Source organism: Telluria antibiotica (assembly GCF_011682055.1).
Taxonomy (GTDB): Bacteria; Pseudomonadota; Gammaproteobacteria; order Burkholderiales; family Burkholderiaceae_D; genus Telluria; species Telluria antibiotica.
Genome location: NZ_JAAQOM010000006.1, coordinates 229,742 through 287,412, shown reverse-complemented (window position 1 = coordinate 287,412; position 57,671 = coordinate 229,742). Strand labels below are relative to the sequence as shown.

The 57,671-nt window shown below is 69.4% G+C and carries 47 protein-coding genes (2 of these 47 running past the window's edge); 22 read left to right on the top strand and 25 right to left on the bottom strand.

Annotation, left to right across the window (positions count from 1 at the left end; all coding sequences use genetic code 11):
- A protein-coding gene (locus HAV22_RS12315) for a TonB-dependent receptor (RefSeq protein ID WP_166859365.1) crosses the window boundary here: on the bottom strand, nt 1–1,561 show its 5' portion. It extends 1,496 nt beyond the left edge of the window; the window shows 1,561 of its 3,057 coding nt (coding positions 1–1,561); it begins with the start codon at nt 1,559–1,561; its stop codon lies beyond the left edge, outside the window.
- 620 nt (nt 1,562–2,181) lie between these two features.
- On the opposite strand from HAV22_RS12315, the gene HAV22_RS12310 reads away from it, so the two are divergent.
- From HAV22_RS12310 to HAV22_RS12290, 5 genes are all read left to right on the top strand, one after another.
- Nucleotides 2,182–4,401: a beta propeller repeat protein gene (locus HAV22_RS12310; RefSeq protein ID WP_229421198.1), complete on the top strand. Its 2,220-nt coding sequence runs from the start codon at nt 2,182–2,184 to the stop codon at nt 4,399–4,401.
- A gap of 45 nt (nt 4,402–4,446) precedes the next feature.
- On the top strand, nt 4,447–6,756 hold the full coding sequence (locus HAV22_RS12305; protein WP_229421197.1) for a glycoside hydrolase family 95 protein: 2,310 nt from the start codon (nt 4,447–4,449) through the stop codon (nt 6,754–6,756).
- A 105-nt stretch (nt 6,757–6,861) separates the two neighbouring features.
- A complete protein-coding gene (locus HAV22_RS12300) occupies nt 6,862–8,517 on the top strand; it encodes a GH35 family beta-galactosidase (RefSeq protein WP_166859363.1) in 1,656 nt (551 codons plus the stop codon).
- Between the two features lie 37 nt (nt 8,518–8,554).
- Nucleotides 8,555–11,428, top strand: a complete 2,874-nt coding sequence (locus HAV22_RS12295; RefSeq protein WP_166859362.1) for a glycoside hydrolase family 31 protein — start codon at nt 8,555–8,557, stop codon at nt 11,426–11,428.
- Nucleotides 11,429–11,475: 47 nt separating this feature from the next.
- A complete protein-coding gene (locus tag HAV22_RS12290) occupies nt 11,476–12,555 on the top strand; it encodes a GDSL-type esterase/lipase family protein (RefSeq protein WP_166859361.1) in 1,080 nt (359 codons plus the stop codon).
- Between the two features lie 10 nt (nt 12,556–12,565).
- On the opposite strand, the gene HAV22_RS12285 is transcribed toward HAV22_RS12290, so the two are convergent.
- Entirely contained in the window at nt 12,566–14,296 is a 1,731-nt protein-coding gene (locus tag HAV22_RS12285) for a glycoside hydrolase family 9 protein (RefSeq protein ID WP_166859360.1), read from the bottom strand.
- Nucleotides 14,297–14,527: 231 nt separating this feature from the next.
- Here HAV22_RS12285 and HAV22_RS12280 point away from each other — a divergent pair, with 231 nt between their 5' ends.
- Entirely contained in the window at nt 14,528–15,448 is a 921-nt protein-coding gene (locus tag HAV22_RS12280) for a polysaccharide deacetylase family protein (protein WP_166859359.1), read from the top strand.
- Between the two features lie 24 nt (nt 15,449–15,472).
- Here HAV22_RS12280 and HAV22_RS12275 read toward each other — a convergent pair whose 3' ends face one another.
- Complete coding sequence (locus HAV22_RS12275; protein WP_166859358.1) at nt 15,473–15,985, bottom strand: GNAT family N-acetyltransferase; 513 nt, start codon at nt 15,983–15,985, stop codon at nt 15,473–15,475.
- A gap of 171 nt (nt 15,986–16,156) precedes the next feature.
- On the opposite strand from HAV22_RS12275, the gene HAV22_RS12270 reads away from it, so the two are divergent.
- From HAV22_RS12270 to HAV22_RS12250, 5 genes are all read left to right on the top strand, one after another.
- Complete coding sequence (locus HAV22_RS12270; protein WP_166859357.1) at nt 16,157–17,032, top strand: TauD/TfdA dioxygenase family protein; 876 nt, start codon at nt 16,157–16,159, stop codon at nt 17,030–17,032.
- Nucleotides 17,033–17,050: 18 nt separating this feature from the next.
- Nucleotides 17,051–18,058 carry an ABC transporter substrate-binding protein gene (locus HAV22_RS12265; RefSeq protein ID WP_166859356.1) on the top strand — a complete coding sequence of 336 codons (1,008 nt, stop codon included), beginning with the start codon at nt 17,051–17,053 and terminating at the stop codon, nt 18,056–18,058.
- A gap of 9 nt (nt 18,059–18,067) precedes the next feature.
- On the top strand, nt 18,068–18,889 hold the full coding sequence (locus HAV22_RS12260; RefSeq protein WP_166859355.1) for an ABC transporter ATP-binding protein: 822 nt from the start codon (nt 18,068–18,070) through the stop codon (nt 18,887–18,889).
- The gene (locus HAV22_RS12255) at nt 18,886–19,770 is read left to right on the top strand and encodes an ABC transporter permease (RefSeq protein ID WP_166859354.1); all 885 of its coding nucleotides are present in this window, start codon (nt 18,886–18,888) and stop codon (nt 19,768–19,770) included. The genes HAV22_RS12260 and HAV22_RS12255 overlap by 4 nt, the downstream gene beginning before the upstream one ends.
- A gap of 109 nt (nt 19,771–19,879) precedes the next feature.
- Nucleotides 19,880–20,203 (top strand): DUF5710 domain-containing protein, encoded by a 324-nt coding sequence (locus tag HAV22_RS12250; RefSeq protein ID WP_166859353.1) that lies wholly within the window; start codon nt 19,880–19,882, stop codon nt 20,201–20,203.
- Here HAV22_RS12250 and HAV22_RS12245 read toward each other — a convergent pair.
- From HAV22_RS12245 to HAV22_RS12225, 5 genes are all read right to left on the bottom strand, one after another.
- Complete coding sequence (locus HAV22_RS12245; RefSeq protein ID WP_371869625.1) at nt 20,200–21,504, bottom strand: amidohydrolase; 1,305 nt, start codon at nt 21,502–21,504, stop codon at nt 20,200–20,202. The two genes, HAV22_RS12250 and HAV22_RS12245, sit on opposite strands and share 4 nt — an antisense overlap.
- A gap of 48 nt (nt 21,505–21,552) precedes the next feature.
- Nucleotides 21,553–23,256, bottom strand: a complete 1,704-nt coding sequence (locus tag HAV22_RS12240) for a diguanylate cyclase (RefSeq protein ID WP_166859352.1) — start codon at nt 23,254–23,256, stop codon at nt 21,553–21,555.
- 231 nt (nt 23,257–23,487) lie between these two features.
- On the bottom strand, nt 23,488–25,455 hold the full coding sequence (locus HAV22_RS12235; protein ID WP_166859351.1) for a CocE/NonD family hydrolase: 1,968 nt from the start codon (nt 25,453–25,455) through the stop codon (nt 23,488–23,490).
- An 87-nt stretch (nt 25,456–25,542) separates the two neighbouring features.
- Nucleotides 25,543–26,343, bottom strand: coding sequence for a DUF2145 domain-containing protein (locus HAV22_RS12230; RefSeq protein WP_166859350.1), 801 nt, complete (start codon nt 26,341–26,343; stop codon nt 25,543–25,545).
- Nucleotides 26,327–26,722 (bottom strand): hypothetical protein, encoded by a 396-nt coding sequence (locus HAV22_RS12225; protein WP_166859349.1) that lies wholly within the window; start codon nt 26,720–26,722, stop codon nt 26,327–26,329. Before HAV22_RS12225 ends, HAV22_RS12230 begins: the two co-directional genes overlap by 17 nt.
- 280 nt (nt 26,723–27,002) lie before the next feature.
- Here HAV22_RS12225 and paoA point away from each other — a divergent pair, with 280 nt between their 5' ends.
- From paoA to HAV22_RS12200, 5 genes are read left to right on the top strand one after another with little or no spacing between them, the layout of a single operon-like run.
- A complete protein-coding gene (paoA, locus tag HAV22_RS12220) occupies nt 27,003–27,647 on the top strand; it encodes an aldehyde dehydrogenase iron-sulfur subunit PaoA (RefSeq protein ID WP_166859348.1) in 645 nt (214 codons plus the stop codon).
- Nucleotides 27,644–28,597, top strand: a complete 954-nt coding sequence (locus HAV22_RS12215; protein WP_166859347.1) for an FAD binding domain-containing protein — start codon at nt 27,644–27,646, stop codon at nt 28,595–28,597. The genes paoA and HAV22_RS12215 overlap by 4 nt, the downstream gene beginning before the upstream one ends.
- Before the next feature lie 10 nt (nt 28,598–28,607).
- A complete protein-coding gene (gene paoC, locus HAV22_RS12210; protein WP_166859346.1) occupies nt 28,608–30,815 on the top strand; it encodes an aldehyde oxidoreductase molybdenum-binding subunit PaoC in 2,208 nt (735 codons plus the stop codon).
- A 52-nt stretch (nt 30,816–30,867) separates the two neighbouring features.
- A complete protein-coding gene (locus HAV22_RS12205; RefSeq protein ID WP_166859345.1) occupies nt 30,868–33,228 on the top strand; it encodes a hybrid sensor histidine kinase/response regulator in 2,361 nt (786 codons plus the stop codon).
- Nucleotides 33,229–33,585 (top strand): VOC family protein, encoded by a 357-nt coding sequence (locus HAV22_RS12200; RefSeq protein WP_166859344.1) that lies wholly within the window; start codon nt 33,229–33,231, stop codon nt 33,583–33,585.
- 10 nt (nt 33,586–33,595) lie between these two features.
- Here the strand turns inward: HAV22_RS12200 and HAV22_RS12195 are convergent, their stop codons facing one another.
- From HAV22_RS12195 to mdcA, 10 genes are all read right to left on the bottom strand, one after another.
- Nucleotides 33,596–35,383, bottom strand: a complete 1,788-nt coding sequence (locus HAV22_RS12195; protein ID WP_166859343.1) for an MFS transporter — start codon at nt 35,381–35,383, stop codon at nt 33,596–33,598.
- A gap of 116 nt (nt 35,384–35,499) precedes the next feature.
- Nucleotides 35,500–36,426: a malonate decarboxylase subunit epsilon gene (gene mdcH / locus HAV22_RS12190; RefSeq protein WP_166859342.1), complete on the bottom strand. Its 927-nt coding sequence runs from the start codon at nt 36,424–36,426 to the stop codon at nt 35,500–35,502.
- Nucleotides 36,423–37,025 (bottom strand): malonate decarboxylase holo-ACP synthase, encoded by a 603-nt coding sequence (locus tag HAV22_RS12185; RefSeq protein ID WP_166859341.1) that lies wholly within the window; start codon nt 37,023–37,025, stop codon nt 36,423–36,425. Before HAV22_RS12185 ends, mdcH begins: the two co-directional genes overlap by 4 nt.
- Nucleotide 37,026: 1 nt before the next feature.
- Nucleotides 37,027–37,791, bottom strand: a complete 765-nt coding sequence (gene madM / locus HAV22_RS12180) for a malonate transporter subunit MadM (RefSeq protein ID WP_166859340.1) — start codon at nt 37,789–37,791, stop codon at nt 37,027–37,029.
- A 10-nt stretch (nt 37,792–37,801) separates the two neighbouring features.
- The gene (gene madL, locus HAV22_RS12175; RefSeq protein WP_166859339.1) at nt 37,802–38,209 is read right to left on the bottom strand and encodes a malonate transporter subunit MadL; all 408 of its coding nucleotides are present in this window, start codon (nt 38,207–38,209) and stop codon (nt 37,802–37,804) included.
- 79 nt (nt 38,210–38,288) lie between these two features.
- Nucleotides 38,289–39,116, bottom strand: a complete 828-nt coding sequence (gene mdcE, locus HAV22_RS12170) for a biotin-independent malonate decarboxylase subunit gamma (RefSeq protein ID WP_371869622.1) — start codon at nt 39,114–39,116, stop codon at nt 38,289–38,291.
- Entirely contained in the window at nt 39,113–39,961 is an 849-nt protein-coding gene (locus HAV22_RS12165; protein ID WP_166859337.1) for a biotin-independent malonate decarboxylase subunit beta, read from the bottom strand. Before HAV22_RS12165 ends, mdcE begins: the two co-directional genes overlap by 4 nt.
- The gene (locus HAV22_RS12160; protein ID WP_166859336.1) at nt 39,958–40,269 is read right to left on the bottom strand and encodes a malonate decarboxylase subunit delta; all 312 of its coding nucleotides are present in this window, start codon (nt 40,267–40,269) and stop codon (nt 39,958–39,960) included. The genes HAV22_RS12165 and HAV22_RS12160 overlap by 4 nt, the downstream gene beginning before the upstream one ends.
- A gap of 2 nt (nt 40,270–40,271) precedes the next feature.
- Nucleotides 40,272–41,165 carry a triphosphoribosyl-dephospho-CoA synthase gene (locus tag HAV22_RS12155; RefSeq protein ID WP_166859335.1) on the bottom strand — a complete coding sequence of 298 codons (894 nt, stop codon included), beginning with the start codon at nt 41,163–41,165 and terminating at the stop codon, nt 40,272–40,274.
- A complete protein-coding gene (gene mdcA, locus HAV22_RS12150; RefSeq protein WP_166859334.1) occupies nt 41,165–42,826 on the bottom strand; it encodes a malonate decarboxylase subunit alpha in 1,662 nt (553 codons plus the stop codon). The genes HAV22_RS12155 and mdcA overlap by 1 nt, the downstream gene beginning before the upstream one ends.
- A gap of 126 nt (nt 42,827–42,952) precedes the next feature.
- On the opposite strand from mdcA, the gene HAV22_RS12145 reads away from it, so the two are divergent.
- Nucleotides 42,953–43,894, top strand: a complete 942-nt coding sequence (locus HAV22_RS12145; protein ID WP_166859333.1) for a LysR family transcriptional regulator — start codon at nt 42,953–42,955, stop codon at nt 43,892–43,894.
- Here the strand turns inward: HAV22_RS12145 and HAV22_RS12140 are convergent.
- Entirely contained in the window at nt 43,891–44,904 is a 1,014-nt protein-coding gene (locus HAV22_RS12140) for an NAD-dependent epimerase/dehydratase family protein (protein ID WP_166859332.1), read from the bottom strand. The genes HAV22_RS12145 and HAV22_RS12140 overlap by 4 nt on opposite strands.
- A 101-nt stretch (nt 44,905–45,005) precedes the next feature.
- Between HAV22_RS12140 and HAV22_RS12135 the strand changes: the two genes are divergently transcribed.
- Nucleotides 45,006–45,926 (top strand): LysR family transcriptional regulator, encoded by a 921-nt coding sequence (locus HAV22_RS12135; RefSeq protein WP_166859331.1) that lies wholly within the window; start codon nt 45,006–45,008, stop codon nt 45,924–45,926.
- Here the strand turns inward: HAV22_RS12135 and HAV22_RS12130 are convergent.
- From HAV22_RS12130 to HAV22_RS31815, 4 genes are all read right to left on the bottom strand, one after another.
- Nucleotides 45,913–46,548 carry a response regulator transcription factor gene (locus HAV22_RS12130; RefSeq protein WP_166859330.1) on the bottom strand — a complete coding sequence of 212 codons (636 nt, stop codon included), beginning with the start codon at nt 46,546–46,548 and terminating at the stop codon, nt 45,913–45,915. The genes HAV22_RS12135 and HAV22_RS12130 overlap by 14 nt on opposite strands.
- Before the next feature lie 83 nt (nt 46,549–46,631).
- Nucleotides 46,632–47,285 (bottom strand): response regulator, encoded by a 654-nt coding sequence (locus HAV22_RS12125; RefSeq protein ID WP_229421196.1) that lies wholly within the window; start codon nt 47,283–47,285, stop codon nt 46,632–46,634.
- A 106-nt stretch (nt 47,286–47,391) separates the two neighbouring features.
- Complete coding sequence (locus tag HAV22_RS12120) at nt 47,392–47,934, bottom strand: Dps family protein (RefSeq protein ID WP_166859329.1); 543 nt, start codon at nt 47,932–47,934, stop codon at nt 47,392–47,394.
- An 88-nt stretch (nt 47,935–48,022) separates the two neighbouring features.
- Nucleotides 48,023–48,883, bottom strand: a complete 861-nt coding sequence (locus HAV22_RS31815) for a PEP-CTERM sorting domain-containing protein (protein WP_166859328.1) — start codon at nt 48,881–48,883, stop codon at nt 48,023–48,025.
- Between the two features lie 216 nt (nt 48,884–49,099).
- Here HAV22_RS31815 and prsT point away from each other — a divergent pair, with 216 nt between their 5' ends.
- Together prsT and HAV22_RS12105 are read left to right on the top strand one after the other, a co-directional pair.
- Complete coding sequence (gene prsT, locus HAV22_RS12110; RefSeq protein ID WP_166859327.1) at nt 49,100–51,865, top strand: XrtA/PEP-CTERM system TPR-repeat protein PrsT; 2,766 nt, start codon at nt 49,100–49,102, stop codon at nt 51,863–51,865.
- Nucleotides 51,866–52,031: 166 nt separating this feature from the next.
- The gene (locus HAV22_RS12105) at nt 52,032–52,946 is read left to right on the top strand and encodes a DUF2840 domain-containing protein (RefSeq protein ID WP_166859326.1); all 915 of its coding nucleotides are present in this window, start codon (nt 52,032–52,034) and stop codon (nt 52,944–52,946) included.
- Here the strand turns inward: HAV22_RS12105 and HAV22_RS12100 are convergent.
- Nucleotides 52,909–53,481, bottom strand: coding sequence for a hypothetical protein (locus HAV22_RS12100; RefSeq protein ID WP_166859325.1), 573 nt, complete (start codon nt 53,479–53,481; stop codon nt 52,909–52,911). The two genes, HAV22_RS12105 and HAV22_RS12100, sit on opposite strands and share 38 nt — an antisense overlap.
- 129 nt (nt 53,482–53,610) lie before the next feature.
- Between HAV22_RS12100 and HAV22_RS12095 the strand changes: the two genes are divergently transcribed.
- Complete coding sequence (locus HAV22_RS12095; protein ID WP_166859324.1) at nt 53,611–55,131, top strand: FAD-dependent monooxygenase; 1,521 nt, start codon at nt 53,611–53,613, stop codon at nt 55,129–55,131.
- Here HAV22_RS12095 and metE read toward each other — a convergent pair.
- Nucleotides 55,128–57,470 (bottom strand): 5-methyltetrahydropteroyltriglutamate--homocysteine S-methyltransferase, encoded by a 2,343-nt coding sequence (gene metE, locus HAV22_RS12090; protein ID WP_166859323.1) that lies wholly within the window; start codon nt 57,468–57,470, stop codon nt 55,128–55,130. The two genes, HAV22_RS12095 and metE, sit on opposite strands and share 4 nt — an antisense overlap.
- A 96-nt stretch (nt 57,471–57,566) precedes the next feature.
- Between metE and HAV22_RS12085 the strand changes: the two genes are divergently transcribed.
- On the top strand, nt 57,567–57,671 hold the start of the coding sequence (locus tag HAV22_RS12085; protein WP_166859322.1) for a LysR family transcriptional regulator. 834 nt of this gene lie beyond the right edge of the window; the window shows 105 of its 939 coding nt (coding positions 1–105); its start codon is at nt 57,567–57,569; its stop codon lies beyond the right edge, outside the window.

Below are 57,671 nucleotides of genomic sequence, written 5' to 3'. Positions count from 1 at the left end.
GCAGCGACGCGCCGCCGGCAAAACGCGGATCGCCCAGGCGGGCAACGTGGTTGATCTGCCAGCCTTCCATCCACGGGAACGTGATCGCTTGCCAGTTGTAGAAGGGCTGTGCCTTGTTGTTGACGCCTTCGCGGTTGGCCATGCGGACGCCGAAACGCACGTCGCGCAGCACCGGGTGGTCGAACGCAAACTTGACGTCGGACTTCCACGCCGTCTGGGTCGCGGTGGCGTGGTCCAGCGCTTCCTGGGTGTACGCCCAGTAGTAGTTGTTCGGGTCGGACATGTAGGCCGGCGAGCCGAGGGTGATCTGCGGGACGCTGCCGCGCATGTCCATCGTCTGGTTCGGCATGATGAAGCCCGTCGACACGTCGGCGTCGAAGCCCTGCGTCGTCGAATGGACGTGCTGCACGTCGTTCGTCCAGGTCAGGTTCGGCGTTGCGCGCCATTGCACGTTCAGCGACACGTCGCGCGTGCTCGACTCACGCGTGTTGATACGCTGCGAGCTGTTGAACGGCGAACCGCCATAGGTCGGGTTCGAGATCGTGCCGCTCTGGAACGCGCCGTTGCCGTTGAAGACTGAGTCGGCGCTCGGGACCTGCTGGTACCACTTGTCCTCGGACGACGACACGACGTGCTCGTCCAGGTCTTCCTTGTACTTCGTCTTGAAATAGGTGAGCGCGGCCGTCAGGTCCTTGTTCGGGCGCCACTGGAATGCGGCGTAGTCGCCGCGGCGGGTACGGTCGAACTGCTGCGAGCGATAGCCGACGCCGAGCGGGATCCACTTGGTCTGCGAGCGGTCGTACAGCGCGGGGTTCGTCGAATTCACGTGCGGCCAGTACGGGTCGACGCCCACGCCGTCCGAGCGGGTCGGGCTCTTCGCATGGGCGAAGTCGACCAGCGCGCCGAACTCGCCGAAGTCAGTCTTCCAGCGGTTCGACAGCAGGATCGTCTCAGTCGGGGACGGAGCGCCCTTGCGCAAGGTCGAATAGCTTTCGGACACGCCGACCGTGCCCTTGAAGCCCTTGTAGTCGAACGGCATTGCCGTGCGCAGGTTGACGAGGCCGGCGATCGCGCCCTCGATCTGTTCCGCGGACGGGTTCTTGTAGACGTCGACGCCAGCCATCAGCTCTGGCGCCACGTCGGCGAAGCCGAGCGAACGGCCGCCGCCGGCCGAGAACGCGTCGCGGCCGTTGATTTCCGAACGCACGTAGGTCAGGCCGCGCACGGACACGCCAGAGCCTTCGACGGACTGGCGGTTCGGGTCGCCCGCCATGTTGCGGTCGATGGTGACGCCGGCGATACGCTGCAGCACCTCGGTGACCGAGCGGTCCGGCAGCTTGCCGATGTCTTCCGCGACGATCGAGTCGACGACTTCGTCCGCGTCCTGCTTGAGTTTCTGCGCCGACTGGAGCGCGGCGCGCTGGCCGCTGATGTGGACGACGGCCGGGGCCGCGCCGTTCGCTGCGGCGTCGGCGCCGGTCTGGGCCCACGCTGCGGTGCTGGAAAGGACGGCGACGTGCGCGACCGCCGCCGCAATAGCGGTTTTCTGGAACTTCTTCATTGTCTCCCCCGATGATCAGGTAGTGTTTTTATAACAAGCTCTAACATGCAGCCAGGTCGATGTGATGCCTAACACTGGTTGTTATACGCTACCATAAATTTTGCCGATACGTACATGTGCGCCGTGCTTTCGTGTCATTGCAATGCGGCGCTGCATGCCCGTGGCCGGCAAAATCATTGCCGCGGCGGGATTGGCGCCGTCGGCATGGTGGCCCGGGCGGGGAGACCCCGCCCTGCGGCAAGCCCCTGATATCTCGAATGAAATCGACGATCGCGGAGCGACGTTCCTGTTAGCGTATGACATACTGATCAGCAGCAAGCCCACGGCCGAATGTTATACGTAATCGATTTCATGACCTGATAAATATTTTTCTTGACGTATGGGAAATACAACAAATCGGGCTTGACAGCGCTGCCATACGGTCTTGTTTCGTCGTGTTGTGCAGGATGGCGACGAAACACGCGCAACACTTGAAGCGCGCGGGAAAATTCTGTTAGCGCGAACATTTTCCTTGCGCCACAAACAGCGCTTGGCTTAGCATAGCGATAAGCAATATCAGAACAATGATGGAGACTCATGCGCGCCTGGTTCAGGTGCACACGCATGATGGAGACGGATCGATGAAGTCGAGAAAGCTGGCCCCCGTGGTGGCCGTCGCGCTGGCGTTGCTGGCGGGTGGCGCGGGCGCGCGGCAGGCGAAGGACCGGCCTCCGCGCGCGGAGGCCCCGCACGCGGGGGCCCCGTCCGCCGGGACGCCGTACACCGGGGTGCCGTATCAGTGGGACAGCGTCGCCATCGGTGGCGGCGGTTTCGTCACGGCCGTCGTGCCGGCGCGTGCCGCGCCCGGCGTCGCGTACGCGCGCACGGACGTGGGCGGTGCGTACCGTTGGGACCCGCGCCGCAAGCGCTGGACCGCGCTGCTCGACTGGGTACCGGAAGACCGGACGGGCCTCCTCGGCGTCGACGCGCTGGCCGTCGATCCGCACGACGCCGACAACATCTGGCTCCTCGCCGGCATCGCCTACCTGAACGGCGGTCGCACGGCGATCCTCCATTCCACGAACGGCGGCAAGACGTTTTCCAGCGTCGACGTCACGAACCAGTTCAAGACCCACGGCAACGGCATGGGCCGCCAGGACGGCGAGCGCCTGGCCGTTGACCCGGCCGACAGCAAGGTCCTGTACGTGGGCACGCGCCGCGACGGCCTGTTCAAGAGCACGGACGCCGGCCGCACGTGGACCCGCGTGGCCGGCGTGCCCGTGACGACGACGCCGAACGACGTGGGCATCGCCTTTGTCGTGCCCGACCCCGCGAGCGTGCGCGGCGGCCAGGCGCGCCGCCTGTTCGCGGGCGTGTCGCGCTTCGGCACCGTCGGCCCGAACCTGTACCGCAGCGACGACGGCGGCGCGACGTTCGAGCCCGTGGCCGGCGCACCCGTGGACCTGATGCCGCAGCGCGCCGTGCTCGACGGCGCGGGCAACCTCGTCGTCACGTTCGCGAACGGCGCCGGCCCGCATCCGGACCGCGCGGGCCGTGAGCCGATGGACCGCGGCCAGGTATGGAAGTATCCGATCGCGGGCGGCGCGTGGACGAACATCACGCCGGCCGGCTGGACGCGGCCGTTCGCCGGCATCAGCGTCGATCCGAAGAATCCGCAGCGCCTCGTCGTCTCGACCATCAACACGTTCCTGCCGCAGGGTGACGCGAAGGGCGACCGCATCTTCCTGTCGCGCGACGGCGGCGCGAACTGGACGGACGTCGTCGCGCGCGGCTTCGTGCGCGATGCGGCCGGCGTGCCGTGGCTGAAGGGCCACGCGATCCACTGGGCCGGTTCCATCGAATTCGACCCCGCCGACACGCACGCCGTCTGGGTCACGTCCGGCAATGGCGTGTTCCGTACGGCGAACATCGACGCGGCGCCCGCCACGTGGACGTTCGCCGTCGACGGACTCGAAGAGACGGTTCCGCTGGACCTCGCCAGCATCCCGGACGGCCCACTGGTGTCGGCCATCGGCGACTACGACGGCTTCCTGCACGACGACCCCGCACGGCCGGGCCGTATCCATGAGCCGCAGATCGGCACGACGACGGGTCTCGCCGTCGCCGCGAATGCCCCCCGTACGATGGTGCGCGTGGGCGACAGCATGCTCGTCACGCACGACGGCGGCGCGACCTGGGCCCGGACCGCCGCCCTCAAGGGCGCGCGGGGCCAGGCGGCCATGTCGGCCGACGGTGCCGTGATCCTGCACGCGCCGGAGCGCGCGAAAGACGTGTGGCGCACGGCCGACGGCGGCGCCACGTGGACGCTCGTCACGGGCCTTGCGAAAGCGAGGATGCGCCCCGTGGCCGACCCCGCGGACCCGCACGTGTTCTATGCGTACGACGATGCGGCGCTGCTCGCCAGCACGGACGGTGGCGCCACGTTCGCCCCGCGCGCGCGCCTGCCCGCGGGCGGTTCGCGCCGCGTGGGCGTGGCGCCCGGCCGCGCGGGCGACGTGTGGGTCGCGCTGAAGAACGGTGGCCTCGTGCGCTCCACGGACGGCGGTGCGCATGTCGCGCCGCTGGCGGGCGTGGGCTATTGCGGCGCGGTCGGCTTCGGCAAGGCGGCGCCGGGACACGACTATCCCGCCGTGTACATCTGGGGCGACGTGAAGGGCGTGCGCGGCATCCACCGCTCGCTCGACGCGGGCGCCACCTGGACGCGCATCAACGACGACGCCCACCAGTACGGCGGGCCGGGCGACGGGCAGTTCATCGTCGGCGACATGAATCGCTACGGCGTCGTCTACATGAGCACGGCCGGCCGCGGCATCGTCTATGGCAAGCCCATTTCGAACTGAACCCGCTATATGGAACCGATAGCCATGCCCCTGCGTTGCAGCCGATTGCCCAAGTCGAGATCCCGTCGCCTGCTGAAGGCCGTGCGCCAGGCGCTGTGCGTGCTGGCGCTGGCGGGCCTTGCGTCCGCCGCGTGCGCCGCGACCGACCTCGTGTTGCGCTACGACAGCCCGGCACAGGACAACGACCAGGGCTGGGAGCGCGAGGCACTCCCGATCGGCAACGGCCGCATCGGCGCCATGGTGTTCGGCGGCGTCGCGCGCGAGCACCTGCAGTTCAACGACATCACGCTGTGGTCCGGCGACGCCAAGTCGATGGGCGCCTATCAACCGTTCGGCGACGTCGTCGTCGACCTGCCGGGGCACGACGCCGATGCGCGCGACTACCGCCGCACGCTGGATCTCGCGCATGCCGTCCACGCCGTCACCTACACGCACGGCGGCGTGCATTTCCGGCGCGAGGCGTGGGCGAGCCATCCCGCGCAGGTGATCGTGCTGCGCCTCACGGCCGACCGGCCGGGCCAGTATTCCGGTTCGATCGCGCTGTCCGATCGCCACGGCGCGCACCTCGCGGCGGCGGGCCAGCGCCTGTATGCGACGGGGACGCTGGCCGGTTGGACCCTGCCGGGCGACGCGCCCACTGCGAACACGCTGGATTACGCGAGCCAGGTGCAGGTCGTGAACGATGGCGGCAAGGTCGCCGTCGAGAACGGCCGCATCGTGTTTTCCGGCTGCGACGCGCTGACCGTCATCGTCGGCGCGGGCACGAGCTACGTGGCGGACGCGGCGCGGCACTTCCGCGGCGACCATCCGCTGGCGCAGGTGACGGCCCAGGTGACGGCAGCGGGAAACCGCTTGGCCGCCGACCTGCGTGCCGACCACGAGCGCGACGCCGCGCAACTGCTTGGCCGCGTGCGGCTGGACCTGGGCGCGAGCGCACCGGAGCGCCGCGCGCTGCCGACCGACGCGCGCCTGCTCGCGTACACGAAGGCGGGCAACGATCCGGAACTGGAAGCGCAATACTTCCAGTACGGCCGCTACCTGCTCGTGTCCAGCTCGCGCGATTCGCTGCCCGCGAACCTGCAGGGCCTGTGGAACAACAGCGTGACGCCGCCGTGGAAGTCGGACTATCACACGAACATCAACGTCCAGATGAATTACTGGCCTGCCGAGGTGACGAATCTGGCGGAGACGGCGGACCCGTTCTTCCGCTTCGTGACGAGCGTCGCCCCCATGTGGCGCGAGACGACGGCCGCCGAATTCAAGGGCCGGGACGGCAAGCCGGTGCGCGGCTGGACCGTGCGCACGGAATCGAATCCGTTCGGCGGCATGGGCTATTTGTGGAACAAGACGGCGAGCGCCTGGTACGCGCAGCACTTCTGGGAACACTATGCGTTCACGCAGGACAAGGCGTTCCTGCGCGACGTGGCCTACCCGATGATGAAGGAGGCCAGCGCGTTCTGGCAGGATTACCTGAAGATGCTGCCGGACGGGCGCCTCGTCGCGCCGCAGGGCTGGTCGCCGGAGCACGGCCCCGTCGAGGATGGCGTCACGTACGACCAGGAGATCGTCTGGGACCTGTTCAACAATACGGCGGAAGCGGCCCGCATCCTCGGCGTCGACGCGGCGCTGGCCGCCCGGTTGACGACGATGCGCGACAAGCTCGCGGCGCCCCGTGTGGGGAGCTGGGGCCAGCTGCTCGAGTGGCTCGACGAGAAGAAGGACCCGGTGCTCGACACGCGGGGCGACACCCACCGCCACGTGTCGCACCTGTTCGCGCTGTACCCGGGCCGCCAGATCAGCCCTGCGCGCACGCCTGCCCTTGCCGCCGCGGCCAAGCGCACCCTGGAAGCGCGTGGCGATGCTGGCACCGGCTGGTCGATGGCGTGGAAGATGGCGTTCTGGGCACGGCTGTACGACGGCGACCACGCCTGGCGCATGCTGCGCGGCCTGCTTGCGAGCCCCGGCGCCCGCGCGGCCGAACAGGCCAGCGCCGGCTCCGAGCAGATGAACGGCGGCGGCACGTACCCGAACCTGCTGGACGCGCACCCACCGTTCCAGATCGACGGCAATTTCGGCGCCACGGCCGCCATCGCGGAGATGCTGCTGCAGTCGCAGGCCGGCGCCATCCAGTTGCTGCCGGCGCTGCCGTCCGCGTGGCCGGACGGGGAGGTAGCGGGCTTGCGCGCACGGGGCGGCTTCGAAGTCGACATGCGCTGGCGCCAAGGCCGCCTTGTCGCCGCCGCCGTGCGCGCGGTAGCCGGTGGCGGCACCGCGAAGGTGCGCTATGGCGACAAGACTGTGGCGCTGACGCTGCGGCCGGGCGAGCGCCGCACGCTCGACGCCGCGCAGTTCTGACCGGCCCCTGAAGAAGACGTGAAGTATCAGCTCAACCCATCAGCCAGCGCGGCGGCGATCCGCGCGCTGCGCCAACCCTCACAACGACTGGAGACCCGCTTGCGCATGAAAACCCTGTCCTCCCGCCTGCTGACCGCGGGCCTGTTCCTTGCCGCCGCCGGCGCGCACGCCGCGTCCGACCTGCCGCGCATCGTCGGCAAGGATGGCCGCTACGCGCTGATGGTCGACGGCGCACCGTTTCTCGTGCTGGGCGGCCAGGCCCAGAATTCCAGCAACTATCCGGCCGCGCTGCCGAAAGTCTGGGCCGCGCTGAAGGATGCGCATGCGAACACGCTCGAGATTCCCGTCGCGTGGGAACAGATCGAGCCGAAGGAAGGAACGTTCGACTTCGGCTACGTCGACAAGCTTGTCGCGCAGGCGCGCGAGCACAAGATGCGCCTCGTGCTGCTGTGGTTCGGCACCTGGAAGAACACGGGCCCGGCGTACGCGCCGGAATGGGTCAAGTTCGACAACAAGCGCTTCCCGCGCATGATCGACAAGGACGGCAAGACGAGCTACTGCCTGTCGCCGTTCGGCGAGGCCACCCTGGCCGCCGACCGCAAGGCCTTCGTCGCCCTGATGGCGCACCTGAAGAAGGTCGACGGCGACAAGCACACCGTCATCATGGTGCAGGTCGAGAACGAGGTGGGCACGTACGGCGTCGCGCGCGACTACGCGGCGCACGCGCAGGCCGCGTTCCAGCAGCCGGTGCCGGCCGCCGTCCTCGCGCACCAGCCGCCGCCGGCCGGCCGTCCGAAGCAGGGTACGTGGAGCGAGGTGTACGGCGACTACGCCGACCAGTACTTCCACACGTGGGCGATCGCTCGCTACATCGAGGACGTCGCGAAGGCGGGCCGTTCGGTGTACGATCTGCCGATGTACGTGAACAATGCGCTGCGCGAACCGCACCTGGGCGAACCGGCGCCGCCGTGGAAGGCGGACTTCGCCAGCGGCGGCCCGACCTACGACGTGATCGGCATCTACAAGGCGGCCGCGCCCCATATCGACTTCGCGGGGCCGGACATCTACATGCCGGAATCGAAGAAGGTCAGCGCTACGCTGCAACTGTTCCAGCGCCCGGACAATCCGCTGATGGTCCCTGAGATGGGCAACGCGGCGGGCTATGCGCGGTATGTGTACGAGATCATCGGCCGCGGTGCGCTGGGCGTCGCGCCGTTCGGCATCGACTATGCGTCGTACAGCAACTACCCGCTGGGCTCGAAGTACACGGACAAGCGCATGGTCGAGCCGTTCGCGAAGGTCTACGACGTGTTCGCGCCCATGCAGCGCGTGTGGGCGAAATGGGCACTTGACGGGCGCACGTACGGCGCGGCCGAGGGCGACGACCGCGGCGCGCAGACCCTCGCGATGAACGGCTGGGATGCACGCCTGACGTTCCGCGAATTCCAGTTCGGCGAGCGCGAGCACCTGTCCGACAAGAACGATAACCCGGACGGCACGGAACAGCCGTCCGGCGGCGCGGCCATCGCGCAGATCGGCCCCGACGAATTCGTCATCGTGGGCCAGCAGGTGCGCGTGAAGCTGTCGGGCAACGGGCCGAACGCCGGCAAGCCTTCCATGCACGCGCGCGTCGAGGAAGGCCATTTCGAGGCGGACGGCAAGTGGGTCATGGAGCGCAACTGGAACGGCGACCAGACCGACTACGGCCTGAACCTGCCGGCCACGCCGACCGTGCTGAAGGTCCGCATGGGAACCTATTGAACATGTGCGACGACAGAAATCACCTGGAGACACCATCATGCATCTGACCCGTATCGCAGCAGCCGCGCTGCTGCTCGCCACCGGCGGCCAGGCCTTCGCGGCCACCGTCCAGAAGACCGCCAGCGGCATCGACGTCCATCCGGACGCCGGCCCGGCGCAACTCGTGCGCCTCGAACTGATGGCGGATAACATCGTCCACGTCGTCAAGCTGGACGCGGCGGACAAGCAACTGACCCCGTCGCTGATGACCGTCGCGAAGCCGTGCGGCTGCACGTTCACGGTCGCGCAGGCCAAGGACGCCGTCACGCTGAAGGCGCGCAAGGTGTCCGCGCGCGTGTCGCTGAAGGACGGCCAGGTGCGCTTCTTCGACGCCGCCGGCAAGCCGTTCCTCACGCAGGCCGCGGAGGCGATGAAGCCCGTGCAGGTGGGCGGCAAGCCGTTCCTCGCGATCGAGGAAGGCTTCAACTACGGCACGAAGGACGCGTTCTACGGTCTGGGCCAGCACCAGAACGCGCAGATGAACTACAACGGCGAAGACGTGCTGCTGCAGCAGCACAACATGATCGCGTCGGTGCCGTTCGTCGTCTCGGACAAGAACTACGGTGTCCTGTGGGACAACAACTCGATCTCGCGCTTCGGCGATCCGACGCCGTACGCGTGGCTGTCGCGCGACCTCGCGCTGACGGATGCCGACGGCAAGCCGGGCGGCCTCACGGCGCGCTACTACATCGACGGCAAGCTGGCGTTCACGCGGCAGGAGAAGGACATCGCGTACCAGTACCTGAAGGACGTGGCCGAGTACTGGCCGAAAGAGCTGCCGCCGCTGAAGGCGCTGGGCGGCAAGGACGTCAAGGTCGTGTGGGACGGCGCGATGGCGAGCCCGAAGGCCGGCGTGCACAAGATGCAGCTGTACGCGTCCGACTACGCGACGCTCACCGTGGGCGGCAAGCAGGTGATGGACGTGTGGCGCCAGGGCTGGAACCCGTGGTACCACAACTTCGAGGTGACGTTCGAGAAGGACAAGCCGGTCCCGCTGCATTTGGAATGGAAGCCGTCGGGCGGCATGGTCGCGATGACGCACAACGACCCGCTGCCGGCGCCCGCGCGCCATTCGCTGACCTTGTCGTCCGAGATCGCGGAAGCCATCAACTACTACGTGATCAGCGCCGACAACATGGACAACGTGATCGGCGGCTACCGCCTGCTCACGGGCCAGCAGCCGATGATGCCGAAATGGGCGTACGGCTTCTGGCAGTCGCGCCAGCGCTACGAGACGCAGCAGCAGCTGCTCGACACGGTCGCGGAATACCGCAAGCGCGGCTGGCCGCTCGATAACATCGTGCAGGACTGGTTCTACTGGCCGGAAGACGGCTGGGGCTCGCACGACTTCGACAAGAACCGCTTCCCCGATCCGCAGGGCATGGTCGACGCCGTGCACAAGCAGCACGCGCACATCATGATCTCCATCTGGGGCAAGTTCTACGCCAATACCGACAACTACAAGGAACTGGCCGCGAAGGGCCATATGTGGACGAAGAACGTCGAGGACGGCGCGCTGGACTGGGTCGGCAAGGGCTACAAGAACAGCCACTACGACCCGTACACGCAGGAAGCGCGCGACATCTATTACCGCCAGTTGCAGCACAAGCTCGTGGACAAGGGCTTCGACGCCTGGTGGATGGACAACACGGAACCGGACGTCCTGTCGAACTCACGCCTGGAAGACTTCAAGAAGCTGATTGGACCGACCGTCTACGGCCCCGGCGAGATCACGTTCAATCCGTACAGCCTCGTGCACTCGGGCGGCATGGCGGACGGCCTGCGCCACGACCAGCCCGATAAACGCCAGTTCATCCTGTCGCGCTCGGGCTTCGCCGGCATCCAGCGCAACGCCGTCGCCGTGTGGAGCGGCGACACGGCGGGCCGCTGGAACAACCTGTACGACCAGATCGCGTCGGGTGTGAACTTCTCGATGTCCGGCATCCCGAACTGGACGCACGACATCGGCGGCTATGCGCAGGAAAACCGGTTCCAGTACGGCGACGTGGGCTCGGCCCAGGAAAACCGCACCACGACGGGCGGCCAGGCCAAGCCGGAAGACATGAAGGAATGGCGCGAGCTGAACCTGCGCTGGTTCCAGTTCGGCGCGTTCTCGCCGCTGTTCCGCTCGCACGGCGAGGTGGTCAAGCGCGAGATCTACAACATCGCGGCGGGCGACGACGCGATGCGCGATTCGATGGTCGGCTACCTGAAGCTGCGCTACCGCCTGATGCCGTACATTTACTCGATGGCGGCGGACACGCACTACGAGAACGGCACGATGATGCGCGGCCTCGTGATGGACTTCCCCCGCGACGACAAGGTCAAGGACATCAAGGACCAGTACCTGTTCGGCCACGCGCTGATGGTGGCACCCGTGACGAGCTACGGCGCGCGCGAGCGCACCGTGTACTTCCCGGCCGGCGCCGACTGGTACGACTTCGACACGGGCAAGCGCTATGCGGGCGGCACGACGGCGAAGGTAGAGGCACCGCTGAACCGCATCCCCGTGTTCGTGCGCACGGGCGCCGTGATCCCGACGGGCCCCGTGACCCAGTACGTCGACGAGAAGCCGGATGCGCCGCTCGTGCTGCAGGTCTACGCCGGCGCCAGCGGCCAGGCAAGCCTGTACGAGGACGACGGCGTGACGAACGCCTACGCGCGCGGCGAGTACAGCCGCATCCCGTTCCGCTACGACGACAAGACGGGCACCGTGACGATCGGCGCGCGCACCGGTCAGTACAAGGGCATGCCGCAGACGCGCCAGATCAAGGTGCGCCTGCTGAAGCCCGGCGTCGCGACGAGCGCCGACATGGACGCGTTCGACAAGACCGCGACCTATGACGGCAAGCCGGTGACCGTCAAACTGTGATGACAATACGGAGGCGCACGGACGCCTCCATTCCTGAAAGCTGCAACATGAAACGATCGACTCTCACTTTTGTCCTGGCCGCGCTGCTGCACGCTGGCCTCGCCAGCGCCGGCGTCGCCGTCGCACCCACCGACAAGCACCTGCAGTACACCGGCCGCATCGATTTTTCCGCGCCCGCAGCGCCCGTCATCACGTGGCCCAACACGGCGATCGCCGGTAACTTCACGGGCACGTCGCTGTCCGTGACGTTCGACGATGAAAAGGGGAAGAATTACTTCAACGTGTTCATCGACGGCGACCTGGCCGCCCCCTTGATCATCGAGGCCGCGCAGGGCACGAAGACGTACGAGGTCGCGGGCGGGCTCGCGCCGGGCAAGCACAGCTTCCTGATCACGAAGCGCACGGAAGGCGAGGAGGGCGCGACCACCTTCCGCGGCCTCGAGCTGGCCGACGGTGGCCAGATGCTGGCGCCGCCCGAGCGTCCCAAGCGCCGCATCGAGGTGTTCGGCGATTCCATCACGAGCGGCATGGGCGACGAAGCGCCGATGAACGCGCGCGACGACGTCATCCGCGACAAGAACAGCTTCCTGTCGTATGCTGCCATCACGGCGCGCAACCTGAACGCGGAACTGCACCAGACGTCGCAGAGCGGCATCGGTGTCATGATCAGCTGGTTCCCGTTCACGATGCCGGACTTCTACGACCAGCTGAGTGCCGTCGGCAACAACGACACGCACTGGGATTTCGCCAGCTGGACGCCGGACGTCGTCGTCATCAACCTGATGCAGAACGACCGCTGGCTGATCGGCGACCGCCACCAGCTTCAGCCGGAACCGGACGTGGCCCAGCGCATCGCCGCCTATGAAACTTTCGTCAAGCGCATCCGCCAGCTGTACCCGAAGGCGTACATTGTGTGCGCGCTGGGCAGCATGGACGCGACGCGTCCGGGTTCCGAGTGGCCGGGCTACATCAAGTCGGCGGTCGAGGACATGCGCAAGCACGGCGATGCCCGCATCGACAGCGTGTTCTTCCCGTTCACGGGCTACGGCGCCCACCCGCGCCTGAAGCACCAGCGCGACAACGCCGCGATCCTCACGGCGTTCATCAAGAAGAAAGTGGGCTGGTAAGCGCGGCCGCTCAGCGCGTCAGCGACTGCAACGCGGCCGCCACGTACACGAGCGGCGCGTTCCAGTTGATGGCGACTTCATTGCTGGCGTAGCTGCACGCATCGTCCAGGTACGACAGCGCCGGCGCGTTCGCCGCGTACGACACGTGGCAATCCTTGCGGTCCTGCTGGCCCGGGTTCGGTCCGCCCACGAGCCAGCCGGGAACGGGCGCCGCGATGCCGTCCGCAACCGACGGACGGTGATGCGGATGCATGGGCGCGCGGGCGCCGAAGCCCGTCACATAACTCATGCCGAGCGGGTTGCGGCCCAGCGTGTAGTCGAGGGCCGATTGCGCCGCGTCCAGGTAGTCGGTCTTGTTCGTGATGCGGTAGGCCTGCACGAGCATCATGGCCTGGTTCAGCGCCACGGCATTGCTGCCCCAGACGAAGTCGGATGTATCCAGCGCGAGGCGGACCGGCGACGCCTGGCGGCGCGCCAGCAGCGCGTCGGCCGCGGCCAGGATCTGGCGGCGTGCGCCGTCGGCGTCGGCCGGATGCGGCAGGCGTGAGCGCTGCTGTGCGAGCGAGATCCAGCCGAGCGGACGCACCTCGTTCCACCCGGGCGCCGTCTGCACGGCCGGCGCGGCGGCGAGGGCGCGCGGTCGGTATTCGTCCTTGCCCGTCGCGATGTACAGTTCCGACGCGGCCCACGAGAACTCGTCATCGAGGACCTCGTCGTCGTACTTGCCCGTGGCGATGTCCGGCGGCTGGCGGTACGTGACGGCCGGGTGGCGCTGCGCCCAGCGCCATGCCAACTCGGCCGCCTTGAGATAGCGCTGCGAGCGGCCCGGCGCTTGCGCGTCGAACGGCGCGAGCACGCGGCTGGCCGTCGCCATCACGGCCGCGAAGTCGAGGGCCGCCGCCGTCGTCTTTTGCACGACGTAGCGCGGCGCCGTTGCGTGGTCCGGCATCACCATGCCGTCGAACTGCTTGTTCGTCAGCTTGTGGTACACGCCGCCGTCGTCCGGGTCCTGCATCGTCGCCATCCAGTCGAGGTTCCACAAGACCTCGTTGAGGATGTCGGGCATGCCGTTGCCGGATTCCGGCAGGTGCAGCGCTAGCTTGTCGAACCAGGCGGGGAAGTGTTCGTACGCGGCCAGCAAGGTGTACGTGCTGATGCCGGAGTTGACGATGTATTTGTTGTAGTCGCCTGCGTCGTACCAGCCTTTCGGGCTCGCGATCACGGTGCCCGCGGGCCGCGTGGCCGATGCGGCCGATGCGTGCACGAGCACCTTGTCGTCCGGGTGGCCCGCCCCGCGCGCGTACGGGCCCGCGATGCGTGCGTCGAGCGCGATGCCCGCGCGCTGCAGCGTGTATGCGTGCAGGACGCCCGCGTCCAATGCGCGATACGCGTCGTCGGCGATGGCGAACGTCGGCGACTCCGGTTGTCCGTCGACGCGGATCCGATACGTGCCGGCTGCGCGCAGGCGCGAGAAATCGGCAAGGCGCACCCGTTCACCGGACGCGTCCCACGTGGCGGCGGGGCCCAGCGTGCCCGTGAAGACGGTCTTGCCGGTCGTCGCATCCGCGACCTGAAACCGGTCGCCCGCGCCGGCCGGCACGACGGCCAGTTTTTGCGCGGACGGCAGGAAGCCGAGCTGGTTGACTTCGATGCCGGCGGCGGCGTGGGCGGCGCCCGCGGCGAACAGCGCCGCGCAGGCGCACAGGATGGGGAAGCGCGCGGCTTCCGTCGGGGTATGCATTGCGGTCTCCGGAGGGTTGTCGTCGTGCCGCGCGCGGAACCCGCCCGGCGAACTGAAAACGGTTTCATCGTACCCTGCCGCAGAAACCCGCGTCAATCGTTCCCATGGCAAACGGCGCCCGTCAATACTGGGTCCGTTCGGCGTCGGACGGCCTCCGATGACGGTTGCCGGACCGCCCGATCCGGGCAATAATGCAATGCTCGAACTAATCCATGCCACCGGGAGGATGCCTTGAAATCACCTGTTCTGCTTTGCGCGCTGCTGCTGGCCGGCGGCGCTGCCGCGGCCGCGCCCGCCGACCGCTTCGACGTGGCCTTCACCGCCGACGACCTGCCGGCCCATGGCAGCCTGCCGCCGGGCATGACGCGCGTCGGCATCGCGCAGGCGCACGTCGACACGCTGAAGGCGCATGGCGTGCCGGAAGCGTGGGGCTTCGTCAACGCCGTGAGCCTAGGCACGGAGCCGGCCGGTGCGCAGGCGCTCGAGGTGTGGCGCCGCGCTGGCTACCGGCTCGGCAACCACGCGTACAGCCACATGGGGTTGTCGCGCGGGGCGCCGTCGCTGGAGGCGTGGGAAGCGGACGTGACCGCCAACGAGCCGACATTGGAAAAATACATGGCCGGCCATGACTGGCACGTGCTGCGCTTCCCGTTCCTCGACGCGGCAGGCAGCGGCGAGCGTCACGACGGCGCGCTGGCTTGGCTGAAGGGGCGCGGCTACCGCATCGCGGACGTCACGCTGGGCTTCGACGACTGGGCGTACACGGATACGTACGCGCGCTGCGTCGCGAAGGGTGACCAGGCCGCGATCGACGGGATGAAGGCGAGCTACTACCGCCGCGTCGACCAGCAGATCGCGCGCACGAAGGCGATGTCGCAGCGCGTGTACGGGCGAATGATCCCGCAGGTACTGCTCACGCACATGGGCGGCTGGAGCGCCGTCACGCTGCCGGACGTGATGAAACGGCTCGACGCGGCCGGCGCACACTACGTCACCCTCGATAAGGTGCAGGCCGACGCCGCGTACCGCGTCCCGAGCCCGCGCGCGGGCGACGGCGCCATGATCGAGCGCCGTGCGCAGGACGCGGGCATCGACCTGGCCGGGCTGCCCGTTGTGGAACCGGTCGGCGACATGGACAAGGTGTGCCGCTGACTGCGGCCCATGGTGGCGGCGGGACTAGGACAGGGGGAGCACCATCGCCTGTTCGAACGTCGTCCGGCCTGCCATCGGTATGGGCGCGCCCACGTCGGTGAAACCCATGCGCCGGTAAAGCCGCGCGGCCGCGCCGTCGCCGGCCGTCACGTCGAGACGGAGTTCGGATGCCTTGCGCGCGCGGGCCCAGTGGATGGCGGCGTCGAGCAGCGCGGCACCCACGCCGCATCCGCGCGCCTCGGGGGCCACCCACACCTGGTACACGCTGGCGTGGTCGCCTTCCATCTTGACCCAGGCGAGGCCCACGGGCGTGCCGTCCACTTCAGCCGCGAACGGCCAGCCCTGCTTGTGGGCGCCGAGCGCGGGCGCGGCCAGGCGCGCGGCCCAGACGTCGTCCGTGCGCAGGACTTCGTCGGCGTGCGTGCTGCCGAATGCCTGGGGCGAATCGGCCAGCGCGCGCAGGCGGAGGTCGCGGTAAACGGGCCAGTCGTCTGGGTGCAGGGTGCGGATTGCGGGCATGTCGGGGTCGCGCGGCATGGGGTGTCCTGTCAGAGGTCGATCTTCGATCATAGACGATTGCCATTCTTGACACAACGGAGGGTGACGTAGGCGCGGCAAAAACCGCATGAGCAAGCGCGAAAACCTTCGTTGTCGCCCGTATTGGGCGGCCTTAAGCTGGGGCCATCGTCAACTCCAGGACACGCCTCCATGGCCGCCGTACCGCATACCCGCCAGCAATTCGACATCAAGCCGTTCGACGCGCCGCTGGGCGCCGAAGTGCTCGGCCTCGATCTGTCACTGCCGCTCGACGCGGCCGACTTCGCCCGCCTGCACGAGGCCCATCTGGCGCACCATGTGCTCGTGTTCCGCGAACAGCGCATCACGCCGGCGCAACAAGTGGCGTTCAGCCGCCTGTGGGGCCCGCTGCAGATCCACGTGCTGCGCCAGTTCCAGCTGCCGTCGCAGCCGGAAGTCCTCGTCGTATCGAACATCCGCGAGAACGGCCGGCCCATCGGCCTGGGCGATGCCGGCCACTTCTGGCACTCCGACTTGTCGTACAAGGAGAAACCCAGCCTCGGCTCCATGCTGCACGCGCAGGAGCTGCCGGCGACGGGCGGCGACACGCTGTTCGCGAACCAGCATACGGCGTGGGAACGGCTGCCCGGCTACCTGCAGCGCGCGGTGCGCGACGCGCGAGCGGAACACAGCTACCTGGCCCGCTACGCCGACCTGCAGAAGAAGAATCCGTGGCGTCCGAACCTGACACAGGCGCAGATCGACGAAGTGAAACCCGTCGTGCAACCCGTCGTACGCACGCATCCGGAGACGGGCCGGCTCGTGCTGTTCGTCAGCGAGCATTTCACGACGCGCATCGTGGGGCTGCCGGACGACGAGAGCCGCGCGCTGTTGTCCGAGCTGTTCGACCGCAGTACCCGCGCCGAACACGTGTACCGCCACCGCTGGCAGCCGCACGACATGGTCTTCTGGGACAACCGTTCCGTGATGCACCTGGCGGCCGGCTGTCCGGATGACCAGCGCCGCAAGCTGTACCGCACCACCATCGAGGGCGACGCCCCTTACTGAACCACGAGTCCTTACCACATGCGCCTACCGTTCCGCCCAATCGCCGCCGCCCTCGGCCTCGCCACCCTCATCGCCGCCGCGCCCGTGTACGCGGAAGGCAAGCTGCGCATCGCCCAGCAGTTCGGTATCACCTATCTGCTGTTGAACGTCGCGCAGGACCAGAAACTGATCGAAAAGCATGGCAGGCAGCTGGGCGTGCCCGTGACGGTCGAATGGGTCCAGCTCTCGGGCGGCAATGCCGTCAACGATGCGCTGCTGTCCGGTTCCATCGACGTCGCCGGCGCGGGCCTCGGCCCGCTGCTGACGATCTGGGACCGCACTGCGGGCCGCCAGAACGTGAAGGGTGTCGCATCGCTCGGCAACTTCCCGTACTACCTCGTGTCGACGAACCCACAGGTGAAGACGATTGCCGATTTCACCGACAAGGATCGCATCGCGCTGCCGGCGGTGACCGTGTCCGTGCAGGCCCGCGTGTTGCAGATGGCCGCCGCGCAGCGCTGGGGCAAGGCGGAGTACGCGCGCCTGGACCGCTTGACGCAGACGGTGCCGCATCCGGACGCCGCTGCCGCCGTCATCGCGGGCCGCACGGAGATCAACAGCCACTTCGCCACGCCGCCGTTCCAGGAGCAGGAACTGGCCGCGAATCCGAAGGCGCATATCGTGCTCAGTTCCTACGACGTGCAAGGGGGTCCGGGTTCGTTGACCGTGCTGTACGCGACGGAAAAATACGTGAAGGAGAACCCGCAGACGACCCGCGCATTCATCGACGCGCTGGCGGAGGCGGCGGAACTCGCGACGAAGCACCCGGAACTGGCGGCCGACGCCTACCTGCGCGTGACGAAGGCGAAGATCGACCGGGCGGAGCTCGTCAAGATCATCAGGAATCCCCAGTTCCAGTACACGGTCGCGCCGCGGAACACGCTCGGCCTCGCGCAATTCCTGTACCAGGCGGGCGCCATCAAGAAGCAGCCCGCCAGCTGGCAGGACTATTTCTTCCCGAATCCGGCGCTCGCGCCGGGCAGCTGAGGAGCCGCGATGAGCGTACTGCCTTTCCAGGCCGTGCCCAACGGGCCGCTGCTGCGGGCGCGGGGCGTCACCATCGAGTACCCGGCCGGCGATGCCATCGTGCGCGCCACCCACGACGTCAGCTTCGACGTGTGGCGCGGCGACCGCTTCGTGCTGCTGGGTCCTTCCGGCTGCGGCAAGTCGACCCTGCTGAAGGCCGTCGGCGGCTTTATCGCGCCCTGTGCCGGCAGCCTGGAACTCGACGGCCGCGCGATCGCCGGGCCGGGGCGCGACCGCATCGTCGTGTTCCAGGAGTTCGACCAGCTGGCGCCATGGAAGACGGTGCGCCAGAATGTCATGTTCCCACTGCTCGCCGGGAAGACGCCGAAGCGCGAGGCCGAGGCGCGCGCCCTGCACTGGATCGAGAAGGTGGGCCTGTCGCGCTTCGTCGATGCGTATCCGCACACGCTGTCGGGCGGAATGAAGGCGCGCGTCGCCATCGCACGGGCGCTCGCCATGCAGCCGGAGATCCTGCTGATGGACGAACCGTTCGCCGCGCTGGACGCGCTCACACGGCGGCGCATGCACGAGGAATTACAGGTCCTGTGGGACGAAGTGCGCTTCACGATGCTGTTCGTGACGCATTCGATCGAGGAAGCGCTCGTCGTCGGCAGCCGCATCCTCCTGCTGTCGCCGCATCCGGGCCGCGTGCGCGCGGAGATCAACAGCCACCAGTTCGGGTTGCACAGCGCGGGCGGTGCCGAATTCCAGGCGGCGGCGGAGCGCATCCACGGACTGCTGTTCGGTGCGGAAGCCGCGGTGCCCCAGCGCGCGCGGGCGGTGCGATCGTGAGCGCCGCGGCGAACGCGTTGCGCGAACCGCCCGTGCGGCCGGAGTACGAGTTGCCGCTGGCGCCCGCGCCGGCCGGCACGGCGGAGCGGCCGTATTCTGTTCTACAGCGGCTGTTGCGCTCGGCCTGGCCGCGCAAGCTCGCGCTATTGCTCGTGCTGGCGGCGCTATGGGAAGCGACGGCGCGCTGGGTCGGCAACGACCTGCTGCTGCCGGGCTGCATGCAGACGGCGCGTGCGGTGGCGGCCGGCGTCGCGTCGGGCGAACTGCCGCGCTACGTGGGCGTGTCGCTGTGGACGCTGCTGCAGGGGTATGCGGCCGGCGTCTCGGGCGCGTTCGTCCTCACCACGCTGGCCATGTCGACGCGCATCGGCCGCGACGTGCTGGAGACGTTGACGGCGATGCTGAATCCGCTGCCCGCCATCGCGTTGCTGCCGCTGGCACTGCTGTGGTTCGGCCTCGGGCAGGGCAGCCTCGTGTTCGTGCTGATGCATTCCGTGCTGTGGCCTCTCGCGCTGGCGACGTATGCCGGCTTTCGCGCCGTGCCGGAAACCTTGCGGATGGCCGGCCGCAACTACGGCCTGGGCCCGTTCGCGCTCGTCACGCAGATCCTCGTGCCCGCGGCGCTGCCGGCAATCCTGTCCGGCCTGAAGATCGGTTGGGCGTTTGCCTGGCGTACGCTGATCGCGGCGGAACTCGTGTTCGGCACCACGTCCGGCAAAGGGGGGCTGGGCTGGTACATCTATCAGAGCCGCAACGAGCTGTTCACGGACCGCGTGTTCGCGGGACTGGCGGCCGTCATCGCCATCGGCCTGCTGTTCGAACACCTCGTGTTCCAGTCGGTCGAACGCCTGACCGTGCGACGCTGGGGCATGCAACGCTGACAAGGCGCGCTACGCGGACGGCGTGTCGTTTGCGCCGACGCCCCGGATCGGTTAGGATCGGCATCCCGCGCGGCATGCGCTGCGCATGGCCGCCCCACGAAGACGCACGATGACTTTCCTGAACGTTCCCTACGCAGAAAAAGACGAAGCCCGCGCCCTCGGCGCACGCTGGAATCCCGGCCGCAAGCGCTGGTACGTCCCGGATGGCGTCGCCCTCGAACCCTTCCAGAAATGGCTGAAGGAAGGCGCCCCTGGCGGCCGCGTGGATTCGGCGGCGGCCAAGCCCGTCGTGGGCGTGAACTACGTCGAACTGCCTCATGCTTGCAACCCGTTCGAGCCGTGCGCCGAGTGTGCGCGGGCGCTGGCGGGCACGCCGTGGCAGCAGGCGCGCGCCGCGTTGGCCGCCACGGTGGCGGCGCTCGGCAAGCGCTAGGGTTTCCCCAGCACGCCCAGCACGGCCAGGCTCATGGCCTGGGCCGCCGTCTTGATCGACGGTGCCGGCACGGGCGCATAGAACGGCGAATGGTTGAACGCGAGCGGCTTGCCGCCCGGGCGCTGCGCCGCCGCGACGGCGTCCGGCGCGTACACGCCCGTGAAGAAGAACATCGAGGGAATGCCTTCGTTCGCGTACACGGAAAAATCCTCGCTCGCGGTCATCGCGGGCATCCGCACCGCATTCTGCGGGCCGAATGCGGCGCGGAACACGGCTTCCGTGCGGCGCACGAGGGCGTCGTCGTTGACGATGGCGGCGCCGCCCGGAATCAGGCGGACGTCGGGCGCCGGCGCGCCGGCCATCGCGGCGGACGCGTTGGCCACGCGGCGCACGCCGTCCAGCAGCTTCGCGCGCACGTCCGGGCTGTACGAACGGATCGTGCCGCGCACCTGCACCGTGTCGGGGATGATGTTGCCGACCGTGCCGCCCTGGATCGCGCCGATCGTCACGACGCCGAATTCCTTCGGATCCTTCTCGCGGCTGACGATGGTCTGCACGTCGACGATGAAGCGGGCCGCGATGGCGATGGGGTCGATGGCCTTGTCCGGCGCCGAGCCGTGGCCGCCGCGGCCATTGAATTTGATCTCCAGTGCGTCCGAGTTCGACGACACGGGACCGCTCTCGAATCCGACCGTGCCGTACGCGAGCGGCCAGGAATGCAGGGCGAACGCGTAGTCGGGTTTCGGGAAGCGCTTGAACAGGCCGTCCTCCAGCATGGCGCGCGCGCCGGACACGGTTTCCTCGGCCGGCTGCGCGATGAACATCAGCGTGCCGTGCCACTCCTGTTTCAGCTCGACGAGCGTGCGCGCGGCACCGAGCCATGCGGCCATGTGCACGTCGTGGCCGCAGCTGTGCGCCGTGAACGCGGCGCCGTCGCGTGTGTGGTCGCGGCTCGCGTACGGCAAGCCCGTCTTTTCTTCCATCGGCAAGCCGTCCAGCTCCGTGCGCACGAGGACCGTGGGCCCGGCGCCGTTGCGCAGAAGGGCGACGAGGCCCGTGCGCCCGACTTTTTCCGTCACGTCGAACCCCAGCTTGCGCATCGCCTGCGCGAGCTTGTCGGCCGTGCGCACTTCCTGGAATGCGATCTCGGGATGCGCGTGCAAGTCCTGGTAGATGCCTTCGAGCCACGGATACATGCCGTCGACGCGGCCTGCGACCTGCGTGTTCAGCGGCGCGGCGGATTGCGCGCTGGCGCCGCCGGCCAATGCCAGCAGCAGGAGGGAAACGGCGGAAGTTTTCAAGCGGGCCTCATCGAACGGTGACGAAACGACAAGGCTAGCACGGCCGCGTCAGGCCGTGCAAACGCGATTGCGGCCTTCGTGTTTGGCCGCGTACAGCGCGCGGTCGGCAGCTTGCAGCAAGGTGGCCGCGTCGTCGCCGTTGGCGGGCCACATGGCGATGCCGAATGATGCCGTCACGTCCGGCAGCAGCGTATCACCGTGGTGCAGTTCGAGGGCTGCGATGGCCGTGCGGAGCGCCTCGGCGCTGCGGAGGGCCCCTGTGGTATCGCATTCGGGCAGCACGAGCACGAGCTCTTCGCCGCCATAGCGACAGGCGACGTCGCTGCGCCGCACGCCCTCGCGCAGCACCTGGCCGACGGCGCGCAGGACGATGTCGCCGGCCTCGTGGCCGTACGTGTCGTTCATGCGCTTGAAGTGGTCCAGGTCGATCATCACGACGGCCAGCGCCGCGCGCCTGCGTTCGGCGCGGAACAGCTCGCGGCGCAGGGCCTCGTCGAAATAGCGGCGGTTGTACAGGCCCGTGAGTTCGTCGACGGTCGACTGGCGCCGCAGCACCTCGCGCAAGTTGATGTTGCTGGTGCCCAGCGCCAGCTGTTCGCTGATGGCGTTGGCGGCCCCCTCGTCCGACGCCGCGTCCGGGCCGGCCGGCACGCTCGCGACGAGCAGTCCCAGCACCTCGCCCTGCGAAATCATCGGCACGCACAGGTCCGTGTGCCCCGGTGCGCCGTCGCGGCAATGCGGGCAGCGCAGGCCATCGTCCGGCCCGGCCACGTGCATGCGGCCGAAGCGCAGGCTCCAGCACTGGGCAGGGCTGACGAGGTCCGGATGGTGGCCGGCGCTGCCCCATGTGGCGACGCGCTGCAGGAAGTCGCGCGAATTGCGGTACAGGTAGACGGCGCCCGCGCTGCCGGGCAGCAGCTTGGGCAGGAACGCGGGCAGCACGTCGCGCAACTCGTCGGCGTCCGTCAGGCTGTCCATTGCCTGCAGCATCTCCGCGGTGACGGCGAGGCGCTGGCTGCGCGCCTGGCTCGTGCGCGCCTGTTCCGCCTGGTCGCGCGCCTGCTGCTGCGCCAGGTCGGCGGCCTGCGCACGCTCGCGCAGACTGCGCCTGACGACATACAATGCGATGCCGATGATGAGGGCACTCGCCACGCTGGCGACGATGCCCAGCACCGTGTTGTAGCGGAGCGTGGTGGCGAGGCGGTCGCGCAGCGTGTGGCGGTCGCGCTCAAGCGTATCGACACGCTCGCCGATCAGGGCGCGCAGCCGGTCCATGTACGCCTTGCCCGTACCGTTGGCGACGACGGCCGCTGCGGCAGGGAGCCCGTCGGCGCGGCGCAGGGCGATCGATTTCGCCAGTTCGTCCAGTTTGAGGCGTGCGTAGCGATCGATCTCGGCCTGCGTCGCGCGTTCATCCGGCCCGTCCGCGAGCGCTGCCAGCCTGCGCAGGGCGTCGGGGATCTCCGCCGTGGCCGCGTCATACGGCGCGAGGAATGACGCGTCCCCCGTGATGACGTAGCCCCGCTGGCCCGTCTCCGCATCTTTCAGCAAGTCGAGCAGGTGGTCGTAGGCGTGTGCCTTGTCCGAGACGGTCGTCAACGCGGCAATCGTCGCATCGGCCGCGCGGCTGCTGACGAAGGGCAAGGCGGCAAGGCAGGCGACGATCAGCAGGATGACGGCCGCCAGCCAATACAAGCCGGGATCGCGGGTGTCCGCGCGGCGGTCGCCAGGCTGCGTGTCGTTCGACTGCAAAATTTTCTCCTCATTGCGACTGGACGATCGTGCGCCGCGCAGTTGCAATTTTGCTTCACCGAAATCAATTCGTCCAAACGTCGCTTGACGTAAATGGCGATCTCCGAGGGGAACCTTGCGGATCGACTGACGGTCCTGTTCCGTCCGAACCTCGCAGCCCCGCGGCGGGCGGCGCAGGCCGACGTCGCGCCGGCCGGCGGCTGAAGCGCGCTCCCGGCGCGCTGCATGCGGTCAGTGCGCCGGCATCACGAGTACCTGCAGGCCGGACGGCGCCTCGGCCGCGTGATAGACGCGCTGCGTGGCCGCCTTGAAGTCTTCCGGTTTCGCCTTCGGGATGGTGACGAACGTCTGCGGGTTCAGGTCGACGAGCGGGAACCACGAGCTTTGCACTTGGACCATGATGCGGTGGCCGCGCCGGAACGTGTGGTCGACATCGCCCAGGTGGTAGCTGATCGCCTCGACCTTGCCGGGCACGAACGCCTCCGGGTGCTCGAAGCCGTTGCGGAACTTGCCGCGCAGCGGATTGCCCCGCACGAGCTGCTGGTAGCCGGCCATCGTGCCGTGCGGCGGCGGGACGTCGGCGCCGCGTTTCGGCTCCTCGCCCGCCGGGTACTCGGCCGGATAGACGTCGATCAGCTTGACGATCCAGTCCGAGTCCGTCCCCGTCGTCGACACGAACAGCTTCGGCGTGACGGGACCCGCGATGGTGACGTCGTCTTCCAGCACGTCGCTCTGGTACACCAGCACGTCCGGACGCGTGGCGGCGAAGCGCTGGTCCGACACCATGTATTCCTGCGGCACCGACGTGGCCGGGTAGCCGATGTAAGGCACCGGCTTGTTCGGATCGGACACGTATTCGTCGAAGCCTGCGCCAGCCGCCGGCTGCTGCCACGTCAAGCGGCCGCCCGGTCCGAAGTACAGCGTACGCGGCCTGGCCTGCACGGGCGGCCATGCCGTGTAGCGGCGCCACACGTTGCTGCCCGTCTCGAAGGACGTCACTTCGGCGATGGGCTGCGCCGGCTTTACGCCCTTGAGCTGCTGCTCGAAGAACGGGAACTGGATGTGCTGGCGGAAGTACTCGCCCGTCTTGCTGTCGAACGACACGCGGCCCAGTTGCTTGCCGTCGTAGCGCGCCCACCCGCCGTGCACCCACGGGCCGATCACGAGCCCGTCGAACGTGCCGGGGTTGTACTTCTTGATCGCGTGGTACGTGGTGAACGGGCCTTGCGGGTCTTCCGCGTCGAACCAGCCGCCCACCGTCAGCACCGCGGCCTTCACGTTCTTCAGGTGCGGCGCGATGGCGCGGGTCTGCCAGAACGCATCGTACGTGTCGTGGTCGATGGTGGGCGCCAGCAGCGCGCGCTGCTTGTCCGTCATGGTGCCGAGGATGTTCGCGAGCGTGCGGTGCTTCAGGAAGAAGTCGTAGGCGTCGGCCGCGCCGTAGTCGAATTCGGCCCACGTCTTGGGCAGCGGCGTCGGGTTCTGCTGTTCCGTGAACGAGGCGTAGAAGCCGAAGTTCGCGGCCAGCATGAAGGCGCCGCCGTGGTACGAGTCGTCGCCCATGTACAGGTCCGTCACGGGTGCCTGCGGCGACGCGGCCTTGATCGCGGGGTGCGAATCGATGATGCTCGCGGACGTGTAGAAGCCCGGATAGCTGATGCCCCAGATGCCGGCCTTGCCGTTGTTGTTCGGGACGTTTTTCAACAGCCATTCCATCGTGTCGTACATGTCCTGGCTTTCCAGCCCTTCGCCGGCGGCGCGGCGCGGGTTCACGTGCGGCGTCATCTCCTGCCACTTACCCTCGGACATATAGCGGCCGCGCACGTCCTGCTTGACGAAGATATAGCCCGCGTCCTCGAATTCCTTCGACGGCCCGATCTGCTTCGGGTACCAGTCCTCGCCATAGTGCAGTTCGCCGTCGGCCTGCACGCCCGCGCTGTACGGCGTGCGGTTGATGAGGAGCGGGTACGGCTTCGACGCGTCCTTCGGGACGTAGACGACGGTGAACAGCTTCGTCCCGTCGCGCATCGGGATGCGGTATTCGTACTTGGTGTACGTCTCGCGCAGGTCGCGCGGCGCCGGCTTGGCGGTTTCCTCGGCGTGCGCGGCGTGGACGGGGACGGGCGGCAGGGCGGAGCACGCGAGCGCCACCAGCAGGGTAAGCAGGGGCAGGCGTGCGGGCAGGGAGTGACGGGTCATGACTTCCTTGGCGGGGTGATCAAACCCGCAGTATAAATCCGCGCTCCTGCGTTGTCGTTCTTTTATCGGCAGCCGCCGCCCGATGCCTTACTCGACGACGAACACGCGCGCCCGCGGATCCTGCCCGCGCACGAAGTCCACGATGGCGTCCGTGGACACGGTGTCGATCCGCCCGGCCATGCGGCGGTCGAACGGGTGGTCGTCGAACGCGACGTTGGCGCGGAACATGCGCGCGCCCAGGCGGGTGACGGCCGGGATCTGGATGGTGCGCACGTGGTAACCCTGGCCCTGCAGCCAGGACTGGGCCTCGGCGCGGGTCTCGACGGCGCCCGGCGGCGCGCTGGCGGCGGCCAGGGTCTCGAGCACCCACTGGTTCGAGTTCTGGTAGCGCGTCGAATACACATACGCGAGCATGTTGTAGTGCGGGTCGTGCAGGCGCCGCGCCGTGCGGCTCGCGAGCAGCTGCGCCACGCGCGCCTGCACGTCGGGCGGCGGAATGACGACCTGCGCCCGGTAGCGGTACAAGTCCGTCAGGAAGAAGTTGCCGACGCCGTCCACGTACAGGTCGGAGCTGGCAGTGCCGCACGCGTTCAGCTCTTGCACGACGGTCCAGCGGCCGGCCGCGTGGTCGCGCACGACGATGCCCATGTGCGAGTAGTCGATACCGTACTTGCTGAGGTCCTGGCCGGCGCGGGCCAAGAGGGCGACGGTGGCGCCGCTTTCCTCGAGGGCGGCATACGTCCGCTGCGCGAGCGACAGCGACCGGCGCACCTCGTCCACGCTCAGCGGCTCCTCACGGCAAGTCTGGCCCGCGTGCGCAGGCAGGGCTGCGGCCAGCGCCAGCGCGCAGGCCAGCCGGGCGACGCGGCGGTCAGGACGCGCGGGCATGGTGAAGGAGCGCCTGGCCGACTTCGTTCGGGATGAATGCGATTACCTTGCCCGACAGGACGAGCGCCTGGCCGGCCGACATGGCGACGACCTGCAGCACGGTGCCGGCGGCGATCGACAGGCCGCGTGCGGCCTCGCCCGACAGGCGGACGGTCGCGCGGCTGGCCTGGCCCGCGCCTTCGAGCACGACTTCGACACCGTCGGCCACCGCTTCCACGCTGGCGACGACGACGCTCCCGGTGACGCTGACGGCGACGAGCGAGCCGACCACGACACTTCCCGTGACTTCGCTGATGGCCCTCGAGGGCGCCGACGGATCGGCGGCGGAGGCGCTGGCGCAGGCCAGGCCCAACAACGTTGCGAGCAACAAGCGTTTCATGATCCCTCCGTGAATAACGTGGCGCCATGTTGCCGTGAGCACCATGCCGGGCCAAGTCCAACTTGCAAAAGTAGCACGCTGCGCGCCTTTTGGTACTGCCTGGCGCTACCGGCAGTGCGGCCGGAAGGCTTGCGGACCGATGCGCACACGGCCCCGGAAATCGCCGAATTTACGCAACGGCCCGATGCGCCGGGCCGGCCGGCGTACCGTGCAGGGGGTCTCGCCGAAACGGATTTAATATGCGCAATCTGACGAGGGCTCAATCAGGAGGACGCACGCCATGACCGATTCCACCGATATCAACCAGACGCGGCGCGACCTGCTGATCGGCGGCGCGCTGTCGGCGACGGCCGCGGCGCTTCCGCTCGGCTGCGCGCACGGTGCCGAGTCAGGGGCTACGACGCCGGCACCCGTGACGGCCAAGGTGGCGCTGCGCGTCAACGGCCAGCGCCGCGAGCTGGAACTCGACACCCGCACCACGTTGCTCGACATGCTGCGCGAGCACCTGCACCTGACGGGCACCAAGAAGGGCTGCGACCAGGGCCAGTGCGGCGCCTGCACGGTGATCGTCGACGGCCGCCGGATCAACGCCTGCCTGAGCCTCGCCGTGATGCACGAGGGGGCGGAAGTCACGACGATCGAAGGCCTCGGCACGCCCGACAAGCTGCATCCGCTGCAGGCGGCGTTCGTCAGGCACGACGGCTACCAGTGCGGCTATTGCACGCCGGGGCAGATCTGTTCGGCCGTTGCGGCGCTGGACGAGATCCGGCGCGGCGTGCCGAGCCACGTGAGCGCGGACCTGAACGCGCAGCCATTGCTGTCGCCGGCGGAGCTGCGCGAGCGCATGAGCGGCAACATCTGCCGCTGCGGCGCGTACTCGAACATCATCGACGCCATCACCGAGGTCGCGGGAGGCAAGGCATGAAAGCGTTCACCTACCAGCGTGCCGGCACGCCGGCCGAAGCGGCGGCGGCCGCTGCGCAGCACCCGGGCGCGCGCTTCATCGCCGGCGGCACGAACCTGCTCGACCTGATGAAGCTCGAGATCGAAACGCCGCCGCACCTCGTCGACGTCAACGGCCTGGAACTCGACAAGATCGAATCGATGCCGGACGGCGGCCTGCGCGTGGGCGCCCTCGTGCGCAACACGGACCTGGCGGCCGATTTGCGCGTGCGGCGCGACTACGCCGTGCTGGCCCGGGCGCTGCTGGCGGGTGCGTCGGCCCAGCTGCGCAACAAGGCGACCACGGCCGGCAACCTGCTGCAGCGCACCCGCTGCCCGTATTTCTACGACACGAACATGGCGTGCAACAAGCGCACGCCGGGCAGCGGCTGCTCTGCGATCGGCGGCTACACGCGCCAGCTGGCCATCGTCGGCCACAGCGACGCCTGCATCGCCACGCACCCGAGCGACATGGCGGTGGCGATGCAGTTGCTGGACGCGGGCGTGGAAACCGTGCGCCCGGACGGTACGGCGCGCACGATCCCCATCGCCGACTTCTACCGGCTGCCCGGAGCGACGCCGCATATCGAAAACACCCTGGTTCCGGGCGAGTTGATCACGGCCGTCACGTTGCCGCAGCCGCTGAAAGGCAGGCACTACTACCACAAGGTGCGCGACCGCTCGTCGTACGCGTTCGCGCTCGTGTCCGTGGCCGCGGTCGTCCGGCCGGACGGCGTCGGTCGCGTCGCGCTGGGCGGCGTCGCACATCGGCCGTGGCGGGTGCAGGCCGCGGAGAGCCGGATGCCGCACGGGGCCAAGGCAGTCACCGACGAACTGCTGGCGGGGGCGCGGACGACGGCCGACAACGCGTTCAAGGTCCCGCTCGTCCAGCGCACGCTGGCCGCCGTGCTGGCGGATGCACGCAAGGCATGAGGAGGCAGCGATGAAATTCACGACACCCGCCAAGACGAATCCCATCGACCGCCTGCAGGTGGTCGGCAAGCCGACGGACCGCATCGACGGCCCGTTCAAGACGACCGGCACGGCGCCGTATGCGTACGAACGGCACGATGCCGTACCGGACGCCGCCTACGGCTGGGTCGTCGGCGCCGCCATCGCGAAAGGCCGCATCACGAAGATCGATACCGCGGCGGCGCGCGCCGCGCCGGGTGTCATCGCCGTCGTCACGTACGAGAACGCGGGCAAGCTGGGGAAAGGCGACAAGAACACGGCGCGGCTGCTCGCGGGCCCCGAGGTGCAGCACTATCACCAGGCGGTCGCCGTCGTCGTCGCGCAGACGTTCGAGCAGGCGCGCGCCGCGGCGAGCCTCGTGCACGTCGAGTATGCGCCGCAGAAGGGCGTGTACGACCTCGAGGCGGCGATGAACGCGGCCGGCCCGTCCGGCAGCAAGCAGAAGGACAAGTCGACGACGAAGGTGGGCGACTTCGACCACGCGTTCGCGACTGCGCCCGCGAAGGTCGACGCCGTCTACCGCACGCCGGACCAGACGCACGCCATGATGGAGCCGCACGCGTCGATCGCGGTCTGGCAAGGCAACAAGCTGACGTTGTACACGTCGAACCAGATGGTGCACTGGGGCGTGCAGGACATGGCGAAAACGCTGGGCATCCCGGAGGCCAACGTGCGGCTCGTCTCGCCCTACGTCGGCGGCGGCTTCGGCGGCAAGCTGTTCCTCCGTTCGGAAGCGCTGCTGGCGGCGCTGGGCGCGAAGGCGGCGGGGCGGCCCGTGAAGGTCACGTTGCAGCGCGCCCTCATGATGAACAACACGACGCACCGGCCGGCGACGATCCAGCACATCCGCATCGGCGCCACGCGCGAGGGGCGCATCGCGGCGATCGCGCACGAGAGCTGGTCGGGCGACCTGCCGGGCGGCCAGCCGGAAACGGCGGTGAACCAGACGCGCCTGTTCTACGCGGGCGCGAACCGCTTCACGCAGATGCGGCTTGCGGTGCTCGACCTCGCGGAGGGCAACGCGATGCGCGCGCCGGGCGAGGCACCCGGCCTGATGGCGCTGGAGATCGCGATGGACGAGCTGGCGGAAAGGCTCGGCATGGATCCTGTCATGCTGCGGATCGTGAACGATACGACGGTGGACCCGGAAAAGCCCGGCCGAAAATTTTCGACGCGGCGCTTCGTCGACACCCTGCGGACGGGTGCGGAGCGCTTCGGCTGGGACAAGCGCAATCCCAGGCCGGCCCAGGTGCGCGACGGCCGCTGGCTCGTCGGCTACGGCATGGCCGGCGCCTTCCGCAACAACATCAACATGAAGTCGGGCGCGCGCGTGCGGCTCGAGCGGGACGGCACCGTGACCGTCGAGACGGACATGACGGACATCGGCACCGGCACCTACACGATCATCGGCCAGACGGCGGCGGAGATGCTGGGCGTGCCGCTCGAGCGCGTGAACGTGCGCCTGGGCGACTCCACGTATCCCGTGTCGGCCGGCTCCGGCGGCCAGTGGGGCGGCAACAGCTCGACGGCCGGCGTGTACGCGGCCTGCGTCAAGCTGCGCGAGCACGTGGCGAAGAAGCTGGGCCTGGACCCGGCGCATGCAGAATTCGCCGAAGGCATGGTGCGCGCCGGCGGCAAGGCGCTGCCGCTCGCGCAGGCGGCGCGCGACGCCGTCGTCGTCGGCGAGGATACGATGGAATACGGCGACCTCGCGAAGACGTACCAGCAGTCGACGTTCGGCGCGCATTTCGTCGAGGTCGCGGTGGACGCGGCGACAGCGGAGGTGCGCGTGCGCCGCATGCTGGCCGTGTGCGCGGCGGGCCGCATCCTGAACCCGAAATCGGCGCGCAGCCAGGTGATCGGCGCGATGACGATGGGCGTGGGCGCCGCGCTGATGGAAGATCTCGTCGTGGACAAGCGCGCCGGCTTCTTCGTCAACCACGACCTGGCCGGTTACGAGGTGCCCGTCCATGCGGACATCCCGCACCAGGAGGTGATCTTCCTCGACGAGACGGACCCGATGTCGTCGCCGATGAAGGCGAAGGGCGTTGGGGAACTCGGCATCTGCGGCGTGGCGGCGGCGGTGGCGAACGCGATCTACAATGCCACGGGCGTGCGCGTGCGCGATTATCCCGTCACGCTCGACAAGCTGCTGCCGGGGATGCCCGCGTATGCTTGAACAGGCTAGAATGGCGGACGCCGTGTCGCGGCCGCGCCACCGACAGGATGCCATGAACGATTTCGCCGGCAGGTCTTCCGCACTTGGCATCGAGGGGACGCTGCGCGCGTGCGACTGGACGGCGTCGCCGCTCGGCGCGCCGTCCGGGTGGCCGCCCGCGCTCGCGCACGCCGCGCGCTTCCTGTTCGACGCGCCGATGCCCATGCTCCTCGCCTGGGGCGACGCGCAGGGCGTGCTGTACAACGACGCAGCGGCGCCGCTGCTGGGGACGTACCATCCGGGCCTGTTCGGCGCGCGCCTGTCCGACTGGCCCGCGGCGTGGGACGGGCTGGCGGTACACGCGGCGCGCGCGCTGGGCGGCGCAGCGTTCCGCGTCGATCAGTGCCTGCGCACTGCGGGCGCTGCCGGCACCGCGCCGTGGCTGGACCTCGCCTTCGCGCCGCTGCGCGACCTGGAGGGCACGGTGCGGGGCTTCACCTGCACAGCCTGCGGTCCTGCCGCGCTGCCGGCCGGCGACGCGGGCTTTCGCGCCGTCGCCGACGCGATGCCGCAGATGGTGTGGTCGACGCTGCCGGACGGTTACCACGACTACTACAACCAGCACTGGTACGACTTCACCGGCATGCGCGACGGCGAAACGGACGGCGAACTCTGGAACGCCATGTTCCACGAGGACGACCGTGAACACGCGTGGGCGGCCTGGCGCATGTCGCTGGCGACGGGCGCGCCGTACGAGATCGAATACCGCCTGCGCCACCGCAGCGGCGAGTACCGCTGGGTGCTGGGCCGCGCGCTCCCCGTGCGCGATGCCGAGGGGCGCATCGTGCGCTGGATGGGCACGTGCACGGACATCGACCAGCAAAAACGCCACGAGGAAGCACTGCGCCAGAGCGAGGCGCGGTTCCGCCGGCTCGCGGAATCGAACGTCGTCGGCATCGTGCGCTACCGCATGGACGGCACGATCATCGAGACGAACCAGGCGTTCCTCGACATGCTGGGCTATACGCGCGAGGACTTCGAGCGTGATGGCTTGGCATCGCGCACCTTGACGCCGCCGGAATGGGCGGAGGCGACGGCGCGCGCGATGGCGCAGCTGCGCACCGTGGGCCGCATCGAGAACCTCGTGAAGGAATACTTCCGCAAGGACGGCAGCCGCGTCAGCGTGCAGATGGGCTCCATCACGATGGACGATCCGCCCACGGAAGGCGTGGCCGTGATGGTCGACGTCACGCCGATCAAGGAAGCCCAGCGCGCGCTGCACGAGGCGGACCGGCGCAAGGACGAGTTCCTCGCGATGCTGGCCCATGAGCTGCGTAACCCGCTGGCGCCGATCACGGCCGCCGCCGACTTCCTGAAGGTCGGCCGTCCGGACGAGGAGCGCGTGCGCCAGGTGACGACCATCATCGGCCGGCAGGCGCGCCACATGACGGGGCTGATCGACGACCTGCTGGACGTGTCGCGCGTGACGCGCGGCCTGATCACGCTCGAGCGCGCACCCGTGCCGCTGGCCGGGGCGATCGCGGAAGCCGTCGAACAGGCGCGCCCGCAGGTCAAGGCCAAGGGCCATCGGCTGGAGCTGCACCTGCCGTCCGACGAGGCCCTCGTGTCCGGCGACCGCAAGCGGCTCGTGCAGGTGTTCTCCAATATCCTCGGCAATGCCGCGCGGTACACGCCGAGCCAGCCGCCGGACGGCGGGCGCATCGACCTGCACCTGCGCGTGGACGACGCGTGCGTGACCGTGGACGTGTGCGACAACGGCATCGGCATGACACCGGAGCTGACGGCGCGCGCGTTCGAGCTCTTTTCACAGGCAGAGCGCAGCGCCGACCGCGCGCAGGGTGGCCTCGGCATCGGCCTCGCGCTCGTGAGGAGCCTCGTTGAGCTGCACGACGGCACGGTGTCCGCGCACAGCGACGGGCCCGGCCGCGGCAGCCGCTTCACCGTCGTGTTGCCGCGCCTGCGCGTGGAGGGCGACGATGCCGGCGGCGGGCCGGGCGCGGCGCAGCCCGCGCCGCCGGAGCAGGCGCTCGAAGTGCTGATCGTCGACGACAACGTCGACGCGGCCCAGATCCTCGCCATGTACATCGAAGCGGTCGGCCACCGCGCCACGGTCTGGCACAGCCCCGGCCAGGCGCTCGCGTACGCGGCCGGGCACAAGCCGGACCTGTGCGTGCTCGACATCGGCCTGCCGGAATTCGACGGCCACGAACTGGCGCGCCGCCTGCGCGCGCTGCCGGGCATGGCGACCTTGCCGCTCGTCGCGGTCAGCGGCTACGGCCAGGCGCGCGACCGCGACCTCGCGCTGGCGGCCGGCTTCGACCGCCATTTCGTCAAGCCGGTGATGGCGGCCGACATCCTCGACGTGCTCGGGGACGTGGCGCGCCGCCGGGCCACCAACCCGATGGGAGATTGAATGGGCGTCAAACGCATCGTTGCCAATGTCCATACCGCCGACAACGCGCAGGCGCTGGCATTCTACGGCGGCATTCTCGACATGGAAGTCGTGATGGACCATGGCTGGATCGTCACGTTGGCCGGCAGCGGCGGCGGCAATCCCGCGCCGCAGCTGAGTTTCGCGGCGGAGGGCGGTAACGGCACGCCCGTGCCGGACCTGTCGATCGAGGTCGACGACCTGGACGAGGTATTGCGCCGCGCGGCGGCTGCCGGCCTCGCGCCCGAGTACGGCCCGGCAGCGGAGCCGTGGGGCGTGCGCCGCTTCTTCATCCGCGATCCGTTCGGGCGCCTTCTCAACATCCTCCAGCACCTCTAGCCGGCAGGGCTCACTTCGCGGCGGGCCGCGCGAACTGCGCGTCGATCTCTTCCAGCGTCTTGCCGCGCGTCTCCGGCAGCAGGAACGCCGATGCGAGGAAGTAGACGACGGTGCAGGCGGCGCCGAAGAAGAAGATCGTCGAATAGCCGTGGCGCCCGACGGTCGGCAGGAACACGGCGGCGATCGACGTCGACACGAACTGGTTGATCAACAGCGCGATGCTCATGCCGTTCGAGCGGATCCGGGTGGGCATCAGCTCGGACAACGCGAGCCACACGCACACGCCCGGGCCGACGGCGAAGCTGGCGACGAACAGGCAGATCGCCGCTGCCACGAGCCAGCCGTGGCGCGTACCCGGCAGCGGGCCGACCTGGGCCTTCTCGATCACGAGCGGGCTCTCCGCGGCCGCCGCCGGGTCGGGGAACGGGTTCAGGTGCAGGCGGCGGAAGAACGTGCCGATCACGCTGTCCGGCTGGACGGTGTCGGCGCGGCGCGCCTGCAGTGCCGGCAGCGCGGGATCGTCGCTGCGGATGCTGGCCACGTTGGTGAACGGACCATAGGCATAGGCGACCGTCAGCACCTGCGGCGGGCCGGACGGATCGGCGCCCAGTGCGCGCAACGTGGGTGCGTCAAGCCGCAGCGCGAGGCCGTCGTCGCGCGCCAGCCGTGACACCTGGGCCAGCACGTCGCGCTGCTGCACCTCGTTCGCGCGGAACAGCAGGCCGACGCCGAGCAGCGCGACGACGATGCCGGCCGTGCCGGTCATCAGCAGGAAGCGGCGTCCCTTGCGGTCGACGAGGAGCACGGCGACGACCGTCATCACGGCGTTCAGCACCTTCAGCAGCACGTCCGCCAGGTTGGCGTTCGCGCCCGCCAGGCCCGCGCGGTTCAGGATGTTGACGACATAGGCCAGCACGGAATTGATCCCCGTCGCCTGGTTGCAGGCGAGGATCAGGCATGCGAGCAGGAACGGCAGCACGTAGCGGCGCGACAGCAGCGGGTCGGCGCCGCGGGCCGCTTGCGCCTGCGGTCGCGCGATCTCGGCCAGTTCGCGCTCGGCGTCGGCGGCAGCACGGGTGCGCAGCAGCACCGCGCGCGCCGCGTCGAGCCGGCCCCGTTGCGCCAGCCAGCGCGGCGATTCCGCCAGCAGCAGGCAGCCCGCGGTGAACACGATGCCGGGCGTGAGGCAGGCCCAGAAGATGGCGCGCCACGCGTGGTCCTTGGCCGCCAGCACGGCGGCGGCGCGCGCCGCTTCGGGGAGTGTCGCAGCGACATCCGTCGCCGCCTGCACGCTGCGCGCCTGCACGAGGCCGACGACGGCCGCGGCCACGAGGCCTACCGTCAACAGCAGCTGGAACAGGGCGGCGCCCCGGCCGCGCCGGCGCGCATCCATGCATTCGGCGAGGTACAGCGGAACGATCACGCCGATGAGGCCACCGCTGACACCTTGCAGCAGCCGCCCGCACAGCAGCGGCACATAGCCGTCCGCGAGGGCAATGAGCGGGATGCTGGCGACGAACAGCGCGCCGGACAGGACCATCGCGGGGCGGCGGCCGACGACGTCCGCCAGCAGGCCCGCGAACAGCGACGACAGCACGGAGCCGAGCAGCACCGCGGCGACGATGAAGCTGAGCTGCTGGGCATTCAGCTTCCACGCCAGCGCTGCCGTCGATTCGAGATAGGGCAGCGCGCCGGCGATGATGCCCACGTCGATCCCGTACAGCAGACCGCCCATGCCGGCGATGCACAGCAGGTAGCGGGTGGCCCAGGCGGGGGAGCGTGGAAAGCCTGCCGTCATGTCGTCTCCTCGTCGTGTCGTCGACCGCCGAGCTTACCAGATCGATATGGCGCTGCGGACGGCAAGCGCGTTGTTGCGCGGATCCGCCCGTGTTTATTGGGTATGGCAAGTACGGCCTAGCGGGCGTCGCGTACGATCTGCACGAGCGTGTCGAGGCGGTTGCCGTCGACGCACAGGGCGGTGCACGCGGCGAAATCGGCATCCTGCGCGAGCCGTGTCAGCACTGAGCCGCTGGGCATCTCCAGTGCGACGCGGGCGCCCCGTTCCCACGCGTGGCGCGACGTGTCGGCCCACAGCACGGGGCGCGCCATGTTCCCGGCGAGGTCGGCGACGATGGCGTCCGCATCGAACAGGGCGCGCGCCTTGCTGCTGCTGACGTAGGTGAGGCGCGGCCGCCGGCGCGGGACTTGCGCGACGGCGCAGGCCAGCGTACGGGCCTGCTCGTCGAGCAGCGGACAGTGCGAGGGCACGGCGACGGCCAGGCGTTCCGCGCGGTGGGCGCCGTGGTCGAGCGCCAGCGCGGCGACGGCGTCCAGCGCTGCGGCCGCGCCCGCAACGACGAGCTGGCGCGGGGCGTTCAGGTTGGCGACGTACACGGGCGTGTCCGGGCCGTGGACGTGCGCGACCAGCGGCGCCAGCTGCTGGCGCGTGAGGCCGCCGATCGCCGTCATGCCGTAGCCGGACGGGTATGCGTCTTCCATGAGCCGGGCGCGCAACTCGACGAGGCGGACCGCATCGGTGAAATCGAGCACGCCCGCGACGACGGCCGCGGGCCACGCACCGATCGACAAGCCGGCCACCATGTGCGGCGGCGCGCCCAGCGCGTCCAGCACGCGCGCCGTCGCGACACCGGCCACGAGCAGTGCCAGCTGGACGGCGACCGTGGAGCGCAGCGCGTCCGTCGTATCCAGCGCGAGCACGTTGCGGCCCAGCGCCGCCGACGCTTGCGCGAGCGTGTACGCGGCAGCCTCGTGGTCCGGCAGCGCATGCAGCATGCCCGGCTTCTGCGCGCCCTGGCCCGGGAACGTGAACAGGACGCTCATGCCGGCTCCCACGGGTCGGCGACGAGGCGCGGCCCCGCGTCCGTCTTCAACAACACGCCGCCGCCACGCACGTATTCGGCAAGGGCGAAGCCGCCGGCGCCCGTGTCGACCTGGATGTCGATGCGGCAGGGTTGGCCGTCCCGCAGCCCGGCGAGGGCTGCCAGCGTCGCTGCGGCAGGCCGGCGCGGCAGGCGGACGAGCAGATCGAGGTCGCTCGTCGCGCGCAACACGGGGAGTCCGCACGCGAGCCAGTAGCCGGCACCGCCGGCCGGGCCCCAGTCCACGTCGAGGGCGTCCAGCCGCGGTGCCAGTGCGCGCAGGGCGGCGATGCAGGGGAAATCGGCGTCCGCCGCGTGCGCCCGGTGCGCCAACATGCGCGGCGTCAGGATCGACGCGACCGCGTCGAGCGCGACGTGGCCTGGACAGCGCTCGTTGCGGTGCAGCCCGCGCGCGCCGACGGCCACGATGCCGGGCGGCGTCGCCTGACGCCGCACGACGAGCGGCGCCCCGGCATCGAACCAGTCCGGCCGCGCGCCCGCGCACGTGAACGCGCCCGCGTCGCGCGCGAACAGCAGGTCGTGCGGACGGGGCGCGTTCACGTCAGCCCACCAGCGAGCGGGTGGCGAAGTACAGCAGCGACGGCCCGAGCAGGCAGCCGAGGCCCGTGTGGAACGTGGCCACGAGGGCGCCGTACGGCACGAGGCGGCGGTCGGTGGCGGCCAGGCCGGCCGAGACGCCGCTGACGGTGCCGGCGAGGCCGCCGAACACCATCGCGGAGCGCGGCGTGGACAGGCGCAGGAAGCGCGCGGCCATCGGCGTGCCGACCATGACCATGATCGCCTTGACGAGGCCCGTGGCGATCGACAGCGCCATGATTTCCGAGCTTGCGCCGATCGCCGCGCCCGTCACCGGACCGACGATATACGTGACGGCGCCGGCGCCGATGGTCGTGATGCTGACGGCGTCGCGGTAGCCGAAGCCCCATGCGACGCTGGCGCCGACGATGAAGGGCAGCACCGTGCCGAGCATCAGCGCGACGGCGCCCACGAGGCCCGCCTTTTTCGCTTCCACCACCTGCACTTCGAACGCGGTGGCGACGATGGCGAAGTCGCGCAGCATGGCGCCGCCCATCAGGCCGACGCCGGCGAACAACGTGACGTCCGCGAGGCCTTTCTGGCCCCCGGTCTGGATGCCGCCCCAGTAGGCGAGGCCCAGGCCGATGAGGATGGCGATGGCGGAACCGTGCACGCGGCCGAATGTCAGGCGGCGCGACAGCTGCATCGATACGATCATCACGAGGCCCACGAGGGCGAAGGCCAGCACGAGGCCGTTGTGTTTGGCGGTCTTTTCCAGGAGTTCGAGCATGATGGTCCTCTCAGGCGCGTTGCGTGGCGACGCGGGCTTCGGCGTCGGCTTCCGTGTCGGGCGCCGGGCGCTCGCCGCGGTTGATCAGGGAGATGCAGCCGGCGCACACGAGCACCGAAGCGAAGGCGGCGAGCAGCGCGACGGGGCCGCTGCGCAGCGCCGACACGACGTTCTGCTGCGCGGCCATGGCGACGACGACGGGGATGTACATCGCGCCCCAGAACGCGACGCCCATCTCGGTCTGCGCCGGCATCAGCCCGCGCTTGTGCAGCCACAGGCGGGCGCAAATCAGCAGGATCATGGCGATGCCGACCCCGCCCACGTTGGTCTTGGCGCCCAGCAGCGCGCCGAGCAGGTCGCCCAGGAAGATGCCGAGCAGGTGGCAGACGGCCAGCAATGCGGTTCCATAGATAATCATGTGTGTCTCCTCTTCGTCCAAGAAAAAAGGTGCCGGCCGTGTTTATCGTTATTGGCGGCCGGGTGGGTACTGCGGGTAGCTAGTCGGCGGCCTCCCATTCCGTGGCGAGCAGGTCGCGCACGCGGCGCGACGCGGCCCGGTGGGCGCCGCCCAGGCGGCAGGCGAGATCGCGCCGCGGGTCCTCGAGGATGTCGGCCAGCGCAGCCTCCAGCGCGCCGTGCACGAGGGCGATGTCCTGTTCGTCCGGCAGCGCGAGATTCGTCAGCGCCAGCACGTCGTGCAGGATGCCGAGCGACGCGAAGCTCCTGATGTCGTAGGCCATCGGCGGGACGCTGGCGGCCAGCTTCTCCAGCGCTTCGACGGAGCGCAACGTCACGCGCGCGGCGGAGGCCTTGCCCATCGCGTGCACGGCGACGGTTGGATCGTCCAGTGCGATCAGGCGGTTCGCCTGGTAACCGTGGGCGAGGAAGGCGCCCGACATCGCGAGGCCGACGATCAGGCCGATGACGGGGTGGCCGGCCTGGCGTGCGTCGGCATAGGCGGCCACTGCCGCCGCCAGCGCCTGGTGGATGCCGTAGGCTTCCTCGCGCCGGCCGTATGCCTGGCTCGGCACGTCGATGACGGCGACGATGGGCCGCTTCTCGGTCGTGTCGCGGTCCAGTGCGATCACGTCGCGCACGGCCTGCGCGAGGCGCCAGCCCTCGACGAGGCCCACTTCGCCGTTGCGGGCGCGCGGGAAGCCGTTGTCCGGGTCGGGCACGACAGCGATGTAGCGCGCGGGCCGGCCGGCGAGGATGGCGTCGCAGGCGTGCACCGTCGTCCAGTCGTGGACGGGATGAGCGCCCCCCGTCAGCAGCCGCAGCCACATCGCGCCGCGCGAGGCGTGGTAGGTCGTCGCTTCCATCATCCGAGTCCTTTTCCGTAGATGCGGCGCACGTCATCGGGCGTCGCCTGGGTAGTCGTGTCGACCCGCGCGAGGCAGGCGAGGAAGTCGGCCGTGCGGTCGCTGCGGTGCACGGCCGGGGCGCCGCGCGCGAACAGGGCGGCGACCGTGGCGCGCACTTGGGCCGTGTCGTCCTCCACGCAGGCGTCCGCCAAGTGTGTGACCGTGCGCTGTTCGCCGCCCGTCAGGCCCCAGATCAGCGCGCGCTGACGCGCATCGAATTCGCCGACACCGGCTTCCTGCTCGATCACTTGCGGGCCGTTGAGGCCGAGGCGCGCCTCGCGCGTCATCACGAAGTACGAGCACAGCCCGGCCGCGATCGACATGCCGCCGTAGCAGCCCACCGTGCCCGCGCTGACGCCGACGACGGGCCGGTGCCGGCGCAGTGCGACGATGGCGGACTGGATCTCGGCGATGGCCGCGAGGCCAAGGTTCGCTTCCTGCAGGCGCACACCGCCCGTCTCGAACAGGATCACGGCTTGCGTGGGCACGCCGCGTTCGTTGTCGCGCACGGCGAGTTCCAGCGCGCCGGCGATCTTCGCGCCGCCAATTTCCCCCATGCTGCCGCCCTGGAAGGCGCCTTCGATCGCCAGCACGACGGTGGGTTGGCCCGCGAGCCGGCCCTTGGCGACGACGACGCCGTCGTCGGCCTGCGTCACGAGCTTCTGCATGGCGAGCCAGGGCGAGTGCAGGCGTTCAAAAGGCCCCGCCAGTTCGCGGAACGTGCCCGGGTCCAGCAACGCCTGCGCGCGGCTGCGGGCGCCCCGCTCGATGAAGCTGTCGCGCTTCAACAGGTTCTCGATGCTCATGGCGTCCCTCCCTTGGTGGCTGCCTGTTCGTACGCCTGCTCGATGCGCATGCGCACGACGCCGGGCGTGGCGCCGTTGTCGTTGATTTCGATACGGGCGGCCGGCAGGTCGCCGGCGCCGAACACCCGTTCCAGCAGCGCCTTCCACGTGGCGCCGTAGCCGTCGACGGCCGTCTGCACGGCCACCGTCGTGCGGCCGGCGCCGGCCGGCTCCAGCAGCACTTCCAGGTCGCCCGAGGCGACGACGCCGCTGACCGTGCGTCCCGCGGCCGGCTGGCCCGCGGCAAATTCGTAGTCCAGTCTTTCCATGTTTATCCAAGCTCCATCGTCGTTGCGGGGACCGCGACCCCGCGCTCGATACGGTCCAGCAGCAGCGTGGCCGCCAGCAGGTCGGCGGCGCCGCCGGGCGAGACGTGCATCCGGCGCAGCCGTGCTTCGAGCACGCCGAACGCGCGCCGGCCGTTCGGCGTGGCGATGCCGCCGCAGGCCAGCACGCGCCGCGCGCCGTCCTGCGCAGCGGCCAGCGCCTTGCGGCCGCCGCGTGCCAGCAGGCAGGTGTCGTCCAAGGTGGCCATCACGGCCAGCAGGGCGTTCACGCGGGCGTGGTGTTCGGCGTCGCCGCGTGCCCGCGCCAGTTTCAGCATCGGCAGCGCGTGCCCGACCACGTGCGGGAAGCCGGCGCGGGCCTGTCCGCGCGCGCCGCCCACGCCGTGCTCGATGCAGGCGCGCTCGCCCTTGTGGCCCGTGCTGGCCGGTGCGCCGGGGTCGGCGACGCGGGCCAGCCGGCCGGCGCGGGCGGCGATGCGGGCGGTATCGGGGCCCGTCGATGCGGCCGCCGTCACGAGCAGGCCCAGCGCCCAGATCGCGCCGCGGTGCGTGTTGATGCCGCCGCTGGCCGCCATCATCGTGGCTTCCGCATCGCGGCCGATGGCGCCGATGCGACGGCGCAGCCGGTCATCGTCGTTGACGATCGTGCCGCCGGCCAGCGCCATCTGTGCAAATGCGGGACGCAGCGCGCAGGCGGACGCGCACATCAGGGGCCAGCTCAGGTCGCGGTGGGCGCCGGCGCCGCGCAAGTCGACGAGGCCCGGCTTCGGCGTCAGCATGGCTTCGTCGACGAGGGCCGTCACGGCGTGGTCCGCGAGGCGTAGCGCCACGTCGGCGGTGAGGATGTCGCGGACGGGGAAGGGATTCGCGGCCGTCATCACCAGCTCCTGAATTTGGCGGGCGGCTCGTACAGGCCGCCGGACCAGTCGACCAGCTCCGCGATGCTCTTCGCCGCGAGCAGCGAGCGGGTCGCGTCGGCGCGGCGCACGCCGATGTCTTCCGGCAGCGCGATCAGGCCTTGCGCGCGCATGCGGGCCGTCTGCGCGGGATCGTGGCGCAGCCCGATCGGCGTCACGCCGGCCACCGCGGCCAGCATCGCCTTGCGTTCTTCGAGCGACTGCGCCTTGTACAGGTAGGCGATGCCTTCCTCGGTCAGCACGTGGGTCACGTCGTCGCCGTAGATCATCACGGGTGCGAGCGGCATGCCGGACGCCTTGCCCACGTCCACGGCGTCCAGCGATTCGACGATCGTGGGCTGGCTGCCGTCCTGGAACGTCTCGACCATCTGCACGACGAGCTTCTTGCCGCGCGCGAGCGGGTCGTCCGTCTGCACGAGGTCGAGCCAGGCCGGCGTCGGATGGCGGCGGCCATGCGGATCGTGCCCCATGTTCGGCGCGCCGCCGAAGCCCGTCAGGCGGCCGTGGGTGACGGTCGACGAATTGCCCAGGCCATCCATCTGCAACGTGGAGCCGATGAACAGGTCGACGGCATACTGGCCCGCGAGCTGGCACAACGCGCGGTTCGAGCGCATGGAACCGTCGCGGCCGATGAAGAACACGTCGGGGCGCGCGGCCGTGTAGCGTTCCATCCCCAGCTCCGCGCCGAAGCAATGCACGCTGTCGACCCAGCCCGATTCGATGGCGGGAATGAGCGTCGGGTGCGGGTTCAGCGTCCAGTTGCGGCAGATCTTGCCCTTCAGGCCGAGCCGTTCCCCGTACGTGGGCAGCAGGAGTTCGATGGCGGCCGTGTTGAAGCCGATGCCGTGGTTCAGTGACTGCACCTGGTGGCGCTCGTACACGCCGCGGATCGCCATCATCGCCATCAGGATGTGCACGGGCTTGATGAGGCGCGGGTCGCGCGTGAACAGCGGCTCGATGTAGAACGGCTTGTCGGAGCGGACCACGTAGTCGATCCACGCGCCGGGGATGTCCACGCGGGGCAGGTCTTTCGGATCGTCGACGATCTCGTTCACTTGCGCGATCACGATGCCGTCGCGGAACGCCGCCGCCTCGACGAGGGCCGGCGTGTCTTCCGTGCTGGGCCCCGTGTAGAGATTGCCCTGGCGGTCGGCCTTGTAGCCCGCGACCATGACGACGTTCGGCGTCAGGTCGACGTACAGGCGGGCATACAGTTCGATATAGGTATGCAGGGCGCCCACTTGCAGCTGACCCTCCTGCAGGAATTGCGAGATGCGCAGGCTTTGCGCGCCCGCGTAGGCGAAATCCAGTTTGCTGGCGACGCCCCGTTCGAACAGGTCCAGGTGCTCCGGCAGGCTTACGCTGGGCATGATCATGTGCAGGTGGTTCACGCGGTCCGGGTCGACCTGCACAAGGGCGCGCGCGAGGAAGTCCGCCTGTTTCTGGTTATTCCCCTCGAGGACCACGCGGTCGCCGCTGGCCAGCAGCAGTTGCAGCGCCTCGACGATACGTTCGCTGTCCAGCACGGGACCGTCGGCGAGGTGGCTCGCTGCCGCCATCCGGCGCGCCTTGTCGCGGCGCCGCGTATCCCACTGGCGCGGGGCCGGCGTGTTGCTTTCCATGTTGTCTCCTTTGTACGGACGGTAACGCCAGCATAGGAACACGACGCCGGGCCTTCAATCAACGCGGCACGCGAATGTTTACTCTGAGGTTAATGATTAGGGTATGCTCGACGCAGGAGCGGCGCGATGATCGATGAAGAGATTACCTTAAAGAAACTGGAAGTGTTCCTGGCCTTCATGCGCCTGCACAGCCTGGCGCGCGTGTCCGAGGAACTGGGCCAGAGCACGGTGAGCGTGCACCGCGCCCTGCATACGCTGGAAGAGGGCCTGCGTTGCCCGCTGTTCCGGCGCGAGGGCCGCAACCTGGCGCCGCTGCCGGCCGCGTATGCGTTCGCGAAGCACGCGCAGCGCGCCGTCAGCGAAACGGAGGAGGGCGTGCGCAAGGTGCGCGAACTGGCCGGATTCGCGGGCGGCCGGCTGAAGATCGGGTCGCTGTATTCGCTCACGTTGCGTTGCATCCCGCAACTGCTCATGGGCCTGAAGCTGCGCCGGCCCGAGCTGCAGATCGATCTCACCTTGGGCTCCAACCAGGAATTGCTGCGCGGCCTGGACGAAGGCCGGCTCGATGCCATCGTCATCGGCCTGCAGGCGCCGCTGGACGATGCGCAGCTGCTCGCCGTGCCCCTGTTCGAGGACGAGGTGCACCTCGCGGCGCCGCTCGGCTCGCCATACGCCGGCCGCGACCACGTGGACCTGCGTGACCTCCACGACGAGAAATTCATTACCCTGGGCGGCGGCTTCGTCACGTCCGACAGTTTCGATCACGCGTTCCGCCAGGCGGGCTACACGCCAGAGACGATCATGCGCGTGTCCGACATCTTCTCGCTGATCAACCTGGTCAGCGGCGGCATGGGCTACAGCCTGCTGCCGGGTCGCGTCGCGGAATTCAGCACGCGCATCGAGCTCATTCCCCTCGACGCGCGCTATGCGTCGCACCAGACCATCAGCCTGATCGTGTCGAAGAGCCGCGAGCGCGACCCGAACCTGCTGGCGCTGGCGGCCGAATGCCGCATGTACGGCAAGGGCCAGCGGCTCGGCGACCTGGCGCCTGTCGGCGCCCGCGGCTAGGCGGCGACGGCCGCGCCGTGGCGTGCGGCGGGTGCCTTCGGCAGGCAGCCCAGGCCTTCCAGCGTGCGTTCGACGGCGACGTCCAGCGGCGTGTGCGGCTCCGCGCCCAGCACGGCCACGAGGCGGGCGTTGTCGAGACGGACCGCTTGCCGCCACAGATAGCGCATCCCCCACAGCTCGCGCAAGGTCTCGTTGAACGGCGCGGCCAAGCGCACGAGCCACCACGGGAACGCGCCGAGGGACGCCTTGCCGCCGCGGCGCGCGACGACGCGGCGGATCGCGTCGTACATTGCCGTGCCATCCGGGTCCCAGTGGCCGCCCACGTGGAAGCGCGCGTACGGAGCGAGCGTTGCCCGGCGTTCGATCAGTGCGACCATCGTCGCCGCCACGTCGGGGAGATAGGCCCACTGGTGGCCGACGCCGGCCGCGCCCGGGTTGGCGATGCGGCTGACTGGCTTGCCCGGCTTGACGAGGCCTTGCGCGAACCAGTTGTTGCCTGCCTGCGGACCGAAGAAGTCGCCGGCGCGCACGATCAATACCCGGCCGCCGGCGGCCGCGTGGGCTTCGAGCGCCGCTTCCATCTGCACGCGCAGATTACCCTTGCGCGTCGCGGGACGCTGGGGCGCGTCTTCCGCGACGTCGGGAAAGGCGTCCGGTCCGTAGTTGTACACGGTGCCGGGCAGGACGACGAGCGCGCCCGCCGCGCGCGCGGCCGCGATCGTATTGTCCAGCATCGGGAGCACGAGCCGGCCCCAGTTGCGGTAGCCGGGCGGGTTCACGGCGTGCACGATGACGGCGCAGCCCCGGGCGGCGCGTGCCACGTCGGCGCCGTCCAGTGCGTCGCCGGCCGTCCAGGCGATGCCGTCGGCGTCGACCTTGTCGCCCGTCAGGCCGCGCTTCATGCCGCGCACCTGCCAGCCGGCGCGCGCCAGCTGCCGCGCCACTTCGCCGCCGATGCCGCCGCTGGCACCCAGTACGAGGGCGGTGTTGCGTTCGTTCGATCCGTTCATGCTGTCCTCCGTGCGTTGAAAATGTTGACAGCGTAACGGCTCGTCTGGCTCAATGGAATTGCATGACATATACCAGCGGCTAGACATTTTTGTAGGACTCCATGGCATCGACCATTGAATGGGAGCTGTACCGCGCCTTCCTCGGCGTGCTGCGCGAAGGATCGCTGTCCGGCGCGGCACGCGCGCTCGACGTCGCGCAGCCGACCGTCGGGCGCCATGTCGCCGCGCTGGAGGCGGCGCTCGGGCTCGTGCTGTTTACGCGCTCGCAGACCGGCCTGCTGCCGACGGAGGCCGCGCACGCACTGCGCGCGCATGCGGCGGCGATGGAAAGCACGGCGGCCGCGCTGGAGCGCACGGCGTCCGGCCTGCGCGACGGCCTGGAGGCGGCCGCGGGCACGGTACGCATCAGCGTCAGCGATGTCGTCGGCGTGGAAGTGATGCCCGCGATCGTGGCGGATCTGGCCCGGCGCCATCCGGCGCTGAAGGTGGAACTCGTGCTGTCGAACCGCGTGCACGACCTGCTGCAGCGCGAGGCCGACATCGCCGTGCGCATGACGGCGCCGCGCCAGGAACAATTGGTGGCGCGCCGCGTCGGCACCATCGAACTGGGGCTGCACGCGCACCCGGACTATCTGGCGCGGCGCGGCACGCCGGCCATGCTGGCCGACCTCGATGCGCACGCCGTGATCGGCTACGATCGCCCGACACCGTTCGTGCGCCAGGCCGCGAAGGCGCTGCCCGGTTATGCGCGCGAGCGCTTTGCCGTGCGCACGGACAGCGACGTCGCGCAACTGGCACTGATCCGCGCCGGCGCCGGCATCGGCGTGTGCCAGGTGCCGCTCGCCGCCCGTGCGCCCGCGCTCGTGCGCGTGCTGCCGGATGCGTTCACGTTCCGGCTCGACACGTGGGTCACGATGCACGAGGACTTGCGCGCCAGCCCGCGCTGCCGCGTCGCGTTCGATGCGCTCGTCGACGGCCTGGCCGGGTATCTCGCGTCGGCGCAGGCGCTCAAAGGTCGATGAAGCCGCGCTGCGCGGCCAGGGTGACGGCATGCGCGCGGTCGTTCGCACCCAGCTTCACGAGGATCGCGCTCATGTGCGTCTTCACCGTCGTCTCGCCGATGTGCAGCTGCTCGCCGATGGCGCGGTTGGAATGGCCGCGGGCCGCGAGGCGCAGCACGTCGAGTTCGCGCGGCGACAGCGCGACGCCCGCATCGTGGATCGCGAGGTCGCGGCGCAGCGCCAGCGGCAGGATGTGCGAGCCGTCGTGCACTTCGCGCACTGTGGCGGCGAGCTTCGGTCCCGGGACGTTCTTCAGCAGGTAGGCCGACGCGCCGGCCTTCAACGCGGCCGCGACGCGCGCGTCGCCGTCGTACGTGGTGAGCACGATCAGGCGTGCGTCCGGGTGCAGGCTGCGGATGGCGCGGATGGCTTCCAGGCCGTCCTTGCCGGGCATCTGCAGGTCGACGAGGGCCACGTCCGGGCGCGTCGCGGTGAACAGCCGGATCGCCTCGTCGCCGTCGCGGGCCTGCGCGACGACGTCGATGCCGCCGTGCGCCGTCAGGCACGCGGCTATGCCTTCGCGCATCATGGGGTGGTCGTCCGCGATCAGTACGCGGATCGGGGTCGCGGTGGATGGGTACATGCGGTGTGGCGCCGGGGGATGGTACGAGCGCGGATTGTACAAGATCTGCATGCCCCGGCGGCGGCAACCGCTTTCGTTCAATTTCAATACGTGTGGATCAGCCCCCGCCGCGCGGCCACGCACGCCGCCTCCGTCCGGCACGACACGTTCAGCTTCGAGAGGATGTTGTTGACGTGGTATTTGACGGTGCCCACGCCGATGTTCTCCGTACGCGCGATGACCTTGTTGCTCATGCCCGCCGCCAGGTGCGCGAGGATTTCCAGCTCGCGTGGCGACAGCCGGTTCGCTTCCACGCGCAGCGCCAGCTTGTCGGCCAGCCCCGGGGCCAGGTAGCGGCGGTTGGCGGCCACGAGGCGCACGCACTGCAGCACCTCGTCCAGGCCGGATTGCTTCAGGAGGTAGGCGCTGGCACCGGCCTGCAGGCCGCGGTGCACGTCCTCGTCGCCATCGTACGCCGTGAGGATGACGATGCGGGCGTCCGGCACGAGCGCGCGCACCTGGCGGATCGCGTCGATGCCGCCGCCGCCCGGCATGTTCAGGTCGATGAGCATCACGTCGGGCCGCAGTCGCATGTATTGCGCGACGGCCGTGGGCGCATCCGCGGCCTCGCCGGCAAGTTGCAGGCCGGGTTCGGCGCGGATCAGCGCGGCCAGACCGGCCAGGATCAGCGGGTGGTCGTCGGCGATCAGCAGCGTGATGGGGCGCGCGTTATTCAACGGCGGCGGGTACATCGACATGAAAGGCTCCTCGTCCTGTGCTCTCGAGGAGCATTGTCGGGACGGCGCCGCGCCGGGTCCAGCTATACGAACGGATATGCCGGCGCTTGTCGTCAGGCGCCTGTCGTCAGCCGTGGTCGGCCCGCAATGTCAGGTGCTGGACGATGAACCAGCTTTGCAGCTCGTTCGCGCGTACGACCTGGCTCACGATCAGGTCGTTGCTGCCGTCGTCGCCCGCGTCCGCGGCCGCGCGCGCGAGCGGGCGCGCGTCGAGCAGGATCGTCTCGTGCGCGGCGGCCAGGCGTTCCAGCTGGGCCGCGGCCGATTCGCGCCCGCGCGGCGCGCGCGCGATCGACGATTCGCCGGCCACGTCGCCGGCCAGCGCGAACGTCACGCCGCCCAGCGTCTGGATGCGTTCCGCGAGGGCGTCCATGATCGCGACCTGTTCGTCGTAGTGCTTGTCGAACAGCAGGTGCAGTTCGTAGAAGGTGGCGCCCGACGTCTGCCAGTGCGCCTTCTTGTAGGCGTCGCGCAGCGCCATCGTGTGCGCCAGCAGGCGGTTCAGCGCGCGTACGCTCTGGGAGCGGGTCTGTTCGGGAAGGCCGATGCGCACGGGGGCGAGCGCGCCGAATTCCTGCACGACGCCGGCCGTGTCCTGGTGATGGTCCATGGTGATCTCGCTAGAAAGGTGACACACCGAGTCTAGCGAGACGGGGCCGCGCCGACACTGGCCGAAAGACCAGGCCGGCCGGAAAAGATCAGGCGGCGGCTGCGCCGGGCGGCAGCGCGCTGCCGCCGCGGCGGCGGGCGATGCCGAGCGCGCCCAGGCCAAGCAGCAGGAGGGCCGCGGTGCCGGGCAGCGGCACGTGCACGTTCATCGCGAGGCCTTCGATGACGTCGTTCTGGCACGTTTCGCCCCAGTGCATCGCGAACGAGCTGTAGTCCAGCAGTTCCGAGCCGCTCAGGTCGATCTTGAAAGTGATGGAGCCGAGCGAAGGCGTCGTCTTGTTCTGCGAGACGGTCCAGGTGCCGGACAGGCCCGTGTCCTTGACGGTGCTCGACTTCGTGTTGACGGCCGTTTCCTGGTTCTCGCGGTAGTTGCATGCGGTGCCGCAGCTGATGTAGCTGTCGGAGTTCAGGATGTTCTGCGCATTCGTCGCGCCGTTCAGGGCGTACAGCTTGAACGTGCCGCCCGAATTGCTCCAGCGGTTGTTCAAGGCGAAACCGTAGTCCCACACGGTGCCTTTGGTGGCATCGTCGGTGACGTAGTGATTGGTGCTCGTACCGGCCGCGTTCCACGTGTCGGACAGGAAGACGTCACCGTAGCCGATGCCCTTGCCGGTGGTGGGGTTGGTCGCCAGGCCGTCCTTGCCCCAGCTCGCGTTCACACCTGCCAGGCCGGCGAAACTCGTGTTGATGACGATGGTGAGGGCGTTGCCGGCGCGCGTGATCGTCGCCTGCGAGATGTCGTACGTGCTGCCGCCGATGGCGTCGGCCGCGCCCTTGTTATCGGCGCCGTAGTAGGCAGTGGTCCCGGAATCGAGGATCGTGGCCGCGCCCGCTTGGTTCGCACCAAGGACGAAGGTGGCCGCAGCGGCCAGCGTGATCGCAGTCTTCACAGGTTCCCCCAAATATTTACAGTTGATGAGCTCAGTCGCGATCATGCCACACATAAACTTAACTTGTAAATAAATTATTCAATGTCAATAAGATACGTGATCTTTTTGCAACGGGGATGAGAAACGTCGCATCGGTGCGATGCCGGATGGGTTTTTGCTTGCCTTACCCGGACTTGCACCACGAGAATATAAGATTGACCCATATCAATATCACCAATGTCCACACGTTCCTCAGCCGCTCTCCTGCTGGCCGCCGCGCTCGCAGCCACGCTTCCCGCCTGTCACCGGCAGACGGCGGACGAGCAGCGCGCGCATGCCGTGCAATTGCGCAGCCAGGGCGATTTCCGCGGCGCGCTGATCGTCCTGAAGAACGCGCTGGACGCGGATCCCGCGAGCACGGAGACGCGCTACCTGCTGGCCCGCACCTACCTCGACCTCGGCGACAGCACGACCGCCGAGAAGGAGGCGCGCCAGGCGCTGGACCGCGGCTACGCACGGGGCCCGGCGCTGGCCGCGCTCGCGGCCGCCCTGGTGATGGAAGGGCAGCACAAGAAGGCATTGGACGAGACGGCAGGCGGCGCCGACGATCCGGCGCTGGCCGCCGCGCGCGGCGATGCGTGGCTGGCGCTCGGCAGCAATGCCGAGGCGCGCGCCGCCTACGAGCACGCGCTGGAAAAACGGCACGAGGATGCGGCGGCCCTCGTCGGCCTCGGCCGCCTCGCGATGGTCGAGGGCCATGCGGACGTCGCGCAGGGCTACGCGGACCGGGTGCTGGCGCGCGATCCGCGCGACGTCGATGCGCTGATGTTCAAGGCCGACCTCGCGCGCGCGGGCGAGCATCCCGAGGCGGCGCTGGCGTTGTACGACCGCGTGCTGGCCGCGAGCCCGCAACACCGCACGGCCCACGTCGAAAAAGCCTACCTTGCGATCGGCCTGCACCAGCCGCAGCTGGCGCAGGCGGAGCTGGACATCGCGGCGCAGGGCGCGCCGGGCAGCCTGCTCGTCGGCTACACGCAGGCGCTGCTCGATTATTCGACGGGCCGGCCGGAGGCCGCGCGCGACGTGCTGTATCGCGTGCTGAAAGCCGTGCCGGACCACATGCCCAGCGTCCTGCTGGCCGGCGCCGTCAACCTGAAGCTCGGCTCGTATTACCAGGCGGAGCAGTATTTCCGGCGCTACCTCGAACGCAATCCCGCCAACGTCCATGCGCGCAAGATGCTGGCGCAGGCACTGATCGGGTCCGGTCACGCGGCCGAAGCACGCGCCGTGCTGGAACCGGCGCTGGGCTCATCCCAGGCTGACGCCCAGGTGCTGGGCCTCGCGGCCGACGCCGATATGCAGACGCGCCGCTTCGGCAAGGCGGCCGAGCTGTTCGCGCGCGCCAGCGAACTCGATGCGGCGTCCGCGTCGCTGCGCACGGGACTCGGCCTGTCGCGCCTCGGCGACGGCGCGACGGACGCCGCCGTGCACGACCTCGAAACGGCAACGCGGCTGGACAAGACGTCGCTTGATGCGGCCGAAGCGCTCGTGCAGGCGAACCTGAAGCTGGGCCGGCGCGAGGAGGCCCTCGCCGCGGCGCAGGCGCTGGAACGCGCGCAGCCCGGCAAGGCGCTGCCGTACGCCCTCGAGGGCCAGGTGCTCGCCATCCAGGGCAAGGCCGGTGCGGCTGGCGCCGCCTTTACGCACGCGCTGCAGATCGATCCCGCGTACTACCGCGCCTCGGCCGGCCTCGCGCAACTCGCCGTCGACGCGGGCCGGCCCGCGCAGGCGCGCCAGATCCTGCTCGATTTCCTCGGCCGGAACAAGACGAGCGTCGACGCGATGGCGGGCCTCGCGGCCCTGGCCGAGCAGGCGCACGAACCCGCGCAGGTCACGCACTGGCTCGAACAGGCGGCTGCCGTCGATGCGCGCGCCATCGGCCCCGGCGTCGACCTGTGCGCGCAATACCTGCGCACGCAGCAGCCGGAGAAGGCGCTGGAACTGGCGCGCCGCCTGCAGGTGAGCCACCCCGAAGATCCGGACCTGCTCGACCTGCTGGGCAAGGCGCAGCTGGCGCGGGGCGACCTGCCGGCCGCGCTGGAATCGTACAAGCAGTTGGCGCAGGCCTTGCCGCGGTCGGCGCCGGCGCTGATGCAGGTGGCGTCGTTGCGCCTGCTGTTGAAGAACACGACGCAGGCGGAGGACGACTTGAAGAGCGTGCTGGCGATCCAGCCCGACTTCCCGTCGGCCCAGCTGGAACTGGCGGAGCTGTACGTGCGCAAGGGCTCGCACGACCTCGCGCTGATGATGGCGGAACGGATGCAGCGCGCGCATCCGCAGGGCGCGGCCGGCTTCCAGCTGCAGGGCGACATCCTGATGGCGAAGCGCCAGCCGGCGGCCGCGCTGGCGGCGTTCGAGCACGCGTCCACGTTGCACGCGACGAACGAACTCGCGATCAAGATCGACAACGCGGTGCGCCTGGCCGGCCGCGCGGCCGACGCCGATGGCCGCCTCGCGAAATGGCTCGCGGCGCATCCGGACGATGTGCGGGTGCTCGCGTACCGCGCGCAGGTGTGGATGGCGGCCGGCGATTTCAAGCGCGCGGCCGCGCAGTTGGAAGACGTCGTGCGGCGCCAGCCGGGCAATCCCGTCGCGCTGAACAACCTGGCCACGTGCTACCAGGCGCTGGGCGACGCGCGCGCGCTCACGACGGCGGAAGCGGCATTGCGCGGCGCCCCGAAACGGCCGGACGTGATGGACACGGTGGGCTGGATCCTCGTCGCCAAGGGCGATACGGCGCGCGCGCTGCCGCTGCTGCGCGAAGCCCGCACATTGGCGCCGACTGCGCGCGACATCCGCTATCACCTGGCGGTCGCGCTGGCGGCCAGCGGCGACAAGGCCGCGGCGCGCGCGGAACTGGATGGGCTGCTGGCGGGCGACACGCGGTTCGCCGAGGCCGAGGAAGCACGCAAGCTGATGGCGCGCCTGAAGTCGGACGGCTGACGCGCGCCAGGGGGGGGCCAGACTGAGGGCACGACATGTCGTTTGCTTGGACAGGTGGCAGTGTATCCTGAGTCGAACGGCCGGGATCGGCCAATAGCGGGCGCTGTGATAGCGGAAGCGTCATGGGCACGAAACCCGAGAATATCCATCAACTTACCGAACCGGCATGATGAGCAGCATCCTTAAAGTCGCGAAATACGCAGCGGGAATGATGGGGTTAGTCGGCAGTCTGCAGGTTGGCGCCGCACCCACATGGCAGCCGTTCGAATGGGTCGAAACGGAGGTTGTTCCCGGGGCTGGCGCGGTAAAGTCCGGCGTGATCTTGCCCATCAAGGTCAACGGCGTCGCTTGCTATGGGCAACTCGACACCGGCACTCCGAATACGGTGACCTGGCACCAACATGTGGCCACCGAGCAGACACTGAAGGACTTCGATATCGAGATCTCGGGCCGACATCGCTCTGTCAAGGGGGGCTCGGCACAGGTCGACGTGCTTCGCGCCTGCAAGGACACGCTCATCGCCACTATCGGTAATGCATTCTTCGACGATGGCACCTTGACGCTGGATCTGAAGAACGCGCGTTTTAGCTTCGCACCAGGCTCGATGCTCGAAAAGGACCCGATGTCCCATCCCTTTGCGTTTCCTCGTTGGGCGGGCAATGAGGGCGGCCACATCGTAGTCCGCATCGGGCTACCGAATGGCGCTGAGGGCGATGTCCTTTTCGACACCGGCGCTGCATCGTTCGGCTTGTCGGCCCTGACTGAGACCGACTGGGGCGCCATGACCGGCAATGCACCCCTGCGCGCCTCGGCAACAGTGCGCACCTACTCTGTCAATAGCTGGGGCAAGCAAATCCCTTGTTATGACACGACATCGGCGGGCAGCATGCAAATTGTTCCGGGTGTATCCATAGCGAACCCGAGAATTGCGTACTGCGCGCAGGAGTCGTTCAAACCTGGGCAAAAGCTCGTCGCTCTGCTCGGCCTCCGTGACCTGAGCGATCGCATTGTTACGCTAGACTATCCAGCGCGTCGGTGGATGATCAGTTCGCCGACGTCCACCCCAGCCGGTCTTCGATGAGGCCCCGATACAGCGTGCGGATGTCGGCCGGGATGCGGCGCACGTACGCTTCCGCGTGCGCACGCGCGTCGCCCGCGAGGCCGTCGAGGTAGGCAAGCGCCTCGTGCGCGCTGGGCGCGCGTTCGCTCACGCCCGCGAACTTCGCCGGCAGCGCCGTCCACACGGCCGCCTCGACGTCCCGTGTCCGTATCCATGCCGCGATGTCCGCCGCGACGGCGGCCGGCGTCGGGGCGGGCAGGCCTGGCGGCACGGGGTCGGGCAGGCTGCCCACCCATTGCGGAAACGTAGGCCGGATCTTTTCGCGTGCGCGCAGCATCTCGCGCGCATCGGCCAGGTCGGCCGTGTCCAGCAGCGCCCACCGCGTGGGCACGGGTGGCGCCGGTGCGTGCAGTACGAGGGCCAGTTCGTCGCTGTCGTCGCTGTCGCGCACGAATTCCAGCGGCAGCAGCGGGCCGTCCGGCCGCCAGCTCGACGCCAGCCGCAAGGGGCCGGGTTCCCAGATCAGCGAACCCCAGGCGATGCACACGATCTTCACGAATCCCTCCATCCGCAAACGAGCCCGTCCGGATCATCCTAGCGGGGCGCGCGTAACATACTGTATCGTTGCCGTGCGCCGCATGCTCCGGCGCTTTCCTGTTATCAACTCTGTGCGACGGAGGCGATTGTGGACGAGACCGAAGTATTGATCGCGGGCGCCGGACCGACCGGCCTCGTACTGGCCCTGTGGCTCGTGCGCCAGGGCGTGAAGGTGCGCGTCGTGGACCGCAGCGAGGGCCCCGGGACGAGTTCGCGCGCGATGGCCGTGCAGGCGCGCACCCTGGAACTGTACCGCCAACTGGGCCTCGCGGACGAGATCGTGGCGGGCGGCTTGCGCAACCCGGCCATCAACCTGTGGGCCAAGGGCGAACGGCGCGCGCGCCTGTCGTTCCGCGACGCCGGCCGCGAGCTGACACCGTTTCCGTTCGTGCTGATCTACCCGCAGGACCGGCACGAGCGCGTGCTCGTGCGCCACCTGGAAGAGGCGGGCGTGCGCGTCGAGCGCAGTACGGAATTGCTCGGATTCGAACAGGATGCGGGCGGTGTCGTCGCGCGCCTGCGCGGGCCCGCGGGCGAATCCGTCTGCAACGCCGCGTGGATGGCCGGCTGCGACGGCGCCCATTCCATCGTCCGGCACCAGCTCGGCACGGGCTTCGAGGGCGGCACGTACGAGCACACGTTCTACGTGGCCGACGTCGATGTGACGGGGCCGTCCGCGAACGGCGAGATCCACCTGTCGCTGGAAGACGGCGACTTCGCCGCGCTGTTCGCCTACGACCAGCGCGGCAGCGCGCGCCTCGTCGGCGCCGTGCGCGACGAGGAGGTCCGCAGGGGACACGACCTCGCCTTCGACGACGTGCGCCAGCGCGCCATCGGGAGCCTCGGCCTGACGATCGAGAAGGTCAACTGGTTCTCCACGTACCGCGTGCACCACCGCGTGGCGGGGCACTACCGGTCCGGGCGCGTGCTGCTGCTGGGCGACGCGGCCCACGTGCACAGCCCCGCCGGCGGCCAGGGCATGAACACGGGGATCGGCGACGCCGTCAACCTGGCGTGGAAACTGGCGCACGTGCTGCAAGGGCGCGCGCCGGACGCGCTGCTCGACACCTACGAGATCGAGCGCAAGGCGTTCGCCCGCAAGCTCGTCGAGACGACGGACCGCGCGTTCTCGTTCGTGATCGCGGAAGGGAGCTTCGCCGACTTCGTGCGGACGCGGATCGCGCCGCTGTTCGCGTCGGCCGCCTACGGCATCGAGCCGGTACGTGCCTTCATGTTCCGGGTGCTGTCGCAGATGGGCATCCATTATCCCGACAGCCCGCTGTCCGCCGGCAGCGCGGGCCATGTGAAAGGCGGCGAGCGCCTGCCGTGGACGGGCCACGGCGGTCCGGACAACCATGCGCCGCTGTCCGCCATTGCGTGGCAGGTGCACGTGTACGGCACCGTGCGGCCGGAGCTCGCGGCATGGTGCGCCCGGCGCGGCGTCGCGCTGCACCAGGCCGGCTGGTGCGACGCATGCCAGGCGGCCGGCCTCGCGCGCGATGCCGCGTACCTCGTGCGGCCCGACACGTACGTCGCGCTGGCCGACCGCGACGCGAACCCGGACGCGCTCGAGCGGTATTTCGCCGAGCGCGGCATCCGCCCGACCTAGGCGGCGCGGGCTTCGGCGCCGGCGCGCTCCGCGCGCAACAGCCTCGCCGCCGCCACCATATTGCGCAGCGCGGCCTCCGTCTCGGGCCAGGCGCGCGTCTTGAGGCCGCAGTCCGGGTTCACCCACAGGCGCTCGGCCGGCACGACGGCCGCCGCCTTGCGCAGCAGGCGCACCATGTCGCGCGTCGCCGGCACGCGCGGCGAGTGGATGTCGTACACGCCGGGGCCGATCTCGTTGGGATACGCGAACGCGCCGAAGCCCGCCAGCAGTTCCATGTCGGAGCGGCTCGTCTCGATCGTGATGACGTCGGCGTCGAGCGCGGCGATCGCGGGCAGGATGTCGTTGAACTCGGCGTAGCACATATGCGTGTGGATCTGCGTGGCGTCCGCGACGCCGCTCGCGGCGATGCGGAAGGCGCGGCCGGCCCAGTCGAGGTAGGCGTCACGTCCGGCGCGCCGCAGCGGCAGGCCTTCGCGCAGCGCCGGTTCGTCGATCTGCACGATGCCGATGCCGTTGCTCTCCAGGTCGCGGACCTCGGCGCGGATCGCGAGCGCGATCTGGGCGCAGGTGAGGGCGCGCGGCTGGTCGTCGCGCACGAACGACCATTGCAGGATCGTGACGGGGCCCGTCAGCATGCCCTTCATCGGCCGGCGCGTGAGGCCTTGCGCGTACGCGGCCCACGCGACCGTCATCGGCGCGGGGCGGGCCACGTCGCCGAACAGCACGGGCGGCTTCACGCAGCGCGAGCCGTACGACTGCACCCAGCCGTTGGCGCTAAACGCGAAGCCGTCCAGCTGCTCGCCGAAGTATTCGACCATGTCGTTACGCTCCGCCTCGCCGTGCACGAGGACGTCCAGCCCGAGCGCTTCCTGCACTTGCACGGCGTGGGCGATCTCGGTGCGCATCGCCTGGTCATATGCGGCGTCGGCCAGGTCGCCGCGGCGCCAGGCCGCGCGGGCGGCGCGGATGGCTGGCGTCTGCGGGAACGAGCCGATCGTCGTCGTGGGATAAGCGGGCAGGCCGAAGCGGGCCTGCTGCACGGCCTGGCGCTGCGCGAACGCCGACGCGCGGCGGTCGGCATCGGACGGCAGGGCGGCCAGCGCGGCGGCAACGTCGGGGCGCGACACGCGCGGGCTGGCGCGGCGGGAACCCAACGCCGCGCGCGCCGTGGCCAGGTCGGCCGCGACCGACTGTTCGCCGTCCGTCAGCGCCTGCTTCAGGATGCGCAGCTCGTTCAGCTTTTCGCGCGCACCGGCGAGCCATGTCCGCAGCTCGGCGTCGAGCGCCGCGTCGTGCGCCAGGGTGAACGGCACGTGCAGCAGCGAGCATGACGGCGCCAGCCACAGGTTGCCGGCGCGCCGGTCGATCACGGGGCGCAGTCGCGCGAGGCAGGCGTCGAGATCGGCGCGCCAGATGTTGCGGCCGTCGACGATGCCGACCGACAGCACCTTGTGCGGCGGCAGCCAGTCGGCGACGGAGCGCAGTTCTTCCGGCGCGCGCACGCCATCCACGTGCAGGCCCGCGACGGGCAGCTTGCAGGCGAGGCTCAGGTGTTCCTGCAGCGGCGAGAAGTACGTGGCCAGCAGCAGCGGCACGCCCGCGCCGTGCAGCAGGTGGTAGGCGCGCTCGAACGCGAGCGACCAGTCGCCCGGCAGGTCGAGGCCGAGGATCGGCTCGTCCAATTGCACCCATTCGGCGCCGGCCGCCTTCAGGCGCGCCAGCAGCTCGCAGTAGTGCGGCAGCAGGGCGTCGAGCAGGCCGAGGCGGTCGGCGCCGTCCTTTGCCTTGCCGAGCCACAGGAACGACAGCGGGCCGACCAGCGTGACCTTGACGGGATGGCCCAGCGCGCGCGCTGCGGCCACCTGGTCCAGCAGGCGCTGCGGCGCGAGCGAGAAGCGGGTGGCGGCATCGAATTCCGGCACGAGATAGTGGTAATTCGTGTCGAACCACTTCGTCATTTCCAGCGCGGGCTTGCCGTGCGTCCCGCTGCCGTGCGCGTTGCCGCAGCCGCACGCGTCCCGCGCTTCCGTCGCGACGCCGCGTGCCAGCGTGAACAGCCGCTCCAGCGGCGTCTCGGCGCCCGTGAAGCCGAAGCGCGCCGGGGCGCAGCCGAACAGCAGGACGTGGTCGACGACCTGGTCGTACAGCGCGAAGTCGCCGACGCTGACGTAGTCGAGGCCCGCCGCGCGCTGCTCGGCCCAGTGGCGCGCGCGCAGCCCGGCGGCCACGGCTTCGAGTTCCTGTTCGCCGATCTCGCCGCGCCAGTGGCGCTCGAGCGCGAATTTCAGCTCGCGCTGGGCGCCGATGCGGGGATAACCGAGAATATGAGTTTTGATCATGTTGTTGTCTTGTCTGGATGAATAATACTTGTCATGATCGATGACCCGCCCCCATAATTCAAACGAATTATTTTTCTGACCAGATGAATTCCGCTCATGCCGACCTCGATCCTCGACCTGCGCCACCTGCGCACCCTGCTGGCCCTCCTTGAAGCGGGGAGCGTGTCGCGCGCCGCCGCGCTGCAGAACGTGACGCAGTCC

Coding starts and splice junctions, on each gene's coding strand:
- HAV22_RS12310 (WP_229421198.1), top strand. CDS start 2,182: ATGAAGTCGAGAAAGCTGGCCCCCGTGGTGGCCGTCGCGCTGGCGTTG.
- HAV22_RS12300 (WP_166859363.1), top strand. CDS start 6,862: ATGAAAACCCTGTCCTCCCGCCTGCTGACCGCGGGCCTGTTCCTTGCC.
- HAV22_RS12295 (WP_166859362.1), top strand. CDS start 8,555: ATGCATCTGACCCGTATCGCAGCAGCCGCGCTGCTGCTCGCCACCGGC.
- HAV22_RS12290 (WP_166859361.1), top strand. CDS start 11,476: ATGAAACGATCGACTCTCACTTTTGTCCTGGCCGCGCTGCTGCACGCT.
- HAV22_RS12285 (WP_166859360.1), bottom strand. CDS start 14,296: ATGCATACCCCGACGGAAGCCGCGCGCTTCCCCATCCTGTGCGCCTGC.
- HAV22_RS12275 (WP_166859358.1), bottom strand. CDS start 15,985: ATGCCGCGCGACCCCGACATGCCCGCAATCCGCACCCTGCACCCAGAC.
- HAV22_RS12270 (WP_166859357.1), top strand. CDS start 16,157: ATGGCCGCCGTACCGCATACCCGCCAGCAATTCGACATCAAGCCGTTC.
- HAV22_RS12265 (WP_166859356.1), top strand. CDS start 17,051: ATGCGCCTACCGTTCCGCCCAATCGCCGCCGCCCTCGGCCTCGCCACC.
- HAV22_RS12260 (WP_166859355.1), top strand. CDS start 18,068: ATGAGCGTACTGCCTTTCCAGGCCGTGCCCAACGGGCCGCTGCTGCGG.
- HAV22_RS12250 (WP_166859353.1), top strand. CDS start 19,880: ATGACTTTCCTGAACGTTCCCTACGCAGAAAAAGACGAAGCCCGCGCC.
- HAV22_RS12235 (WP_166859351.1), bottom strand. CDS start 25,455: ATGACCCGTCACTCCCTGCCCGCACGCCTGCCCCTGCTTACCCTGCTG.
- HAV22_RS12230 (WP_166859350.1), bottom strand. CDS start 26,343: ATGCCCGCGCGTCCTGACCGCCGCGTCGCCCGGCTGGCCTGCGCGCTG.
- HAV22_RS12225 (WP_166859349.1), bottom strand. CDS start 26,722: ATGAAACGCTTGTTGCTCGCAACGTTGTTGGGCCTGGCCTGCGCCAGC.
- paoA (WP_166859348.1), top strand. CDS start 27,003: ATGACCGATTCCACCGATATCAACCAGACGCGGCGCGACCTGCTGATC.
- HAV22_RS12215 (WP_166859347.1), top strand. CDS start 27,644: ATGAAAGCGTTCACCTACCAGCGTGCCGGCACGCCGGCCGAAGCGGCG.
- paoC (WP_166859346.1), top strand. CDS start 28,608: ATGAAATTCACGACACCCGCCAAGACGAATCCCATCGACCGCCTGCAG.
- HAV22_RS12205 (WP_166859345.1), top strand. CDS start 30,868: ATGAACGATTTCGCCGGCAGGTCTTCCGCACTTGGCATCGAGGGGACG.
- HAV22_RS12200 (WP_166859344.1), top strand. CDS start 33,229: ATGGGCGTCAAACGCATCGTTGCCAATGTCCATACCGCCGACAACGCG.
- HAV22_RS12195 (WP_166859343.1), bottom strand. CDS start 35,383: ATGACGGCAGGCTTTCCACGCTCCCCCGCCTGGGCCACCCGCTACCTG.
- mdcH (WP_166859342.1), bottom strand. CDS start 36,426: ATGAGCGTCCTGTTCACGTTCCCGGGCCAGGGCGCGCAGAAGCCGGGC.
- madM (WP_166859340.1), bottom strand. CDS start 37,791: ATGCTCGAACTCCTGGAAAAGACCGCCAAACACAACGGCCTCGTGCTG.
- madL (WP_166859339.1), bottom strand. CDS start 38,209: ATGATTATCTATGGAACCGCATTGCTGGCCGTCTGCCACCTGCTCGGC.
- mdcE (WP_371869622.1), bottom strand. CDS start 39,116: ATGATGGAAGCGACGACCTACCACGCCTCGCGCGGCGCGATGTGGCTG.
- HAV22_RS12165 (WP_166859337.1), bottom strand. CDS start 39,961: ATGAGCATCGAGAACCTGTTGAAGCGCGACAGCTTCATCGAGCGGGGC.
- HAV22_RS12160 (WP_166859336.1), bottom strand. CDS start 40,269: ATGGAAAGACTGGACTACGAATTTGCCGCGGGCCAGCCGGCCGCGGGA.
- HAV22_RS12155 (WP_166859335.1), bottom strand. CDS start 41,165: ATGACGGCCGCGAATCCCTTCCCCGTCCGCGACATCCTCACCGCCGAC.
- mdcA (WP_166859334.1), bottom strand. CDS start 42,826: ATGGAAAGCAACACGCCGGCCCCGCGCCAGTGGGATACGCGGCGCCGC.
- HAV22_RS12145 (WP_166859333.1), top strand. CDS start 42,953: ATGATCGATGAAGAGATTACCTTAAAGAAACTGGAAGTGTTCCTGGCC.
- HAV22_RS12140 (WP_166859332.1), bottom strand. CDS start 44,904: ATGAACGGATCGAACGAACGCAACACCGCCCTCGTACTGGGTGCCAGC.
- HAV22_RS12135 (WP_166859331.1), top strand. CDS start 45,006: ATGGCATCGACCATTGAATGGGAGCTGTACCGCGCCTTCCTCGGCGTG.
- HAV22_RS12130 (WP_166859330.1), bottom strand. CDS start 46,548: ATGTACCCATCCACCGCGACCCCGATCCGCGTACTGATCGCGGACGAC.
- HAV22_RS12125 (WP_229421196.1), bottom strand. CDS start 47,285: ATGTCGATGTACCCGCCGCCGTTGAATAACGCGCGCCCCATCACGCTG.
- HAV22_RS12120 (WP_166859329.1), bottom strand. CDS start 47,934: ATGGACCATCACCAGGACACGGCCGGCGTCGTGCAGGAATTCGGCGCG.
- prsT (WP_166859327.1), top strand. CDS start 49,100: ATGTCCACACGTTCCTCAGCCGCTCTCCTGCTGGCCGCCGCGCTCGCA.
- HAV22_RS12105 (WP_166859326.1), top strand. CDS start 52,032: ATGATGAGCAGCATCCTTAAAGTCGCGAAATACGCAGCGGGAATGATG.
- metE (WP_166859323.1), bottom strand. CDS start 57,470: ATGATCAAAACTCATATTCTCGGTTATCCCCGCATCGGCGCCCAGCGC.